The organism is Vibrio sp. 10N.261.51.F12, from assembly GCF_041471725.1.
In the GTDB taxonomy this organism is placed as follows: Bacteria; Pseudomonadota; Gammaproteobacteria; order Enterobacterales; family Vibrionaceae; genus Vibrio.
Genome location: NZ_JBFROV010000031.1, coordinates 51,217 through 97,429 on the forward strand (window position 1 = coordinate 51,217; position 46,213 = coordinate 97,429).

At 43.5% G+C, this 46,213-nt stretch carries 46 protein-coding genes, 2 tRNA genes and 1 pseudogene; 20 read left to right on the forward strand and 29 right to left on the reverse strand.

Features of this window, described 5'->3' with window-relative positions; genetic code table 11:
• Window positions 1–155: 155 nt before the first annotated feature.
• From fabV to AB4405_RS16880, 3 genes are all read left to right on the forward strand, one after another.
• Window positions 156–1,352: an enoyl-ACP reductase FabV gene (fabV, locus tag AB4405_RS16870; RefSeq protein ID WP_102470254.1), complete on the forward strand. Its 1,197-nt coding sequence runs from the start codon at window positions 156–158 to the stop codon at window positions 1,350–1,352.
• 188 nt (window positions 1,353–1,540) lie between these two features.
• Complete coding sequence (locus AB4405_RS16875; RefSeq protein WP_372061934.1) at window positions 1,541–3,427, forward strand: putative bifunctional diguanylate cyclase/phosphodiesterase; 1,887 nt, start codon at window positions 1,541–1,543, stop codon at window positions 3,425–3,427.
• A 173-nt stretch (window positions 3,428–3,600) separates the two neighbouring features.
• Window positions 3,601–5,256, forward strand: coding sequence for a P-loop domain-containing protein (locus AB4405_RS16880; protein ID WP_372061935.1), 1,656 nt, complete (start codon window positions 3,601–3,603; stop codon window positions 5,254–5,256).
• Window positions 5,257–5,360: 104 nt separating this feature from the next.
• Here the strand turns inward: AB4405_RS16880 and AB4405_RS16885 are convergent, their stop codons facing one another.
• The 4 genes from AB4405_RS16885 to AB4405_RS16900 form a co-directional block, all read right to left on the reverse strand.
• Window positions 5,361–5,975, reverse strand: a complete 615-nt coding sequence (locus AB4405_RS16885) for a DNA-J related domain-containing protein (protein WP_372061937.1) — start codon at window positions 5,973–5,975, stop codon at window positions 5,361–5,363.
• Window positions 5,976–6,189: 214 nt separating this feature from the next.
• Window positions 6,190–7,029, reverse strand: coding sequence for an isopenicillin N synthase family dioxygenase (locus AB4405_RS16890; protein WP_372061939.1), 840 nt, complete (start codon window positions 7,027–7,029; stop codon window positions 6,190–6,192).
• 306 nt (window positions 7,030–7,335) lie between these two features.
• The gene (locus tag AB4405_RS16895; protein WP_372061940.1) at window positions 7,336–7,617 is read right to left on the reverse strand and encodes a hypothetical protein; all 282 of its coding nucleotides are present in this window, start codon (window positions 7,615–7,617) and stop codon (window positions 7,336–7,338) included.
• Between the two features lie 56 nt (window positions 7,618–7,673).
• Window positions 7,674–8,687 (reverse strand): arginine deiminase family protein, encoded by a 1,014-nt coding sequence (locus AB4405_RS16900; RefSeq protein WP_372061941.1) that lies wholly within the window; start codon window positions 8,685–8,687, stop codon window positions 7,674–7,676.
• A 354-nt stretch (window positions 8,688–9,041) separates the two neighbouring features.
• On the opposite strand from AB4405_RS16900, the gene AB4405_RS16905 reads away from it, so the two are divergent.
• Window positions 9,042–9,665, forward strand: a complete 624-nt coding sequence (locus AB4405_RS16905; protein ID WP_372061942.1) for a DUF2238 domain-containing protein — start codon at window positions 9,042–9,044, stop codon at window positions 9,663–9,665.
• 35 nt (window positions 9,666–9,700) lie between these two features.
• On the opposite strand, the gene cutA is transcribed toward AB4405_RS16905, so the two are convergent.
• The 5 genes from cutA to AB4405_RS16930 all read right to left on the reverse strand — a co-directional run bounded on the left by cutA (window position 9,701) and on the right by AB4405_RS16930 (window position 12,792).
• On the reverse strand, window positions 9,701–10,021 hold the full coding sequence (gene cutA, locus AB4405_RS16910) for a divalent-cation tolerance protein CutA (protein WP_102470248.1): 321 nt from the start codon (window positions 10,019–10,021) through the stop codon (window positions 9,701–9,703).
• Between the two features lie 13 nt (window positions 10,022–10,034).
• Window positions 10,035–10,286: a hypothetical protein gene (locus AB4405_RS16915; protein WP_102470247.1), complete on the reverse strand. Its 252-nt coding sequence runs from the start codon at window positions 10,284–10,286 to the stop codon at window positions 10,035–10,037.
• A gap of 55 nt (window positions 10,287–10,341) precedes the next feature.
• Complete coding sequence (locus AB4405_RS16920) at window positions 10,342–12,063, reverse strand: SgrR family transcriptional regulator (protein ID WP_372061944.1); 1,722 nt, start codon at window positions 12,061–12,063, stop codon at window positions 10,342–10,344.
• Between the two features lie 64 nt (window positions 12,064–12,127).
• Window positions 12,128–12,361 carry a DUF3389 domain-containing protein gene (locus AB4405_RS16925; protein WP_102470245.1) on the reverse strand — a complete coding sequence of 78 codons (234 nt, stop codon included), beginning with the start codon at window positions 12,359–12,361 and terminating at the stop codon, window positions 12,128–12,130.
• Complete coding sequence (locus AB4405_RS16930) at window positions 12,358–12,792, reverse strand: hotdog fold thioesterase (protein ID WP_372061946.1); 435 nt, start codon at window positions 12,790–12,792, stop codon at window positions 12,358–12,360. Before AB4405_RS16930 ends, AB4405_RS16925 begins: the two co-directional genes overlap by 4 nt.
• A 217-nt stretch (window positions 12,793–13,009) precedes the next feature.
• Between AB4405_RS16930 and AB4405_RS16935 the strand changes: the two genes are divergently transcribed.
• The 4 genes from AB4405_RS16935 to AB4405_RS16950 all read left to right on the forward strand — a co-directional run bounded on the left by AB4405_RS16935 (window position 13,010) and on the right by AB4405_RS16950 (window position 18,528).
• A complete protein-coding gene (locus AB4405_RS16935) occupies window positions 13,010–13,801 on the forward strand; it encodes a M48 family metallopeptidase (protein ID WP_372061947.1) in 792 nt (263 codons plus the stop codon).
• Window positions 13,802–14,053: 252 nt separating this feature from the next.
• Window positions 14,054–15,301, forward strand: coding sequence for an outer membrane protein transport protein (locus tag AB4405_RS16940; RefSeq protein WP_372061949.1), 1,248 nt, complete (start codon window positions 14,054–14,056; stop codon window positions 15,299–15,301).
• An 18-nt stretch (window positions 15,302–15,319) separates the two neighbouring features.
• Complete coding sequence (locus tag AB4405_RS16945; RefSeq protein ID WP_372061950.1) at window positions 15,320–17,779, forward strand: VolA/Pla-1 family phospholipase; 2,460 nt, start codon at window positions 15,320–15,322, stop codon at window positions 17,777–17,779.
• 182 nt (window positions 17,780–17,961) lie between these two features.
• Window positions 17,962–18,528, forward strand: a complete 567-nt coding sequence (locus AB4405_RS16950; protein ID WP_102470240.1) for a PhnA domain-containing protein — start codon at window positions 17,962–17,964, stop codon at window positions 18,526–18,528.
• 47 nt (window positions 18,529–18,575) lie between these two features.
• Here the strand turns inward: AB4405_RS16950 and AB4405_RS16955 are convergent, their stop codons facing one another.
• Window positions 18,576–19,520 carry an endonuclease/exonuclease/phosphatase family protein gene (locus AB4405_RS16955; protein WP_372061952.1) on the reverse strand — a complete coding sequence of 315 codons (945 nt, stop codon included), beginning with the start codon at window positions 19,518–19,520 and terminating at the stop codon, window positions 18,576–18,578.
• Window positions 19,521–20,222: 702 nt separating this feature from the next.
• Between AB4405_RS16955 and AB4405_RS16960 the strand changes: the two genes are divergently transcribed.
• Both AB4405_RS16960 and AB4405_RS16965 read left to right on the forward strand, forming a co-directional pair.
• Window positions 20,223–21,461, forward strand: a complete 1,239-nt coding sequence (locus AB4405_RS16960; protein ID WP_372061954.1) for an aromatic amino acid transport family protein — start codon at window positions 20,223–20,225, stop codon at window positions 21,459–21,461.
• A gap of 177 nt (window positions 21,462–21,638) precedes the next feature.
• A complete protein-coding gene (locus AB4405_RS16965) occupies window positions 21,639–23,063 on the forward strand; it encodes a methyl-accepting chemotaxis protein (protein WP_372061955.1) in 1,425 nt (474 codons plus the stop codon).
• 110 nt (window positions 23,064–23,173) lie between these two features.
• Here AB4405_RS16965 and AB4405_RS16970 read toward each other — a convergent pair whose 3' ends face one another.
• Window positions 23,174–23,521, reverse strand: coding sequence for a DUF3024 domain-containing protein (locus AB4405_RS16970; protein ID WP_102470236.1), 348 nt, complete (start codon window positions 23,519–23,521; stop codon window positions 23,174–23,176).
• A gap of 183 nt (window positions 23,522–23,704) precedes the next feature.
• On the opposite strand from AB4405_RS16970, the gene AB4405_RS16975 reads away from it, so the two are divergent.
• Both AB4405_RS16975 and AB4405_RS16980 read left to right on the forward strand, forming a co-directional pair.
• Window positions 23,705–24,520: a phosphate ABC transporter substrate-binding protein gene (locus AB4405_RS16975; protein WP_102470235.1), complete on the forward strand. Its 816-nt coding sequence runs from the start codon at window positions 23,705–23,707 to the stop codon at window positions 24,518–24,520.
• A gap of 296 nt (window positions 24,521–24,816) precedes the next feature.
• On the forward strand, window positions 24,817–25,137 hold the full coding sequence (locus AB4405_RS16980) for a heavy metal-binding domain-containing protein (RefSeq protein ID WP_372061957.1): 321 nt from the start codon (window positions 24,817–24,819) through the stop codon (window positions 25,135–25,137).
• Window positions 25,138–25,304: 167 nt separating this feature from the next.
• Here the strand turns inward: AB4405_RS16980 and pulA are convergent, their stop codons facing one another.
• The 6 genes from pulA to AB4405_RS17010 all read right to left on the reverse strand — a co-directional run bounded on the left by pulA (window position 25,305) and on the right by AB4405_RS17010 (window position 31,912).
• Window positions 25,305–29,309, reverse strand: a complete 4,005-nt coding sequence (gene pulA, locus AB4405_RS16985; protein ID WP_372061959.1) for a pullulanase-type alpha-1,6-glucosidase — start codon at window positions 29,307–29,309, stop codon at window positions 25,305–25,307.
• 453 nt (window positions 29,310–29,762) lie between these two features.
• Window positions 29,763–29,836, reverse strand: a tRNA-Cys gene (locus AB4405_RS16990).
• Between the two features lie 23 nt (window positions 29,837–29,859).
• Window positions 29,860–29,946: transfer RNA gene (locus AB4405_RS16995), tRNA-Leu, on the reverse strand.
• A gap of 458 nt (window positions 29,947–30,404) precedes the next feature.
• Entirely contained in the window at window positions 30,405–30,974 is a 570-nt protein-coding gene (locus AB4405_RS17000; protein ID WP_372061961.1) for a YceI family protein, read from the reverse strand.
• Entirely contained in the window at window positions 30,971–31,513 is a 543-nt protein-coding gene (locus AB4405_RS17005; protein WP_372061963.1) for a cytochrome b, read from the reverse strand. Before AB4405_RS17005 ends, AB4405_RS17000 begins: the two co-directional genes overlap by 4 nt.
• 165 nt (window positions 31,514–31,678) lie before the next feature.
• Window positions 31,679–31,912, reverse strand: a complete 234-nt coding sequence (locus tag AB4405_RS17010) for a DUF2164 domain-containing protein (RefSeq protein WP_372061965.1) — start codon at window positions 31,910–31,912, stop codon at window positions 31,679–31,681.
• 180 nt (window positions 31,913–32,092) lie between these two features.
• Here AB4405_RS17010 and AB4405_RS17015 point away from each other — a divergent pair, with 180 nt between their 5' ends.
• The 4 genes from AB4405_RS17015 to AB4405_RS17030 all read left to right on the forward strand — a co-directional run bounded on the left by AB4405_RS17015 (window position 32,093) and on the right by AB4405_RS17030 (window position 35,418).
• Window positions 32,093–32,737, forward strand: coding sequence for a helix-turn-helix domain-containing protein (locus tag AB4405_RS17015; protein WP_372061966.1), 645 nt, complete (start codon window positions 32,093–32,095; stop codon window positions 32,735–32,737).
• A gap of 67 nt (window positions 32,738–32,804) precedes the next feature.
• Complete coding sequence (locus tag AB4405_RS17020) at window positions 32,805–33,434, forward strand: hypothetical protein (RefSeq protein ID WP_372061968.1); 630 nt, start codon at window positions 32,805–32,807, stop codon at window positions 33,432–33,434.
• Window positions 33,435–33,530: 96 nt separating this feature from the next.
• Entirely contained in the window at window positions 33,531–34,319 is a 789-nt protein-coding gene (locus AB4405_RS17025) for a lipase family protein (RefSeq protein WP_102470227.1), read from the forward strand.
• Between the two features lie 307 nt (window positions 34,320–34,626).
• Window positions 34,627–35,418 (forward strand): EAL domain-containing protein, encoded by a 792-nt coding sequence (locus tag AB4405_RS17030; protein ID WP_372061969.1) that lies wholly within the window; start codon window positions 34,627–34,629, stop codon window positions 35,416–35,418.
• A gap of 93 nt (window positions 35,419–35,511) precedes the next feature.
• Here the strand turns inward: AB4405_RS17030 and AB4405_RS17035 are convergent, their stop codons facing one another.
• On the reverse strand, window positions 35,512–36,372 hold the full coding sequence (locus AB4405_RS17035; RefSeq protein WP_133148240.1) for a hypothetical protein: 861 nt from the start codon (window positions 36,370–36,372) through the stop codon (window positions 35,512–35,514).
• Window positions 36,373–36,486: 114 nt separating this feature from the next.
• Here AB4405_RS17035 and AB4405_RS17040 point away from each other — a divergent pair, with 114 nt between their 5' ends.
• Complete coding sequence (locus tag AB4405_RS17040) at window positions 36,487–37,215, forward strand: AzlC family ABC transporter permease (protein WP_372061988.1); 729 nt, start codon at window positions 36,487–36,489, stop codon at window positions 37,213–37,215.
• A complete protein-coding gene (locus AB4405_RS17045; protein ID WP_372061970.1) occupies window positions 37,212–37,532 on the forward strand; it encodes an AzlD domain-containing protein in 321 nt (106 codons plus the stop codon). Before AB4405_RS17040 ends, AB4405_RS17045 begins: the two co-directional genes overlap by 4 nt.
• 57 nt (window positions 37,533–37,589) lie before the next feature.
• On the opposite strand, the gene AB4405_RS17050 is transcribed toward AB4405_RS17045, so the two are convergent.
• From AB4405_RS17050 to AB4405_RS17065, 4 genes are all read right to left on the reverse strand, one after another.
• Window positions 37,590–37,994 carry a nitrous oxide-stimulated promoter family protein gene (locus AB4405_RS17050; protein ID WP_372061971.1) on the reverse strand — a complete coding sequence of 135 codons (405 nt, stop codon included), beginning with the start codon at window positions 37,992–37,994 and terminating at the stop codon, window positions 37,590–37,592.
• Window positions 37,995–37,996: 2 nt separating this feature from the next.
• Complete coding sequence (locus tag AB4405_RS17055; RefSeq protein ID WP_372061973.1) at window positions 37,997–38,473, reverse strand: NYN domain-containing protein; 477 nt, start codon at window positions 38,471–38,473, stop codon at window positions 37,997–37,999.
• Window positions 38,474–38,657: 184 nt separating this feature from the next.
• Window positions 38,658–39,317, reverse strand: coding sequence for a potassium channel family protein (locus tag AB4405_RS17060; RefSeq protein WP_372061974.1), 660 nt, complete (start codon window positions 39,315–39,317; stop codon window positions 38,658–38,660).
• A gap of 11 nt (window positions 39,318–39,328) precedes the next feature.
• Window positions 39,329–39,847: an NUDIX hydrolase gene (locus AB4405_RS17065; protein ID WP_372061975.1), complete on the reverse strand. Its 519-nt coding sequence runs from the start codon at window positions 39,845–39,847 to the stop codon at window positions 39,329–39,331.
• A gap of 283 nt (window positions 39,848–40,130) precedes the next feature.
• On the opposite strand from AB4405_RS17065, the gene AB4405_RS17070 reads away from it, so the two are divergent.
• Window positions 40,131–40,388 (forward strand): DUF333 domain-containing protein, encoded by a 258-nt coding sequence (locus AB4405_RS17070; protein WP_102470219.1) that lies wholly within the window; start codon window positions 40,131–40,133, stop codon window positions 40,386–40,388.
• A 188-nt stretch (window positions 40,389–40,576) separates the two neighbouring features.
• Here AB4405_RS17070 and AB4405_RS17075 read toward each other — a convergent pair whose 3' ends face one another.
• From AB4405_RS17075 to AB4405_RS17095, 5 genes are all read right to left on the reverse strand, one after another.
• Complete coding sequence (locus AB4405_RS17075) at window positions 40,577–40,942, reverse strand: VOC family protein (protein ID WP_372061977.1); 366 nt, start codon at window positions 40,940–40,942, stop codon at window positions 40,577–40,579.
• A gap of 30 nt (window positions 40,943–40,972) precedes the next feature.
• Window positions 40,973–41,593: a LysE family translocator gene (locus tag AB4405_RS17080; protein WP_372061979.1), complete on the reverse strand. Its 621-nt coding sequence runs from the start codon at window positions 41,591–41,593 to the stop codon at window positions 40,973–40,975.
• A gap of 184 nt (window positions 41,594–41,777) precedes the next feature.
• Window positions 41,778–41,993 carry a DUF3820 family protein gene (locus AB4405_RS17085; protein ID WP_102470216.1) on the reverse strand — a complete coding sequence of 72 codons (216 nt, stop codon included), beginning with the start codon at window positions 41,991–41,993 and terminating at the stop codon, window positions 41,778–41,780.
• Window positions 41,994–42,032: 39 nt separating this feature from the next.
• Window positions 42,033–42,695, reverse strand: coding sequence for a DUF3313 domain-containing protein (locus tag AB4405_RS17090; RefSeq protein WP_102470215.1), 663 nt, complete (start codon window positions 42,693–42,695; stop codon window positions 42,033–42,035).
• A 1-nt stretch (window position 42,696) separates the two neighbouring features.
• Window positions 42,697–43,041, reverse strand: a complete 345-nt coding sequence (locus AB4405_RS17095; RefSeq protein WP_372061981.1) for a cupin domain-containing protein — start codon at window positions 43,039–43,041, stop codon at window positions 42,697–42,699.
• A 933-nt stretch (window positions 43,042–43,974) separates the two neighbouring features.
• Between AB4405_RS17095 and AB4405_RS17100 the strand changes: the two genes are divergently transcribed.
• Window positions 43,975–44,826 carry an SDR family oxidoreductase gene (locus AB4405_RS17100; protein ID WP_372061983.1) on the forward strand — a complete coding sequence of 284 codons (852 nt, stop codon included), beginning with the start codon at window positions 43,975–43,977 and terminating at the stop codon, window positions 44,824–44,826.
• Between the two features lie 101 nt (window positions 44,827–44,927).
• On the opposite strand, the gene AB4405_RS17105 is transcribed toward AB4405_RS17100, so the two are convergent.
• Window positions 44,928–45,923 carry an ABC transporter substrate-binding protein gene (locus AB4405_RS17105; RefSeq protein WP_372061984.1) on the reverse strand — a complete coding sequence of 332 codons (996 nt, stop codon included), beginning with the start codon at window positions 45,921–45,923 and terminating at the stop codon, window positions 44,928–44,930.
• 125 nt (window positions 45,924–46,048) lie between these two features.
• Window positions 46,049–46,177 (reverse strand): annotated as a pseudogene (locus AB4405_RS17110) (LysR family transcriptional regulator); the annotation flags it as partial.
• Window positions 46,178–46,213 lie beyond the last annotated feature (36 nt).

Consider the following 46,213-nt stretch of genomic DNA (forward strand, 5'->3'; position numbering starts at 1 on the left):
CTCACTTCTCACTTCTCACAAAAACATGACATATTTTGTTGCCTTTATTATCAAAATTTTAGCCACATAGTGTGTTTTTAATGGTCTAGCTCAATGTTGATAATAACTTGTTACGTTACTCTGTGCCCTGTCATCGTCTTAGAAGGTTGTAATCAATGGTAATTGAACCGGTTATTCGCGGTGTTGTTGCTCGCTCATCGCATCCAGAAGGGTGCAAAAAGGCGGTCGATAACCAAATAGAATACGTCAAATCAGCTACACCGATCAAAAATGGCCCCAAACGAGTCCTCATACTTGGCGCCTCGTCTGGGTTTGGTCTTGCTGCACGAATCGCATTAACATTTGGTGGTGCAGAAGCCGATACGATCGGCGTATCATTTGAACATGGCCCTTCTGAAAAGGGTGTTGGTTCTGCTGGCTGGTACAATAATATTCACTTCAAACGTCGTGCGCAGCAGTCAGGTAGACAAGCCATCAATATTATCGGTGATGCATACTCAACCGAGACTCGTGAGCAAGTAATTGAAGCGATTGAAACCTATTTTGAAGGCGAAGTTGATCTCATCATTTATAGCCTCGCCTCTGGCCGTCGTACCAAAGAAAACGGTGAATTTTGGCGTTCTGCTATTAAGCCGATTGGTGAAAGTGTATCTGGCGGTATCATTAATCTTGAGACTGAACAGTGGGAAAACACGACACTCGAGCCTGCTAGCGATGAAGAGATCGAAGGCACTCTAAAAGTCATGGGCGGTCAAGATTGGGGCAATTGGATTGATACGCTCATCAACTCTGACTCTATCGCTGATGGGTGTAAAACTATCGCATTTTCATATATAGGTCCTGAAGTCACCCATCAGATCTATCTAGATGGCACATTAGGCCGTGCAAAAGTCGATTTGCACCAAACCAGCCATGCATTAAACCTGGAGTTATCTCCATTTAATGGCAATGCCTACGCTGCGGTCTGCAAGGCGCTAGTCACAAAAGCAAGTGTCTTTATCCCAGGTTTAACACCCTACTTGCTCGCGCTATATAAAACCATGAAAGAACAAGGTAACCACGAAGGTTGTATTGAACAAATGCAACGCTTGTTTGCTACGAAGCTCTACAACCAATCAAGTATTCCCGTCGACGGTGAGCGCTTGTTGAGAATGGACGACTATGAGCTTAATCCAAGCACTCAAGCACGTGTAGCCGAGCTTTTAAATCAAATGGATGAAACTAACTTTAGAACCATCGGCGATTTTGATGGTTTCCAACAAGAATTCCTGAACCTTAATGGATTCGCGCTCGAAGGGGTCGACTACTCTAAAAAGACTGATTTAGAGCAGCTTAAAAAACTCAAACCTTAGTTTAGCTTTTCATCTTTAATCATTCTCACTACTGAGACGTGATGTACATTAAAAGGCTTTCCCTTTCTTTAGGGAGAGCCTTTTTTTATTAACGTCTGCGGATTACATATACTTTAATCATTATTTGGACACACCGAGGGTCTGGGTCGTAGACAAGGTGTATATTCCACAGGATGTGGTGAATAACGATGGAAAGGAAACAAGCTGTAACTGAGTATCGAGCGCTTCAACCGTCTGACATTCGGAGAATAACTGAGATTGTTAGCGATTACATCAATCACAATGACCAGCTATGGTCTGGGTGGTTTTATGTTGATGGCGATCTTCTGACGATTCACTTGTTACATGACGTCAACAGCCAAACCGAGTCGAACAACGCATTAGCACCTATATCTTTGTCTTGCGATAGAGCATCACAACATGAAATAGCCGACAAGTTAAAAGCTTCATTCACCCAGCGCCACACCCCTTCTGTTTCTCCCCGATTCAATGTGGACATCGTAGACACGTTACCCCATGCCAACAAGTTAGGAGTGTTTGAAATTTGCAGCCAATCGGCTCCGATCACTAAACATATCCGATGGGCACGTGAACACATTAACCATTTTCTCACGCAACGTTTGTTATCTGATGAATTATTTCGTGTGAAGCGAGCTTTTCAACAACAAATTCAAGGCAAGGACCAACAAATTGTCCTACTGAGCAACACCATCACGGCAATACAGCATCAACAAAGCAAGTTGGAACAGGAAATGGTGTTTCAACAAACTCATGACCCCGCGACAAAGATGCTAAACCGTTCTGGATTTGAGAACGCGTTGCAGCGTATGCTCCAAGGGGCTGCAGTGGCCTCTAATAAAGTTTACTTATCTGTCATCTTCCTACACTTCACCAACGGCGAACGTGTCCAAGCTCGAATCGGATGTGAAGCCTTTGATCGGTTATTAAAAGAGTTCGAACAAAAAATACATACCAGTACCCCTCACATTAGTCATATAGCACGCGTTTCTACGACAGAGATTGCCCTAGCAGCGATTATTCCAGCACTCGATGATGTTTTTTTACCCAATCTATGTACACAATTATCGAGTGTTGCGCGCGAAGGATTTATTGTTGGGCAACACAATATTCATCTACATGCCTACATGGGTGTTGCAAACTCTTACCATACCAGTGACGCAACAGACCTTATCAATAATGCGTATCAAGCTTCTGTTGCTTGTAAAGAATCAGGTACCTTAGTCAAGGTATTTTCTTATGCTGACCAGATTGAGCAAAAAGAGTTTAATCAACTGGAAAATTACTTATTACAGGCCGTGAGAAATGATGATTTGATCCTGCATTTCCAACCGCAAGTCAACCTTACCACGGGTAAATGGATGGGTGCCGAGGTGCTGTTAAGATGGAAACACCCAATACTTGGCGACGTATCAAATGAAGCGCTTATCCATATGGCGGAAAAAAATGGACTGATCATCGAAGTCGGATATTTTGTTTTGCGTAGCGCCATTGACCGGGCTTCAGAATGGGTTCAGATTGCGCCCAACTTTCACCTGTCTGTTAACGTGTCAGCTAAGCAGATTTGTTCATTAGACTTTGCCGAAAAAGTCATCCATTTATTAGAACAAAATGAACTCCCCCCAGCAAACCTAGAACTTGAACTCACCGAAAGTTGTTTAGTTGGCAACTTCGATGTGGCAAGGAAAAATATCGAAGCCCTAAAGCAACATGGCGTAATGTTTGCCCTAGACGATTTTGGTACTGGGTATGCGTCCTTCAATTACTTAAAAAAACTACCCTTCGATTCGTTAAAAATTGATAGGGAGTTTCTGGTCAATGTACTGTACAACAAACAAGACAAGGCCATCCTAAAGTCCATTATTACGATTGCAAAAAAGTTAAACAAAAAAGTGGTGGTAGAAGGCGTGGAAACCAACGATCAAAACAACTTTATTCGGCGCGAACAGTGTGACCTCGGCCAAGGCTATTTTTACGCTAAACCAATGCCGCGTGATGTATTTGAAAGCCAGTTAATCAAACAATACCCTATTCCAAACGATTTTATCATTCGTTAAGCATCGTTTTTTGTCCTCCATATTGTCCGGTAACGTCCATTCACGACCCGGTTATAGGCATAAAAACAATGAATACCCGCTTCATCGTCGGTAGAATGACGTTTAGGTCTTTACCATCACCACGCGGACTCCTATAATCGCGCCCCAAACTCTTGAAATGCGGAAATTTCGTCATGGATCATTTGATAGCTAAACTGAAAAAAATCGAAAAACAGAACTACCGTGCCTACCAGCAAATTAAAGGCCAATACGACTTCACTGATTTCGATTTCTATATTGACCATGTTCAATCCGATCCGTATGCAGCAGCGTCACGAGTGCGTGCATTTAGAAAATGGTCATTGACGGGTTTAGAGTGGCTAAAATCAACGTCTCAGAGCTATCAGATTGCGGCACGAGATTTTATTGCTCGCACATTCGTAGAGTTTGCAAAACAAGAAAATAACGTCTCTATGACGCTTACCGGCCAAACGGTGATGGATGCGACATCGGTCATTTTTAGCGACGAAGGTATTGAGCTACGTTTCCGTGTTAATTTACCCGCAGAAGGTCGCAGTATCTTAGGCAAAAAAGCCTCTAACATTCTGACGTTTCATTTACCGAAATACATTCGTAAGGCGACACTTGAGCGTGAAATCGATATAGAAGCACTTAAACGCCATTGCGAAATCATCGAAGACCAGGATTCACTCCGCGCTCAACTCGATGAACATAACCTGCTCGCGTTTGTCGCCAACGGTAGCGTTCTACCCCGCATTGCCGGCAACTGTGACTTGCCAATGAAAGACGCAATCACGTTTGTTTCTCCTAGCTCGTTAGAAATAACCTTGCAACGCCCTAACCTCGGCGCAGTAACAGGCATGGGCGTCCCAAAAGGCGTAACACTCATTGTTGGTGGTGGCTTCCACGGTAAATCAACGCTTCTCAACGCCATCGAACGGTCTATCTATAACCATATTCCTAACGACGGCCGTGAGTGTATTGTCACCTCAACAGAAGCCACCAAAATTAAAGCAGAAGATGGTCGCTCAATACATAATCTAAACTTGAGCAATTACATTAATCATTTGCCATTTGGTAAAGATACCTCAGATTTCAGCACACAAGATGCTTCGGGTTCAACGTCACAAGCCGCTTGGTTACAAGAGTCCATTGAAGCTGGCGCAACAGCAATCTTAATTGATGAAGACACATCTGCAACGAACTTCATGATTCGTGATGAACGCATGCAAGCACTTGTTTCTAAAGGTGATGAGCCGATTACGCCTTTTGTTGATCGTGTGGGTCAACTTCGTGATGAACTTGACGTATCAACCATGATTGTTATGGGTGGCTCAGGTGATTATCTAGACGTTGCCGATACCGTGATTCAGATGCATGACTATCAAGCGCTCGATGTCACAGACAAAGCGAAAGAAGTGGTCAAGCTTCATCCAAGTGAGCGTCAAAACGAAAGCGAAAAACCTTTAGAGCTGATCCCGCCGCGCCACATCGATTCAGCGCATTTGCTGTCTATTTTAGCGGATGGTAAGTTCCGAGTATCAGGCAAAGGTGCCAACTCACTTCGCTTTGGTAAGGATACCATTGACTTAGAAGCACTAGAACAACTGGAATCTAATGCAGAATTGAATGCTATCGGTTGGCTATTGTTCCAATTGGCACAGCAGCCAGGTTGGTCAGAGCATCCACCCAAGGCGTTAGTCGAATTATTAGAAGGTGATTGGAGCGCTAGAATGCCTAATTCAGGCGACTTAGCCAAGCCGCGCATCGTTGACACCCTGTCTGCGTTAAATCGTCTTCGCAGTGCCAAAATGCGCCAGCCAAGGTAGTAGAAAGAGAAATAAGGTAATCATCGGACCAACTGCGTTTGGTTCGATGTAACGCTCTAACGGCGTGACCTTGAGGTTCTAGGTTCTAAGGTTCTTGAAAGATATTATAGAGACTTGAGCTGTGACCATGCCTCACAAGCTAATGTAAACTGCTCAGCATCCCCGCCTTCCCGGTCGGGATGCCACTTTAAAGCAAGCCGACGCCATGCCTGACGGATTTCTTTTGGCGTCGCTAAGCAATCCAATTCGAAAAACTCAAAAGCCGCCTTTTGTGACATTGTCACCTCATGAGAGCCGACCTGTTCTTGATAGCGATCCCAGAAAGCATTTAATAATCGCTTAACTTCCGATGAATCCGCATCATAGTGTGACCAATCCAGATAGTATTCTCGCAGTGGATCATCAACAGAAAGGTTATGGATTGAAGGACTGAATGGCAACAATTCGATCGCCATCGCTTCAAGGTTTAGCCACTTATCAGGGATAAGCAGACCTTGCAGTTGATACAACGCATTCATCAACAAGAAGTTACGCTTAAATAAGTCTTTTTCTGGCTGGGCATCGAGAACAGGGATAACACCGTCATTGCAAAGCTCTGATGCAAGTATATGGATTTTCCAGCTATCTGAACGGCTTTCTAATCGATTTAAAACCGACCATATCAAGGGATTCTCTTCTGTTTGATATACATGGATCTCTCCCTCTCTTCGCTCAGTCAACTTCCAACTCCCTCTCAATCTGTTCCGTTAATGTTAGCATTGTACCGAACAGTAAACACATTAATTAGCCAGCCATTGACTGACTCGCTGTATGCTTAATTAATTTGCGTTGTGACGTCACACAACGTATTACCGGCCAACACCAAACAGACAATGTATTGTTAATCAAGCAATACATTGTCAACGTACAAACCTAAAGAGAGACCATCTGCGACTAAATCACACCCAGCTCTCTTAAGCGCTCCATTAGGTAGCTATCTGCGGTATATCTTTCCGATAGGACAACGTCAGGCTTAGGGTGCAAAAATAACGGTAACGATATTCTCGAATGTTGTTGCTTTTCACCGGTTGGGTTAATCACTCGATGCGTCGTAGAAGGAAAGTAACCGTCACTGGCTTCTTGAAGCATATCGCCAATATTGATGATCAAGTTACCGAAATCACAAGGCACATCTAGCCAATCCCCTTCTTGGGTCTGGACCTGAAGCCCCGGTTCATTGGCAGCCGGTAATATGGTGAGTAAATTAATATCTTCATGGGCTGCAGCGCGGATCGCTCCAGGTTCTTCATCTCCGGTCATTGGCGGGTAATGAAGGACACGTAGCAATGTTTTATCACTATTGTTGATCATGTCCGACAAAGCCATAGAAAATTTTTCTTTAACTTCGGCAGGCGCATGAGCCTCAACCCAACCTAGCAATTCTTCAGCAAAGGCATTCGCGCGAGCATAATAATCAAGGATTTCATCTTTTAGCTCTGCTGGTATTTGCCCCCAAGGGTAAACATGAAAATACTCTTTAATATCCTTAACGGCATGGCCTTTGGCGACCTCAGACACACTTGGAGGAAAATACCCGTCCTGCGTCTCTACGTTAAAGCGATAGTCGTCTTTATCAACCGAATTGAAAAATGCTTGCCAATTCTTATATATTGATTCAACGAGTGACTTAGGGATCGGATGGTTCTCTAGAACACCAAACCCTGTTTCTCTTAATGAATTGACAAACAACTCAGGTGCTTTCGGATCGAGATAATCGACAGTTTCTAATTTCATGACTTCACTTTCTTATCTTTATTGTTGTTATGCGATGTTAGAAAAAAGTCAGTGGAGTTTCAAAGTAATCTTAAACTATTTTCAGTCTCATTCACTCATTGTGAGGGTTAAATCACAAATGCGATTTGTTGAAGGCTTATGTAAGACATACGCTAGTTGCCTTTTTGGGACACAAGCCCATGTTGAGTATGTTTAATTACATCTACTCGGGGTGACTATATCGTTAAATGCAACAATAAGATGTCTAATTGAACACAACACATTACCGCCGAAATAGCGAAGCTAACCCGTATTGGATCAACCCAATTATTTGGCTCTGGTAAACTTGATGATACGGTGTGCCAAGTTAGCCCAGAGTACTTTTAACGGATGGAGCAAACGGCCTATAATAACCCCTAAGTTCTCCTTACCCATGACAACGCCAGCCACGACCAAAAGCACTTCTGGGACCCCTGCGACAGCGACCGCCATCGCAGTCGCTTTTAACTCGACTGATAGTGGCAAGATTGTAACAACCGGAATTGCAATAAATGGAAATACAACCGCCACAGCGACAATCAACACACCAATGTAAAATCTAATTTTCATATTCATCACCTCGTTGAGCATAGCCCAGCACCATTGCCGGGCTAACTGATACCTGTTTATGCCTCAGTCACACGAATCAGCGGATGATGCCAGCATCGGAACGCGCCGCCTTGCCATTGAATTGAGTCAAACGGCACCTCAATAACCTCATGGTTATGCGCTCGCACTGCCTCCGCAATATGCGGCAAAGAAGCCGACATCATTACAGTTTTGTTATCAAGTACAAAAGCGTTGGTCGCTAGCATACCCTCCGCCTCTTTAGCGTCTACCTGAACAAAATCCCAGTCTCTCAGAATCGCAGGAATACCCTCTAAGAATGCCTCTTCAACAATTAACCCAAGGCCAGGGCGCATTGTGCAAAGCACACAATCTAGGTGAACAAAATCATTGCTCAGTGGTACCTCGATGACATCATATTCATTACCAAGGTATTGCTGTAACCACTCAATGCCTTCTTTATTAGATGCGTTACCTGTATTGCCTACAAGAATGGTTTTGCCTAATACAAATACATCACCACCTTCAAGGAATGCACCTTCTCCAAAGCCATTTTCATCAGACATTACCGGCGGCTCTGGCATTGATACTACTCGGGCATTGCTGTTTTTTAATCTATCACCCAGTGCGCGACGAATGGCAAAACGCTCAGAGCGGCGGCCCGGGTCATACATGTTAGTTTCTATAAAATTATTGCCAATCACTACAACGCTATCACGCATGTATTGTAAGCAATGGAGCGAATCGACTTGTCCGCTGCCAAAATTGAGTTCGTGCTCCGGTAATTTATCGATCTGGTGGATCTTAATTCCACGTTCGTGTAATACCTTTTTTGCTCCCTCAATTTGTTCGAGTTGCTTTGCGTATAGCACCGGATAGGTTTCTTCTAATGTACTTCCTGCCATGGCTTCGTATGTAGCGTATGCATCATCGCTCAGCCAGTTTTTTAAGTATGGAGGTAGTACTTCAGGCATAGATGTAAAAGGACGACCAAGGATGACTTCTTTTAACGTTCCCCACTCATGCGTGACGTTTATTACATTTGCTTGATTTTCATTTGATTGCTTAGTCATATTGATTACCTCAAGTTTGTTAAATAATTTGGCCCCGAATGATTTGGACAGTCAACATTCACGGTGCCTTGTTCGTCTGGGGAGAAATATAACAGTAGAGGTTTGTATGTAATAAAACCGTATGGATTTGACAGTGTTTAAATTATGTGAATGATAAATCAATCAGTGAATGCATGACAGCAACCCATAACTAGCGGCAATAAGAAAAAGCTAATAAGCCAAATCTGAAACCCATTACCCAATTAGTGAACAACCAATTTTTAAACTCAGCAGTGCATTCTATGTACTAGCCTTACACCTTTGTCTAATATTGTTATAATTAGCTTATTGCTATTTTCTAATTGGACATTCCCTATGACCACCTCGAATAAAAAAGGTTACAGTCAAACTCTTATCACGATGACATTCGTCTATTTAGCGATATTTATATATTCTTTTATTGAACCAAACTCACGGGCCGTATGGATTGCAGAGATTATACCTGCGGTCGGTATTCTCGCGGTGATCTGGCTCGTTTCTCGACAATTCACTTTTACTCATACGGCTTATGCCTTGATGTTCGCGTGGCTCATACTTCACACCATTGGTGCCAAATACACCTTCGCAGAGGTTCCTTTTGATTGGTTTAATGAGTTGATTGGTTCAGAGAGGAATAACTTTGACCGTGTCGCGCATTTTTCTATCGGTTTATACGCTTTTGCTATTGCTGAATATGTGTTCAAGCGAAACATAATGGGGAAAACTCCAGCCATATTATTTGCCTTATTTGCCATTATGAGTCTTGCAGCGTCATACGAAATAATTGAATGGTGGTATGTCGAATTAGCAGGCGGAGATGAAGGTATTGCGTTCCTTGGTTCACAAGGCGATATTTGGGATGCACAAAAAGATATGCTAAGCGATACCTTAGGTGCCATTACAGCGCTTACTTTATTTTGGTTTATGACGCCAAAGAGCACAAAACACTCTTTGGCATAAACGCTTGAGCACAGGTAATTAAGTGGCCATTTTGCTTACGGTCTTACATTATCCTTTAACCAGTTGAGGTAAGGCCGGTAGCCTGCCTCAATGGGTAATGCGACAATTTGCGGAATCTCATAGTCATGTAATTGAATGATAGTTCGCTCCAGCTTTGAATACGCCTCGTTCGTCGATTTGATGATCAACAACATCTCCTGATCATGGCATACCTTCCCTTCCCACATGTAATGGCTGCCTATGGTTTGGGTTTGGATACACGCGGCGAGTTGCTTTTCAAGCAACGTACTAATAAGAAGATTTGCTTGCTGCTCATTGGCTACTGTCGTCAGTACCGTTATCGCATTAGATTTCACTGAAATTCTCCATTTATTTCATTCGAACCTTACCGCCCACAAACTTAATCGCGGGCGTGCCTCGTACGAGAGCATCGCGCCCAAACACACTACTGCAGTTTGGACATATACCTAAGCTTTGTGTGTAATCTGCCGTGATTCGCTCCTTGAAACACTTAACCAGAGCACCCTTACCGCCTTTTTTATAACGATAGAGTTTAACACCGCATTTATTACAAAATATATCGACCGATTTGGATGGTGCTTTACTATTCGGTTTTGCCACAATGCACGCCTACTTTAGTCAACCTATGCCATTGGAATTAATATTGATATTGCCGCTAATCATTGGGCTCCAATACATCAGGTTTTACCCATACCTGACTAAAGTCAAACCAACCCAAAGCGTTACACTTGGCATTTTGTAAGCTTCCGCAATGGTCTTTACTTATGCCTAACCAGCAGTGAAACATAGGAATCACTTGATAACTTTGAACAAGCCGTTTCGCTATTTCTTGCGCCGGAAACTTAAATTCTTTCTGGCTTTGCCACTCTTCAACTAGATTAGACCAAACTAAGAAATCTTCAGGCTTAGACATGGCTTCAATGCCACTATAATCCAATAGCCAACCTGCAATCGCCTCTTCTCTTTTCGTTGCAATACCCATTGGTCGAATCCAGATATCGACATCTTTAGGATCCGGTGAGTCATGCCCGTAACGAATAAAATGCGTTCGAATACCATCTTGCTTTAGAAGTTGCTCAATGGCATTGGAAATATCCGGAAACGTTGGATGCTCAGAATAATAGGCAATTCTAATATCACGTGTAAGTTCTAGGTTCGCGCCCCCAATTTCAAGAGAGGAATGACTATGAGTTGGCTGATGGTACCAACCTGGCTTTAGCCCATGAGCAGGTATAATGCCGAGGTCAGTAACCGTACGCTCGGGTAGTTTTTTAAATACCGACAAAGACGTTAGCTTTTTCGTGAGATAACGTGCCCATTCATCGTCTTTTGCCAACCCATTAACCCGATTAAGAAGGAGGTAAGTACACCCAGGATCAAGGTCAATATCATCATGCTTTTCTGAACGTGCACCTGCAACAGGATCAGCCAATGTTGGAAACACTAACGTAGAATGTGGCTCATCAATAATCCATACTTCAACCGTATCAAGGAGCGGTCGATAGCCAAAATACCCATCAAATGCGGTTAAAATCAGTCGCTTTTCATTATTGGTGGTCACGCTGTATGGACCAGTGCCTACGGGGAAGCGGTCAAAATCCTCTTTTCTCATCTCAGGAGGTGGCAGTATTTTCGCACTGATTTCCGCGAACAAAAATGCTGCATGGTAGTCAGGGCGACTAAAATGTATATCGAGCACCCAGGCCGATGGGCTCACGACTTCATCGATATGTGAAAATAACCGAACTTCTTTTAACGACTCAATACTCGCTTTGATGTGCTCTGTTGTTAATGGCTCACCATTGTGGAATCGCACCCCAGGACGAATATAAAAGCGCCAATGACAATCGGTTAATTGTTGCCAGTGATGGGCTAAATCAGGTTTTATTTCATCGTGTTCATCAAGCTTTGTTAGTCCACTGAACACCTGCCGGGCAATGTGAAGTTCTGAACGTCGCAATGGTTTAGACGGGTTAAGCATGGAAAGTGCCCGATAATAAGGCAAACGGATAACTTGCTTACCATCGGTCTGGGTCACCCCTAAATAACTTTGAATCACATTACTTAGGCGGTTGGTGTCTTTATCCAACACATTCAGTGCGTGCCCAATTCGACCTTCTTCTAGGTAACGCCTCGCCAGCGTTTCGCTGACATCATTGCGGTTTTGCTTAAAATTCAGCTTGGATAGCTTTCCTCGCCCCGCGGCGGGATGCCATTCGATCCATCCCTCCTCTTCCAGTTTATTTAATACAATGCGGGCGTTTCGACGCGTACAAAAGAGGATTTCAGTGACATCATCTAGCTGAGTTTCAGCGTTTTGACCAGAGAAGTGTTCAAATAGGATTTCAAATTGTTTACGGAGACGAGGACTACTCATAAAGAGGAAACACTAACTTAATAACCTTAACGTTAGTTTCCTCTTTACTACACCAATTAGCAAGTTACATAGACAGAATCTCGATGCTGGTCTCATTCGCAATCTGCTGAATTTGCGCTTCATTATCCAACCGAATCGACCACTTGCATTCTGAACCGTTCGCCGAAATCACGCACGCTGGCAATATAAGTTGGACCGCATCAACCTGTGCTTGCAGCGTAGTATGGCCCGTCGTCAATCGCACCACGATTTCATGCGGGGTTGTGAGCACTTTTCCCCCACTAAACTCGACCGTCATGCTGTCGCCTTTTTGTGTTTTTTCACCGCGATCGTTAACCGGCTCGTACACACCAATCTTTGTTGTGAATCAGTGATCTCTATTTGCCATACTTGAGTAGAGACGCCCAGGTGAATCGGCGTTGCGGTTCCGATTACGATACCTGAACGCATTGCTCTTACATGGTTGGCATTAATATCCAGCCCCACACAATAGTGGTTTTCATCCACGCAGTAATTGGCAGCAAGTGAGCCTAGGGTCTCTGCCAAAACCACTGATGCGCCGCCATGCAGCATCCCTAGCGGTTGATGGGTAAAACTACAAACTGGCATGGTCGCCGACAGGGAATTGTCCGAAAAAGCCGTGTATTCAATCTGTAGATGTTCAATCAGCGTATTCTCGGAAGTGCGATTTAGCGCAGCTAATGAGAGTTTCTTCTTCCAAATACTCACTGTTAAATCCTATACTTAGGGTCAAGAATAAAAAACATCATGCCTTGAGTTATCTCAATTGGCAAATATCAGAATAATCGAAAACCATCGTTGAAGTGTTATATCCGCTCTTAAGGTTTACAAGGCACACGATAGAAATTCGTTAATCACGCTACGTAGATTCTCCAGGGACTCTCGAATGGAAGCACTCGCATGGAAGCAAAGGAGCCGCGTCATTATGAAAACTTGGGCAAAAGTATGTGGTACCGCTTTGGTCACTACAGCAATTGCAGCTTGCTCGTCATCACCTACGGGTCGGAACCAACTTATTTTATTCTCCGATAATGAAATGAGTCAGCTCGGTTCGCAGTCTTTTGAGCAAATGAAACAAGAACAAAAAATAAGTACCAATAAAGCGATCAATGCTTATGTACAGTGTGTAGCAAAAACCATTACTGATCACGTTCCTCCGCAGGCAGAGTTTTCGGAATGGGAGGTAGTGGTTTTCGACAGTGAGCAAGTGAATGCATTCGCTTTACCTGGCGGAAAAATTGGCGTTTATACTGGCTTGCTCAACGTCGCGGTCACCCCAGATCAGCTCGCTACGGTTATTGGACATGAAGTCGCCCATGTTCTAGCCGATCACAGCAACGAACGGTTATCGCAGTCACAAATAGCGAACACCGGTATGCAAATTACCAACGTCGCGCTAGGGGGTTCTCAGTACCAAAGTGTCACCATGGCAGCATTAGGCGTTGGGGTTCAATATGGCGTTATTCTTCCATATGGTCGAACACAAGAGTCTGAGGCGGATATCGTAGGCTTAGAATTAATGGCAAAGAGCGGCTTTGATCCACAACAAAGTGTCGATTTATGGAAAAACATGGCAAAAGCTTCAGGGGGAAACCAACCGCCAGAATTATTATCGACACACCCTTCTCACGATACGCGAATCAACGATCTTAAGGAAAAAGCGGCGACGTTACCCGCTTACAATGCTGCAACACCTAGCTGTCGTATTCCCAGCTAACCCCCTTAAACTAAGGCGTGCCGTGGCGACATCAACGTAATCACGGCACAGTCAGAAAACCAGTCTCCCCCATCGTTACTTTCATCATTCCTTGTATCCCTGTTTTTTAACCTATATCACCTGGTTAAAAAATCACCTTGCATTTACTTTTTATTTACATATAGTTAACAACTGGTCAGATCAGACACTATGTTGCCAAAAATACAAATCATCTGCGCACGATGGTGAATGACTTCTTAAAGGGAATTTAGAATGAAGAAAAGAGCTCTCCTCACCCCTATCCTTCTGGGGGTTGTCGCGCCGACATCGTTAGCTGCTGGGTTTCAAGCCAACGAACACTCAGCATCTGGTTTAGGCCGTGCTTTCTCTGGTGAAGGCGCTGTAGCCGATAACGCCAGTGTACTCGCAAGAAATCCGGCGGCAATGACATTGTTTGATGCCGCACAATTTTCAGGTGCGATTACCCTTGTCGATCCAAATGTTAACATTACCGATACCACTAACAATCAAGAAATGAAGGACATCGCACCGTCACAAATCGTTCCAGGTGCTTATTACATTAGCCCAATTAACGACCAGTGGGCGTGGGGAATTGGACTCTTCAGCACTTATGGTGTGGCAACTGATTATCCAGATAGCGCTGCGGCTGGCGATCTTGCGGGCAATACCTCATTAATCTCAGTTAACCTCAACCCCAATATTGCCTATCGTATTAATGATCACTTTTCTTTAGGGGGCGGGGTAAATTTAGTGTATGCCGAAGCGGAACTCGATCGTCATAAAGGCGCATTGGCTCCTTTCCTTGGCGGCTCACCCAGTGACAAGCTCATCTCGATGAAAGGGGATACCTATGCTTTTGGATGGAATCTTGGTGCGCTATATGAAATCAATGATGACCATCGATTCGGCTTCTCTTATCGATCCGCCATTGACCTATCGTTCGAAGATGGCGATTTTTCAAGCTATGACAGTGGCATTTCAACACCTACGAATACGACCGCAAACTTAGACGTCACACTCCCCGCTATTTGGGAGTTTTCTGGTTACCACAAAGTCGCAGAAAAATGGGCAATACACTACGGCTTACAACGAACAGAATGGAGTGCCTTTAAAGAGCTTAAGGCGACCTCTCCCAATTGTACCGGTGGAGGCGTGCCCGGTGAATGTTTTTATAAAAACGAGAGCTATGAAGACAGCAACCGTTACTCTGCAGGCTTTACCCACTATTTAAATCATGACTGGACGCTACGTGCTGGCTTCGCGCTCGATAAACAAGCGGGTCAAGCCACGTTAAGTATCCCTGACTCAGACCGCTATTGGTATTCAGCAGGTCTCACCTACCAAGTCAGTACGGCTCTCTCACTAGACGCTGGCTTCACCTACCTGTACGGAAAATCAGGATCATTCACCGAAACCGACAAACTCGGTCAGGAATTAGCGTTTAGTGGCGAGTCAAATGCCTATATTGGTGCCTTGCAGCTCAACTACGTTTTCAATTAAGTCAGTAAGGATACGACGATGAAAAAGTTATATTTAGTGTCACTCATATCCGGCGTTTTTCTTTTGTCTGGTTGTGGTGGTGAGAGCGAACTCTCCGGAACACCCACTTCGACGACTTATGAAGACTATATTCAAACATCCTTAAACCAGCCTACAAACGTGGTGTATACACTGCAAGGCGCTAATGCTGACGTGCCCTTTCCAACCTTTGCTCTCATGAATACGGTTGACGGTACGTTAGAAATCCCGACTGGCGGCAACGAAAATCTCAGTAACCCCATTGCAGCAATGGGCCAAGTTGATGGATGGTCAACCACTCAGCCTATTGCTATCAATTTTGATAGCCCGTTAAGCGCTACCCCATCAACAACATCTGTGACCATAGTCAAGCTCACAGAAGGGCTAGCAGGATCGTCACCGCTCCCCGAGAAGTTGCTGACGTATGGTGACGATTACGTTTTACAGACTAGTGGAAACACATTAGTCGTAGTCTTACTCAAAGATCTTTCTGGTTCCAGTGAATACATTATCTCGGTTAACAATTCATTGCTCGATAGCAATGGGCTCTCTGTCGGCACATCGCAAAGCTACGCAGCGCTTAAATCCAAAACAAAAATTTACACAGAAGGTTCACTAGCGTCTGCACAAAAGGTTGTTCAAGGTGTCGAATCCCTTATCGCCGCTGGGTCAGGTGGAAGTATTGACCCTAACGATATTGTTTACTCAACGTGGTTTTCTACTCAATCGATTGGTGCAACGCTTTATGCTACCAAAGCAATGCTAGCCGCCGCCCAAGCACCCAATACCGATTACAGCGATATTTGGAAAGGCTCAGCAAACCCCAACAATATCGATAACATTGACGTAAATAGCATTGGTAGCATGACGTTCGGTACGTCGGTTGATTTCGCGACGGCGCTCGCCAATGATGACAACTTCAACACTTATTTGAAGCTGACTGATACTGAACGAAATGCAGTTATCGCAAACTACAATAACACCACTCCTCTCGCCGTTTCTGTTACCAAAGGTGTGGTTAAACTGCCTTACTATTTAGAAACGGGGGACAATTGGAATACGCAGCCATTTGAATCAGGTACAGACAGTCTCGCTATCGCCAACAGTATTATTGGCGATGATGCCGAAAGAACGAATTTTGTCGATCAATTAAAAGACCACAGTATCGACCCTAATACGTTTATGTCAGATCCTAGCTCTCTTTTACCTGAGTTGATGGGGTTATCTTTCACGAAGCTTGATGGCAGTACGTTTGACTCAGAGCGTATCGTGACACGTTACTCACCAGTACCTGCAGTCAAATCCATACAAGAAGTTAATTTTTTACTTTATACGCCCACTAACGGGCAAATATCAGGCATAGTGGTATATCAACACGGCATTACTTCAGCGAAAGAAAACGCCTATTTCTTTGCAAGCAACCTTGTCAATGCTGGTCAAGCCGTTATTGCTATCGACGCGCCGATTCACGGTGATCGAACGCTGCCAAATGGCAAGTCAGCGCAAGACGATGTATTAAACTACATGAACCTAACCGTGTTACCCGTTGCTCGAGATAATATCCGTCAATCAATGTTAGATATCATGACACTAAGAATGGCGTTATCAACTAACCAGATCACGGGCGGTTTTATTGGTACGGCGCTAGCGACACTGCCTTCAACCCTTACTACTCCACCCGCTTTCATCGGACACTCACTTGGTGGTGTGCTAGGCGTCCCTGCAATCACACAAGCGAATGCGCCTTTGAATGACTCAGTGGATCCTTTATTTAAATTCAGCCGTGCTGCATTTGTAAATTCTGGCGGTCAAATCGCTAATCTTTTGTTAGGTTCAACGTCGTTTGGCCCTTTGGTTGCTCACAATGTGGCGTTATCGGCGGGATTAGGTTATGACGCCTTCGTTTCTTCACGTGCCTGTGACCAATATGCGGTAGATCCCGATACTTATTACGATTCATGTTTGGATGCCTTTAAGCGCGAAGACTCCCCAACAAACAACGAACGTATTTTAACTGCGACGACTGAGTTTAGTTATGCCGTTCAAACCGTTCTTGATACCGCTGACCCTTATACCAACGCCACCCTATTAAAAGCGCTCTCCACACCTATTTACATGGCTCAGGTCAAAGACGATGGTACGGTCCCCAACCATGTCCCTGGCCTGGTTGACCAAGGGCGAGGCGTCAGTAAATACGTTCAACAATCTCTTTTTGCCGGCACCGAACCTTTGGCTACAAAGTTAGGACTTACCGTTGTCCGTAGTAACGAAGGCGGCTCAACCGAAGCGACACCATTTGTTCGTTTTAGCGACATAGGCAAGCATAGCAGCTATATCTCGGTGCAAGACGTGACGACTTATCAAGATCTTGCCCACCATATCGAGATGCAAAGTCAAGTAACAAGCTTCATTGCTACCGGCAGCGCCGTCATCTCCAACTCGTCCTCTGTTTTGGAATAACGCAACGACCACTCAAGTTCAAAGCACGGCGTCTCGCCGTGCTTTTCCGTTTCTGTATCACACTTTTAAGTAAAACCATGTATAATGCGCGGCTATCAATCCGGTGATACTAAAATTTAAGTACCACAGAATAACCATCGGACGAGGCTTTTCGCCCGATCTCATCAAAATAAGGGTTAAGTATGTCTACTGAAGCAACGATGCTTGAACGCTGCGGAAACAAATGTGAACTTTGTGCCGCTGAAACGTCACTATCTCCATTTGTTGTCGCGCCGCACTCGCACGTTACCGTTGATCACGCGATCATGCTTTGTGAAACATGTTCAAGCCAAATTGAAAACCCAGAGTCTATGGATGTGAACCACTGGCGTTGTCTTAACGATAGCATGTGGAGCCAAGTTGCCCCTGTTCAAGTTGTCGCATTTCGCCAACTTCACCGCCTGTCAGCAGAAGGCTGGGCACAAGATCTTCTCGACATGATGTACATGGAAGAAGAAGTCAAAACTTGGGCTGAGACGGGTCTTGAAAACGACGGTCTAAAGCACGTTGATTGCCACGGTGCTCCTTTGCAAAAAGGTGACACTGTCACCATCATTAAAGACCTCCCTGTTAAAGGGTCTTCAATGGTGGTTAAAATTGGTACTATGGTCAGAAATATTGGCCTTGCACAAGATGACCCTGAGCTTTTCTCTGGTAAAGTTGAAGGGCAATCGATGTGGTTACGTTGCGAATATTGTCGTAAAAAATAACCATAAAGATGATAAAAAAAGCGCCTTAGGCGCTTTTTTTATGGGTGCTATAAATTCAAATAGGTTCGTACTGGTCGGTGATCAGATCCTGCGATGCTGTTGACGGTATGCCGATAACAAATTACTGGCTGAGTGGTTTGTGTCGTTCGAATCCAAAGATGATCGATAGCGACAACAGGCTGGAATGCCACCCCCCAACGCTTTACAAACGTTGGCCAACTAAAGACCGGTTTCGTATCAAATGTTGACATTAAACTCGTGAATCGCGACGTTGTGCTCGCAAGGTTAAAATCACCGACGACAAGTGTGGTATCCAATGGTGAGCGCTGAGCCTCAACCGCGACATCCCGAATCACTTCATTTCGTTCTACCCACAGTTGCTCGGTTCTTGGCGAAGGTGGATGTGCAGCAATTAAATACACATCTTTATCGGCGGTCGCCCGCCAGATTACTTTTAATATTTTATGACCTGAGCGCGATGACACCGTGTTCATTCCATATAAAGGCTTACGACTGAGGATCATTTGCCCACTAGGATAACCAACTCGACTCTGTCCACCGAATTTATACGGGTAGAGAGGTTCAAGTACTTGTAAACGTTCACCATGAATTGGCGATACTTCTTGTAAAACGAGGATATCTGGTAGGGTATCTGCGACATACTCGATAAAAGCCTCTAAATTCTGATTATCGTAATAGACATTATATTGAACAATATTCACGGTCTCGTCAGTGCAAGCACTATGGTCGGTATAAAAATGTGTACTCCGGTACACCACTTGACCTAATACACTCCCCCAAACTCCCGCTAATAAAAAAGCGAAAATACTGCCACGAGTCTTTTTACAAATAAGTAGGCCAAGCGCACAGAACGTATAAAAAACGGGTAACAAGATGGCGAACGATGCTGCGTTCTCAAGAACCCAGTTAGATTTTGCATAAAAAGCGCCAGCCCCCACTAGAGTTGGCAGAAATAACAACAATAACCACATGAAAAGGCAAGACAACCTGATTTACAACAACAATAAGTTCAGTGTAGGTGTCGGTAAAGAAAAGTGGTAATGAGAAATGTCGCTAACGAGGTGAAGTTTCCACTGTTTTGGCCAAGACATCCGTCAATAGGACAACTCGTCTATCGCCTGGATGAAAATGGCTGAGGTAAAGTTAATTTGGTTACCAAGTTTAGATTCGAGATAACGTCAATGATGACAAATTCATGGGGGACAAGCGTCCTCCTCTTTCTGCTTTATTCTTCTTTATCTTCTGGTTGATCGACTTCGTTTAGACCAGACAAGTTAAATCCAATTTCCATAGCGTCGATCCATTCTAGTGCTTCTTCGTGTGTTGATGTGTCCATCGTATTTTCCTTATTTTCCCGAGACCAACGAAAGAGTCGGCTCCATTGCTCTTTATCGAGTTATAACTAATTTATATGACTAATTTGTGAAACCCAACGCTCTATCACGCAATCTTTGACCCAACTCATTGTTAAACGATTGCGTTGACCATATTTCGTGCACAACCACGGCACTGTACATAAAACATTACACCACATAACGAAAACTTTTACATTTCACTTGTTTTGACAATTAATTATCTACATAATCATCAAACATCCAGATTAAAGCGCTACTATTTCTCGATACTGTTAGTCAGTACCACTTTAGAAAGCCAAACCGTAAAGTATTTTGTACATGAAATCAAAAGTTCTTGGAAGCACTCTTATTATTGCTGGTACCACTATTGGGGCTGGTATGCTTGCCCTACCCATCGCGTCTGCTGGGATTGGTTTTGGTACGTCACTTATCATTATGTTGGGTTTATGGGCTCTGATGGCCTATACCGCTCTTTTAATGGTTGAGCTGCATCAACATGCTGATCACTCAGCGACGCTTCATACACTGGCAAAGCAAATTTTAGGCAAAAAAGGACAATACATTGCGAGTATCGCGATGCTGGTGTTGTTCTACGCGTTATGTGCTGCGTATATTGCCGGAGGTGGTGGGCAATTTCGTGAACGCGTCCAAATGATTCTGGGGATCGAGCTATCCAACACCGTAGCAACGTTAATATTCACATTTCTTGTTGCACTAACGGTTACCTTGGGCACTCACGCTGTCGATAAACTCAACCGTGTACTTTTTACCATTAAGCTATTTGCCATGGGGGGTGTCCTATTTTTATTGGCACCAAGTGTTAGCCATTCTTATTTGCTTAGCATGCCTGTTCAACAGGGGTTAATTCTTGCCGCAATCCCCGTGATTTTCACATCATTTGGCTTTCACGGCAGTATTCCGGCTATTGTGAACTATTTAAAAGGCGATACGGGTTCATTGCGTAAAGCCATCATCATTGGCTCAAGCTTGCCCTTGGTTATCTATGTTTTCTGGCAAATCGTCACTCTTGGTGTTGTCAGTCAGACGACATTGCTTGAAAACGCAGGGCTTTCAAACCTTATAAGTTCACTGGCACAAACGGTTCACGTTGATAAGCTAGCCACTGTTATCGGTGTGTTCGCAGACTTAGCTTTAATGACGTCATTTTTAGGAGTGAGTTTAGGGTTATTCGAGTACTTACGTGATCTTGGTAGTCGGTACAACACGTCAACAGCATCTAATGATAAAGAAACAGGTTCGCTCACGTCCAAGCAGAGAGTGATTGCCGCACTGGTCACGTTTACTCCCCCGCTTTGTTTTGCATTGTTTTATCCTCAAGGCTTTATTATGGCTTTGGGTTACGCCGCTATCGCACTTGCGACGCTCGCTATTTTCTTACCAGTAGCAATGATTAAGAAAATTAGACGCGACTCAAAGAGCAATAACCTGTACGTCGTAGCCGGTGGCCAAACTGCCCTCAACCTCTCTTTTATTGTTGGACTTCTCATTGTCGCTTCACAAGTACTGATTTCAATGAACGTCCTACCAAGTCTTTGATAGCGATTAGCGATTCAAATCACATTAATCGTGAAAAGCGGTTAAGTAATTGCATCAAACGCCGATATGATAATGAACAGGAGGTTTTCATCTGAAAACCTCCTGTTCATTTGTCTATTCAAACCAATTATAAGTTCAAGAAATCATAAGAAATCATAAGAAAGCAGCGGAGTCTCTATGAGAGAAGTTCAATTTAGAAAGATCGACTCAATATTCATAAAAATGTCGATCAGCGATAAAATGTGGGTGCTTTTCACCCTATTTGTCATTGCATTGTCATTCACAGCCATAAACCGATACCAAGACACCGTCAATAGCGCAGAGCAACTTGCTATCGTCTCAGCAGAATCCCGATTAGCGGCATACCTTGAAACCACGAATAAAGATAGTCTAAGCGCATTAGGGGTCTCGACTACATCCGCTCAAGCGAGTTCGATTCAAGGCAATAACGTGCAAGCTGTCGTCCGCGGAAGCGACGGTAAGTTCTATCGCTTAAATCAATCGGCATCATTGATTGTCGAAGAAGCGAAATCGAGTGCACTAACGTCACTTGCTCTCACGTACCTATGGCTGATCCCTTTTGCGGTTTTTTCTTACTGGCTCGCGACATTTCTTGGTGGAGCGCTCTGGACACTCTATGCCACCACGAAAAAAATTGCAGATGGCGATCTTACATCTCGATTAAACTTCGTTGCAGGTCGTGATGAATTTGGAACGATTGGCGTCGCGCTTGATAAGGCGATGGATACACTTACTGAATTAGTCGTGACAGTGAAAGCCTCTGCAACAAGCTTAGAAGAAACCTCTACTCAATTTCACACCGAAATGGCCCGAAGTAATAGCCAAATCAGCAACCAATACTCCTCATTAGACTCAGTTGCGACGGCCATGGAAGAAATGACGGCCTCTTCTCAAGAAGTCTCGAACATTTCACAACAATCCAATCAGCAAGCAGAAGATGACGCAAAGCAAGTGGAACAGAGTTATCAACGTGTCCAGCAAGCGATTGGTGATGTGAATCAATTATCCAACTTCATCCAAGAAGCATCACATTCAGTTTCTGCGTTAACTGAAAACACAACACAGATTAATGATGTTATTACCACCATCAATGCTATTTCAGAGCAAACTAACCTGTTAGCACTCAATGCCGCGATTGAAGCCGCTCGTGCAGGTGAGCAAGGTCGAGGATTTGCAGTGGTGGCTGATGAAGTCCGTACGCTTGCAAGCAGAACGCAAGCCGCAACCGTTGAAATTCAAAGTATGATTGAGAAGCTTCAATCTGAAAGCCACAACATAGCAGCGATTACACAACAAACGGTCGAGCAAGCGCAGTCAAGTAGTGCGCTGATTTCTGATATTGGCCACGATATCAACTCAATATCAGACTCAGCTCGTGCTGTGATGGATATGAGTACTCAGATCTCCACATCAGCATCGGAGCAAAGTTCAGTTGCATCGAGCATTGCGAGTGAATTAAGTGACATCCGCTCGCAATCCGCGACAATTAGAGAGGTCGCTCAACGAAGTGAGGTTTCTATTAACAGCCTTGCCAAATCAACACGGTCTTTAAGTCAAGTTCTTGTGCGATACCGCACTTAAACGCGATAAATATAAGTATTGAGTGAAAAAATGGGAGAGCATTAGCTCTCCCATTTTTATTACACAACTAGATATCCACGCGAAGTAAACATTACCGAAAACCACCATCATCACCAAAAATACGATTTAGGATCTTTCTCTATTTCACGCATAATAGCCGTTAAATCAACGCTTTGTGATAAAAAAGGATAAGGGATCCATTGCGAGTCGTCAGCTTCCGTAGGTATAGAAAGGTGCCAAACCTTTAATGCATCATCAAACTCTACTTTCGCAACAGGGTTGGTGTAATCTGAAAACGTGGAATCAAGCAAATAATGCGCGTTGGAGAACAACACACCGTTGGGAATAGTTTCGAATAAGGACTTTCCTAGTTCAACTGGAATGCTTTTATTCCGGTTCATGCATACCATCTCGGCACAACGCTCTAACCTACACTGAGACATTTGAATTAGTGTCATACACTTCTACCTTATCCTCACTAGTGTATTTAATATAACTGTTTTTTGTTGAATTTGTTAGATGCTTGAAGCCGCAGCATTTAATTTTTGACATTATGTGGCACCCACCTTTAACTTCATCACAAAAGTGTCATACAAACGACATATGATGTGGCGAATCGTTACTTTTAATGGAGTTATTCTATGCTACGTGTCGCTATGGCTGCACTTATTTCACTGTCAGCTACGTCATTTGCGTACGCTGAAGAAGTCAATATTTCTGGCTCCACGTCAGTCGCTAGAGTCATGGATGTTCTTGCCGAACATTACAACACCGACCATAAAGAAACCTTTATTGCGGTTCAAGGTATTGGCTCGACGGCTGGCATTACACTGGTTGATAAGGGCGTCGCGGATATTGGTATGAGTAGTCGCTACTTAACTGAACGCGAAAGTAGTGATTCGTTGGATGTATTCCCAATTGCCTACGATGGCTTGGCCATTGTTGTTAACATCACTAACCCAGTACCGAATCTCTCACGTGAGCAAGTCTTTGATATCTACAAAGGTAAAATCACGAATTGGAAACAAGTCGGCGGTGAAGACAAAGACATCGCAGTTGTCACTCGCGAAGCATCGTCTGGTACGAGATATAGCTTCGAAAGCTTGCTTGGTTTGACTCGCATTGTTAATGACCGTTTGGTGTCCGATATCAATCCAACCAACCTCGTGGTTAACAGCAACAGTATGGTGAAAACCATTGTTAACCATAACCCTCATGCCATTGGGTTTATTTCTGAAGGGTCTGTCGATCGCTCTATCAAAGCCATTCAATTTGAAGGGGTTGAAGCCAGCACAGCCAATATCGCAAAAGGCGAATACAAACTGGCGCGTCCATTCTTGTTGCTACACAAGAAAGACGAAATCGACGATGATGCCGACAAGTTCATCAAGTTTGTTTTGTCTGACAATGGACAAGCACTCATTGCAGAATATGGTTACACGCCGATCAAAAAATAACGTCGAGATCGCCGCCATAAATTAAGGCCGATATTTTAACGCCGTTCATTTCAATTGAGCGGCGTTGTTTATTTGATAATGACTTGGTGTTTTCATAAGTCGCAAACAACCACGCTCTATCAGCCCTCTTTCAAAGGCCTACCTTTTTACCTATCTTTGAGTAACTCATCACTTGAACGCGTGAATTTAACGTTAGTTCGTACCAAAACCAAATTCATACATTTCCTTCATTTTATATCTCACTACCAGCTGTTATGGTGTTAACACGCAAGTCACTTTTCGATAAGGGTCTATCTATGATTGTTACTACTACACAAGCTATTGAAGGTAAAAGAGTTGTCGCTTATAAAGGCGTCATTGCTGGAGAGGCTATTCTTGGCGCTAACGTCTTTAAAGACATGTTTGCTGGCTTAAGAGACATTGTCGGAGGCCGCTCTGGTACATACGAAAGAGAACTGCAGCGAGCTCGTGAAATCGCCCTGAAAGAACTAGAACAAAAAGCCGCAGACATGGGCGCAAATGCCGTTGTCGGCGTCGACCTCGATTACGAGGTACTTGGATCCGGAAATGGCATGCTAATGGTTTCTGCTAGTGGCACAGCGGTTGTCGTTGATTAACCCTCAAACCAACACGCTCTGATCAATAAAGGGCAGGAAAAATTAATTTTCCTGCCCTTTTCTTATTGAGTGAACCGCAAATGGCTTAATTTACTGATCGCTTAGTTCATTTATTGCTTAGCTCATTCTTTATAGTTTCAATTGCTAACGGTTGATTCGTTCACCGCCTACTGTTTAGTCACTGTTAGCAATGGTGCGGATGTCGATGCGGTATTCAGTTTGAACTGATAACTGCCATCCTCTTCAATGGTAATCGCTAAGTTCGCGCTATCCGAACCAACATCCATGGTCATCTCTGTTCCAAGAACAACCTGACCATTTCCCCCAAAGTTGGTTGCCGCACCCCAGCCTGCATCGGCAATTTTCATTTCATAACTGCCCGCTGTTAGGTCAAATGAGAGTGCATAAACATCATTGGCAATGTAGCCAAATTTTGCAGCAGAGTCTTCACTTGGTGTATCCCATGAGGTAATCGTGCCTCTAAGATAAAGAGCCGTATCACCAAATGTCGGAGCATCATCAGATTTTGTTACGGTGATGACTGGTTTTTCAATCGAATCATCTTGTATATAAGCTGCATTAAAAACGAAGTTATACTTGCCAGTTTGCTCTACCGTCAACTCACAATTATCACCAGTGCCAAGGTCGAGTGAGTTATCACTGATATCAGCAGAGCCGCAACCGATATTAGGCGCACTCCCGTTGCTATCAGTAAATTTAAACGCATGAGTTCCAGCGTCTAGTGTTGCCGATAATTGATATAGACCGCTTCCGACAAACGTCATCGCCCAATCAGCGCTGTCAGACCAATCATTCATCGTGCCTTTAACATAGACCGTCGTATCACCAAATGGGGGAATTATCGTGATATCTTTGTTTGACATATCAACCGGTAAGCCAGCACCTTGCGCCCCCTCTTGCGGCTGAACGAAAACAGCCGTTGTCAACGCCGGTACTGAAAATGTTTCGTTGTTGAACGAAGCACGTTGTACCGTGGCGTCAGCCGACGCTTTTTGGATACTATGCAATTCAAACCCCTCAACACCTGTCATGGTGAAGTCTTGAGTTTCCGCTGTCGAGTTAATCACAACAACAATGGCGTCATAGTTAGTATCTAAATCAGCCCCTGCCGATGTGCCATCGTCAATGCTCATTACGATCAAACCTTGAGTTTGGTCAATACCAACATTTCTGAAGTCGACTCGATTCATCACCTCTGCCGCACTGTTTAGTCTAAACAACGGGCTTTCGCTACGAATCGTCAATAGCTCTAAAAACTGCGCCTTGGCCGTCGCAATGTCATCACTACTTGGCTCTGCGGAAGCATCAGCAACAATCGTTTTTATTAAGCTCCAATTTGAACCATCTTTATCTTCTCTCGGTAAACCCACGTTCCAGTTGTTGTCTGAACCATCAAAACGGACGCGGTTGTACCAATCGCCAGAATCATAAGAGTCACGCTGCATTGACTTAGAACGAAGCAACTCAGAACCCATATGGATAAATGGTATACCTTGCCCCAACATAACGGTAGAAAGCGAGAGCGTTTGCATACGTGCTCGGTCGGCCGAAGACGTGCCTGTCGCTATTTTATAGGCGTTGTTATCCCAAAGTGTTTGGTTGTCATGCTTAGAGACATAAGAAATGTTCTCTGATGGGAACTTGGTGTAGCCCGCAGGTGCGCCGTTGTAGTCAACATCCTTACCGGTTTTAGTGCTACCAGTGAAATCCACCAAGATATAATCGGCTAGGTTACCCGCCATCCCCAAACGAACGATATCTTGATTGTGCAGCATAGCATCAGTAGTTTCTTGAGAGCTGGTCACTTCTTCATTGATATAAGCCGCGTTACCAAACCCTTGGTTGAAACGCAAAGGGTGCTTACCATCACTGTTTTGTCCACCATCGAAAGGACTTCCACCGCGTACCGCATCACGAAGTCTATCGGAGAAGGTGCCAATTTCTGTGCCGGCCATATTTAGCTGGTTAGCTTGATCAAAACGCGCATTATTCGACACTTCACCAAAGTCCCAGCCTTCGCCATAGAACAGGGTATTAGGGTCAATAACTCGAACTTCTTTCAGCGCCTGAACCATCAAGGACTTAGGTTGATGTCCCATCAAATCGAATCGGAAACCGTCGACCTTATAATCGTCAGCCCACACTTTTAATGAATCGACCATCAACTTACCCATCATCAGGTTTTCTGTTGCGGTGTTATCACAGCATGTTGAGTTCTCTACGCCACCCGTATTCACGTTAAGGCGGTGGTAATAACCAGGAACAATTTTATCGAGTACTGATTTGTCGTTCACGCCTGATGCATTGGTATGGTTATAAACCACGTCCATTACCAGCTTAAGCCCCATATCATGGGAAGCTTTCACCATTTCACGGAATTCTTTAATGCGAACCGACCCTTTTGCGTCTGTTGCATAGCTGCCCTCTGGCACAGTGTAATGGTAAGGGTCATAACCCCAGTTGAAGCTATCCAACATACGAAGATCATTCATCAATGCTTGCGCGCTGCCTGTACTTGGGTCATAGCTTTCTAGCAAGTCCTCAATAACCTGCGAGGAATCCGCCGTTGAACAAACTGACGCAGCGGGCGATGCGCTACATAAGTCACCAACAGTATCCGTAATGTCGACACTGTTTTCTTCGTCAATCGTTGCGATATCAAAAGCAGGCAACACATGAAGCGTGGTCAGCCCCGCATCTTTGAGAGCCTGGAGGTGTTTCACTGATTCACGAGAAGGCTCAGTAAGTGCTAGATACTTCCCATTAAGAGCACTGGTACCCATTGTGTCGCTAAAGCTGAAGTCACGAATATGTGATTCATACAAAACGTGATCTTCGTCGTTCACTACTTCCGGGCGATCATGCGCATCGCTCCCCCAACCTTCAGGCATCAGGCTCGGGTCATTTAAATCGATAACTTGAGAATAACGAGAATTAACAGAAAGGCTGACAGAATATGGGTCGGTCACTAATCGCTCTTCAACTACTTGAGTTGTGGGATGATAAACTTTCACATTATAACGATAGAATTTAGTCACAACGCCACTGACAACGTCAGATGACCACACACCATTGTCAGCGTTTTCAGTCATGCTAACCGTGTCTTCTAGTTTTTTGTCGGCATCGTAAATTTCTAAAGCGACAGATTGCGCCGTTGGAGCCCAAACTTTAAAAGTCGCATCACTACCGGAGACCAGCGCTCCCAGCGTCTCATTGATTGCATTACCCGTTGCTTTATCCACGAAGACCGCATCTAAAACACCTGGTTTCTGAACTTCTGTTGCTGCTATTACTTCACCATCACCGTTGTAAGCTGCAACGACTATCTGAGATTTCAAAATGTCGCGTAATAATTCATCACTGACATCCAGCGAAGCTGACTTTAAGCCACTTAAATGTCTGAACCGCAGCTTAAGCTCTTCTGACAAATCGCCTTCAACGTTCATATCGACCGAGTCACCACCGACGATATTTTTGTCATCATCCATGGTAATCGAGCCACTTTCGCTATAAAACAAACTGATTTTGTTGGCATTAGCCGCAGCTTCCCAAGCGATTGTGTCAGCCTCTAACCAGTGCGCTTTTTGTCCATCAATAACGACTGGGCGTTCTGCAATAGGCTTATAGTACAACTCACTACTGCCGTGGAAACCAAATAGCCCTTTACTGTCATCCAGATTGTTCAAAAGCAATTTTGAATTCGAGCTCCCGAATGCTTTCTCATCTCCTTTATGCAAGATAAAGTTCATACAATTATGTGGGTCAGAGGCATCTGGATTTACGTTCAAGACGTAATAGGCACCATATGTCTCACTCACACCATCCGCTTCCTTAGGTGCATCCCAAGACGTTCCACCATCTGCAAGCCCCATTGCTTCGAGATCGGTGCTGGTACACCCTTCACCGTTCCACAGATGTAAACCCCACCCGTCATAAGCTGAACCAGACGTTGCCGCTACGTCTTGTTTATAATAAACCACCACTTCGTTTTGGCCTGCTTCATACAAGCCCTCGATGTTTCCGCCCGTATTACCGCCTGTACCTCCACCTGAGTTGTCATTGCTGTCATTACAACCCGCAATAACGGCAACAGAGAGTAAAGGGATGAGTGTTTTCGCGATTACTGATAATTTAAATTTGTTATTGTCCACTTAGCAAACCTACTTATTATTTGTATATGAGTTACTAAAAACATGTTAAATAACAGTGGCGCCCACATAATGAGATGTAAGTATGTAAACTTTATGTATCGAAAAAAATTTCATCTACGCTGGCTCACCCTCACAAAATAACGCGTTATGAATGGGTCACTCTGAGAGCAATCGCACATTATTGTTTTAAAAATTCAAAGGCGTAGAAACGAGGGATGAGAAGTAAGGGCTTAGAGGTCAGCCTTCAATTAGAGAGTGTTGTCAACTTTAGTACACCACTTAATTATCTTAGATAATTAACTTGTCAAACCAAAACAATAACAAGAGGTACAGAGGTACAGAGGTACAGAGGTACAGAGGTACAGAGGTACAGAGGTACAGAGGTACAGACTAAGTAAGTCAATGCGACATGGGAAGTAACAAATGAAGGTGTTTTTACAACAGAAGAATTAATGGAGGCGCCTCCCGGAGTCGAACCGAGGTCCACGGATTTGCAATCCGCTGCATAGCCACTCTGCCAAGGCGCCATTATGAGATGTTTGCTGAAAGATGGTGCCCCGGGCCGGACTTGAACCGGCACAACGCGAACGTCGAGGGATTTTAAATCCCTTGTGTCTACCAATTCCACCACCAGGGCACATGCAAACACCATCTCCTCACATTTGCCGTGAGGACGAGGCGTACTTTACGTGATTCTGATTTTGAGTCAATAGTAATTTTAACTCATTTGATTCAAGTGGTTAAAAACCAAACCATTAGGTTAGCGTTACACTCATCATATCTAATTTTTAACCCATTCACGTCTTCTGTGTATTGCGGTGACTCATACATGCACGAAAACGTACTGACGCAATTTAAATGGTGTCAGTCCTGAATAGAAAAAGAAATGTCCTAAGACTAGCGGTCAAGGCGCTATGAACCTTAGCCGAACCGCAGATCAAACTTACATGATGTATAGAAATTTTTATGGTAAATAAGCGCCAGAGTATAAGCGCTGTATAATAAAAGGCGACTAGAGATAGTCGCCTTTGTTTTTTTCAATCCAGTGTCACTGAGCACAGCTAAATCCTACGCACAGAAAGCAAAATCATCAAATTATTGCTTCACACCTTCAATATGCAGTTCCATATCAACATAGCTAGATGCACCCATAACCGGGATTTTAAAATCAGCAAGCTCTAGGCGTGTCGTACCGTAAAATCCAGCACGTTCACCACCCCATGGGTCTTGACCTTGGCCAATAAATTCAGCGTTGATTGTGATTGGCTGTGTCACACCATGAAGCGTCAAATCGCCCATAATGTCCATAACGCCTTCACCCTTGTCTTCTACACCAGTGCTTTTGAAGACGGCTTCAGAAAATTTACTTGCATCAATAAAATCAGAGCTTCGAATGTGCTTGTCACGTTCTGCATGGTTTGAATCAAGACTGGTTGTATCAATCTTAACTTCCACAGAAGACGCATCAATATTGGCAGGATCAAAACTGAACTGACCTGAAAAGTCATTAAATCGACCTTGGATAAAGCTATAACCCAAGTGACTCACTTTAAAGTTCACCGAAGCATGGGCACCTTTAGTGTCAATCGTATAATCAGCCGCGTTTGCACCAAGTGGTAACATCATTGCCACTGCCATTCCTGTTGCGATTAGTGTCTTTTTCATTTCGAAACTCCTAACATTTTTCGAAGGGTATTATCTTTATTGATAAAGTGATGCTTAAGTGCGGCCAACGCATGTCCCGCTGCCGTCAAAATAACAAACCAAGCCGCATAAAAGTGAACCTCACCTGATATGTCCGATTGATTTGGAAATAGTTCACCCAATGCTGGTACGGTGAACCATTCAAATACTTCTATCCCTCTTCCATCAGAGGTTGATATCAAATAACCGCTCACAAAAATAACTAACAATGCAACGTACATCAGGAAATGCCCTATCTTAGCGCCGAGCTTTTCGATAGAACTCCCCTCTACGCTTGGCGTGGGTGAAACCTTATTCCAGACGAACCTAAATACCGTAACGGCAGCCAATAATATGCCGACCGACTTATGCCAATGGGGAGCGGTTTTGTACCACTCACTGTAGTAAGTCAAGTCGACCATCCAAGTGCCTACCGCAAACATACCAATAATCACTAGCGCAGATAGCCAGTGTAGAGCACGTGATAACGCATTGTAATTTTTTGTCGAGCTTGTTGCCATTTCCAATTCCATTTATTGATACCAATTATCATTCGCTATATTAACGACTCTTTAACGATTGATATATAGTATTTACTTTAATTGACAATTCGACGACATCCGTAGGTTGATGAAGTCATTCAGATTTTTTGAACGAGTTATGTCCTGGTTAGGTAAGTGGCTTCGTTAATCGACCGGCATTTCTATTTCATATAACTCGTCCGTAATATCCAAAACGCGACGTTCAAACACCTGTTTCGCATCGTCCAACCCCTTATTATAAAAGGCTGGGCCCATTTTCTTCACTATAAAGTCGAGCAAAAACTCCGCATCAAATTGTTCTAGTTCATGCTCTAATTCGTCAGAAAAATAGTGTTGTAAGTCACGTATAATTTGTTGCCTTTGTTGTTTTTCAAACATAATCGGTATCTCGCTTGTGTTGTGTATTAATAATTACTTACAGTTTAAACCGCAATTCTTTTAAGGTCTTTGAGAGTCCAGAATAAGTCTATCCAGTTCTCACAATTACTATTGGTATAGATTCTTTGTTTCATTTTTGAAACTAAACTACTATGCTGTACACAAATTTATGGAGGAAACATGGACGTAGGGTATCAAGAACGTATCATTTCGTTGATCAAAGAACACGAAGTGACCAATCACGAGCTAGCTGAAGCAGTCGGTAAAGGAAAAGCCACCATCGGTCGATATCTAACAAAAGGGGCGACACGAACCTACCCTTCAATTGAAGACCTCACACTAATTGCTGACTATTTTAAGGTTCAAGCCCATTGGTTATGTTTTGGTATTGGTGACAAACACACACAAGCCCAAACATTAACAAATGCTGTGCAAGCTGGTGCAACGACCGTTAAAGTATACAAGCGTAGTCAAGTCACCCCTCTACTCCTCGGTGATAACGTTGTATCTATGGGGGCGATTCCAGTGCCACCTGAACATAGTAATTGTTTTGGAGTGGTCTATCCTGCTGCTGGTTCAATATCGTATAAATGGGATTGTGTTGCCTTAGTTGAGCAAAGTGAGAGCTGGTTAAATGACGATATCGTGCTCGCTCGATTACCAGGAAACCCCACCCCTGACTTCTTCACTTTAGTAAAGATTGGCACTGTCATTCACGTTTGGTATGGCGACGACACAACTAAAAATGCCATTCATCAAGTATTAGATAACGAGATCGAGATCATTGGGGTTGTCAGATGGGGAACCTGGTCTAGAAGGTCCTGATCAAAAGACAAAGTATTACCACTCAATACCGCGAAGCTCTCAATAAGAATAGGTTAAGGAAAACCCCGTGCTTTTGGATGTTGTTGTTCACAGCTTAAACCAATTTCAAGATGACTGTTTGAACCTATGTGCGCACCACTACCCGGCGGTGCACAATAAAGGGATGACAGAACATCATCTAGGGCTTGCCTTTGTCAAAAGGCTCGTCAGTAATCAAAGCACCGAACAACATTGCGAGTTCGCGCCTATAGAGATGCGTCGTCAATCGGATGCTCCACAACATTATCGCGTGTCGTCATCTCAAGGAACAGTTTGGGTACTCACTCACCATTTTGTTAACGCCAGCCCATCGAGTAGAGCCCTACTTTTTGAAAAGATTCAAGAATGGCAACTCGAATATAGTTACGCGATCCAACCGCATGATTTACTGGTTTTAATTGCTGATCACTGGATAAACCGGAACATTTTCAGTCGGGAAATTATCCATTGGTGGACGCACCAACTCCCGGAAGATTGTGAATTGTATGCACAACAAGGCGTAAAACTGACCGAAAGCACCGACTACCTGCGCCAAAATCTATTAACACGAAATCGGTTGACCCCTCGTTACATTCACTACTCTCATCCTATTAAACGCACGCAGCAACGAGATTCCCTCAAAAAATATGTACAGCTCTATGCCATTATCCAAAGCTGAACGTTGAATTTACGGATTGTCATGAAACTTTAACGCTAATTTTTCACAGTAATCTGTATGTTTGCGTTATCTCCGTCTTAATAGCATGCCTCTTTGATGAAAAGCCTGAAGCGATACCAATACGAAAAGTACGCCGTGTTATGTAATCTTGCTTACCCGCGAGTTTTTAAGCAAACACGTTATGGGTTTGACCCCAACGGTCAAAGAACCATAACAAATCGTCATGGTAAAACTGTGGTTCGTATTTTGTGGAGCAAGGAGCACGAAGAAGCCATTATTGTCATCAAAGGCTCACATAGCCCTAGTGATTGGTTGTTGAATTTAGCGTTGTGGAAGCGCTCATGCCAATTATTTGGCTTAGACTATTCTATTCACGCCGGATTTCATTTCATACTTAACCAAGAAAGCCAACCCAGTCATAAGGCTGATGTGCTTGGCCTATCTCTGTTTGAAAGGACTATCGCCATTGCAAGTGAGCTTATTGAAAATGGTAAACGCATCACCGTAACTGGGCATTCATCGGGTGGTGCCATTGGATGTATCATTGCTGATGTCCTTGAACAACGATACCCAAAATCTATTAAACGCATTGTCACATTTGGTCAACCGGCTATCGGCGGTTGGCGATTCAAACAACGCTACAAATTGGCGCACAAAACCTACCGAATATGTTGTGATTTAGACGTCGTCACGTTTCTTCCCCCCTTCCCATTAATGTACTGGCATGTCGGAAAAATGCTTTGGCTTTATAATGGAAAGATCTATGAGAACACGCCGTCTTTTGTTCGATTTGGACGTTCGCTTATTTCTTGGTTAATTCGTCCTTTTTCTTATCACTTGATGAGCAAATATATCCGTAATAAGGATTATTTCGACGATCGATAATAATAAATCACGAAAATACGGGTGAGATCTCAAAAATAAACTCTTAAGCTTACGTAAGCACCTGTTTTTATAGATTTAGCAGTTTTTGTTGCGCCTTCCATAAAGACCATCAATAAATACGATATAAACAATAAAAAACAAGAGTCTACTCACCAGTTATTCAATGAAAATGACATAGTGAACGTCTCAGTGCTAACAAAAATAGCAAATACCAATGCATATATACCAACACATTGATAGAGATAATTTGACATATTTGTAACTCATGACATAGTTATCCAACTATATCGAATACAAATGTTATCTCATGCTGCTCAAAGACAAACACCAGTTCACTCAATGCATCAAAATTGACGACTCCGGTTGTTACATCGCCATGTATAAAAACTACGTGATGAAAAGTGTTTTTCAACCTATCTTTTGTTCGTCCGGAAGAGTCATTGGATTGGAAGCCTTAGTCCGTTTATTCGATAATCACGGTCACGCTATCCCGCCAAATTTATTTTTCCAAAACGAAAACATTCCTCTTTCAGACCAACTCAATGTTGATCGATTAAGTCGAGTGATTCATATTCGAAATTTCAGTATGTCTAGTTACCGGGAGAGATTACTATTTCTGAACTTCTTACCGATTTCTAGTGAACGACTAGCCGCCGAAGGGTTACATTCATCATTATTAATGTCACGTCTCAAAGCACTTCAAATCGACTGCAAACGTGTTGTTGTTGAGTTGGTTGAGCTGACGTCATTTAGCCCAAAAACATTGGCCTCTGCTGCCAGACATTTGAGCGATGCCAGCTTCCTCATTGCGATTGATGATTTTGGTTGTAAGGAATCGAACCCCGAAAGAGTCGCATCCATTCGACCTAACATTCTCAAATTTGACCGCCAACTCCTGCTAGATTACATCGATGGTGACACTGTTAATTTAATGCGAGGCATTGCGTTAGCAAAAGCGAGCGGAGCAAAAACGGTTATCGAAGGGGTAGAAACAGAAGAACAACTTAAGATAATGAAAACACTCGGGTTTGATTTTTACCAAGGCTATCATCTAGCAATGCCAATGGCGCTCGAACCTAGGTTAAAACAAGTGGTTTAACACTGAGCACCACCACGAGTTATTGATATCTACACGTTGAGGCCCAGTGACTAACCATATATGCCGCTGCACATTACAGTGCCTCACCGGCTTTTAGAAACGCTTTCCGAGCATAAACGTAACGCCCTCTCGCGTCTTGCCGCTTTGTGCCATCAATGATGCTTCCCAATTCTCAGCGAAGGCTTTTTGTAGTCCCACCATGGTTGACCATCGACTAGACGATTGTGTTGCGCTGAATTTGATATCAGCCAATTGACCTTTTAATTGTTTTTGATAATCCTGATATTGCCCTCCTATAACGATGCGCCACCCACTATCGCCAATATTCAAGCCCACCAGCGGAGTCACTACGAGCGCATCTAAGCTCACCCCCACTCCTGAAACAGACGTAGAGACATACTGCGCATCAATCGTAGCAAAGTAGTTTTTGTGTCCATAGGCCAACGTTGACCCAACCGCTGTAACGGTTGAGGTTGTGGCCATGCCATTCGCTTCCAAGCGGGCTATGTTGTCGCTATCAAGTCCTGCCACCCCTATCGAGATATTTGATGATGTCACCGCCTTCCCAACCATGGCGTTAAATCCCCAAAATGGTAAAAGCCATACATCAGCTCTGACGGCTACGATACTGGTTGTGTTCGTTGTAGAGCTTCCACCACTTGGTAACACGTCATCAACAGGTTCGCCGTCTATTTTAAAGTCACCAAGGTTCATCAAATCTTCTTGTTGGTGAGTAAACAGCGAGATCCCTACTGGCTTGGGTAGCTTAATACCCATATCTCGAACACGATCGCCATAAAATGGCAAAGTACGCCCGTAATCTTCGTCACTTGAGATGTTGCGATCCGCCGCATCCGCTATATTGTTAAAAAGCAGCGTTAACGCAGTGAGTAATAGCGATACGGCTAGCAATAATAACCGCTTAAACCACGAAGAGAGATATTGTGTGTTCACATGAATAAACCTACCGAGAAATGGGTCGGTGATTCTAACAAGCATATGAAAACAAAAATAATTTCCATTTAGCATGAGACAAGGGTTGAAAATACACTCTATCGATACAACATCATTCATAACAAGGAGGTGACAGTGTCGACTACACCATCAAAATTAAGATTATTTTCGCAAGGTGTTTTGGCCATGATGCCCCTTAGCCTAGCGGTTGTCCCATGGGGATTTTTAGCCGGTTCCTTTGCCATTGAGTCGGGTCTAACACCGCTGGAAGGTCAAGCAATGAGCGCTGTCTTATTTGCTGGTGCAGCACAACTCGTCGCGATGGGCATGATTAAATCCGGCGTAACTATTATGACGATGGTGATTACTATTTTCTTCATCACTTCTCGTCACTTTCTTTATAGCCTGTCAATGAGAGAACACATTTCATCGTTGCCATTAAGATGGCGATTAGGATTGGGTTTTCTACTCACCGACGAGTTATTTGCTTTGTGTGGCCACAAAACACCTCAACAGTTTGACCGCTGGTTTGCATTTGGTGCTGGAATATCTTTCTATGTTATCTGGAATGTCGCAACACTAGTGGGCCTCATCATTGGTGCTCAAATACCCGACTTGCAACAATACGGCTTAGAATTTGCGGTTGCCGCGACGTTTATTGCCATTGTCGTACCCAATATTCAATCGATACCAACTCTATTAGCGGTCGTATCTGCGTTAATGACTTCGGTTGTACTGGCGGTTATGAATGTTGAGTTAGGACTTGTTATTGCCAGCGTTGTCGGCATGAGTGTGGGGTACTTTAGCGAAGGTCGACTAGGTAATAGGAAGTATCGCTCATGATATTTGGGGTTATATTACTGCTTACTGCTATCGTTTTTATCAGCCGCTATCTCTTTTTAGAACCCAAAGTACCGTTAAGAATTAGTGCTAGCACCAAGCGATTTCTCAGCTACGCCAGCCCAGCGGTGCTCACCGCAATTTGGGGCCCTATCGTATTTCTTCCGCATGGTGAACTCAATTGGAACGATAATTTACCTTATTGCTTAGGCGCAGTCTTTGCCATAGCCTGCGCACGAGTGACAAATAACGTATTGGTCACGACCATCATCAGTATTCTGGTGTTTTTAACACTCAAGGTTTGGGTATTTGCGTCATGAAAGCTCAGTAGATCGTTAACTCTTTGTCGATCGTCAACTCTTTGTAAATCGTTAAATTTATTTTGGATTACCCTCATCAAGCTCTCGCTTTCTTTTCGCACGATTAGATAGTCCATTTGGCGGTTTGACTGGCACAGCCCGCCTTTCATGCAGCAGGTGGCGAATCGATAAAATTGGATGAGGCAACAGCATTCTAGGGCCCGCGTAACGCATAACCACTTGCATCTGCGATTTTGGTTCCGGCTTATAACAATGAATGGGGCATTTATTGCAGGTAGGTTTCGTTTGTCCGTAAGGACAGCGGTCTAATCGCATCTCTGCATAATCGAGCAACGCTTGGCATGATTCACAGAGACCACCTGACTGATGATGGTCTCGACAGTAAATCGCAACCATCGCCTGAACCGTTTTAAACTCTGTTGCTAGCTCGTCAGAAAGCAATATCGAGGGTATTAGTTTCATTCTTAATAAATCAATAATGAGTCTTCAATAGGTAAATAGTCATCGGCCACCTCGATGAGGTTGTTCGCAGTTAATGCACGTGCACTTATGACGGTCACCTTTTTGCCCAACCGCTGCTGAATGCGTTCAACCAAAATCTGAAAGTCACCATCTCCAGACAACAACACGATTCTATCAACATTAGCTGCCAACTCTATAGCATCAAGCGCGATACCTACATCCCAATCGCCTTTTGCACTACCATCAGAACGTTGAATAAAAGGCTTGAGGTGCACCTTGAACCCAATGCCTCTTAATATATGGTGGAATTGTCGTTGCTTAGGATCCGTCGACGAAATGGCGTAGGCGTTGGCCGAATCAATTTGATATCGCTCAGAAAGTTGGCGCCATAAAGCGTTGTAGTCAAAGCGACTTTTGAAAGCTTGACGTGTTGTATAATAGATATTTTGTACATCAACCAGTACGGCAATTGTTTCCATAATTCAAACCTAAGCGGATTTTTTAGCATCATAGCAGATCTAAATCGGTAAAGGGCTCGCTTAATTATTCCCTCAACGCAGAAGACGAAAGACCAACCTCTTTCAGTCTTTTGTCTTCAACGCTTCTCTCTATTTACGTAAGGCTCTTAACCTTACGCACGACGGTTGAATTTACGCCAGACCGCTAGCCGTCACTCTTTTGTGCTAGGTGGCTACTGACCAAGCTAGCTACCATAATAGCCAGATAAAAACTTCCCGTGATAGATTCCAAAAAGACAAAAAATTTGGGAATGGCCAATGTTGGGGATATATCCCCATAGCCAACCGTAGTAAGCGTGATAAAACTGAAATAAATGACCTCAAAAAGGTTGTCGAGCCAAGGTTTATGAGCGAGGCCATTAAAGGGGTCGACAAAAATTTCCAGTTGAATGAGATAAATGAACGTAAAACTCAATCCAAATAACAAATACACACAAATTGAGCCAACAATCTGATTCAGTGTCACTGTTTTCGCCATGACCACTTGTCTCAGCGCGGAATACGTTTGTGCCAGTACAAACAACAACATGGCGGACATAGTAACCAATGACAGGTCATGGTCTTCAAACAAAGAAATCGAACCAGATATAACGATCACTAACAGCATCACGGCGTACCATGACCGATAAAAGGTTTGTTTTCGTTGAACACCCACAATTGATGTAGACATACATAGTACCAATAGCGCAAGCACATAAGATTGTGCCTCGTCTTTAAATTGGTGCACGACCGCGCTTAAAAAAAAGAGAACCAACAACGACACAAGTAAGAAAAAGAAATTATCGTCTTTTGTCACCAATTTCACGTTAATACCTCCTAAAGCATTTCTTTGGCAATGAGATGCAACAAATATGTTTCACGCTCAATACTCATCCCTTTTTTATCACTCTCAATGATGGTTTTTTCATTAAATGCGATGGCTTCATGAATATCAATCCAAACGGGCTTCATTCCATTTTTTACTTCATAGTCCTCATAAGCTGTCTTACCTAATACTTTGTCTACTTTGCATGAGTAACAATACGAGACCATATGTACGACATCGGCGTTGTCCTTATGCCATGGTCGGAATTCTTCGTAGATTCCGTACGGTTTGATGCCATGAATATTTTGGGCCCCTGTCTCTTCTTCCAATTCTCGCACCATCCCAGCAATAATATCTTCCCCTTCGTCCAATCCGCCACCAGGTAAAGAATAGTCGTGGTAACGCTCTGTGAACAATAACAAGATTTTTTCGCCATCGATTGCAATCGCACGCGTCGCCTTTCTTTGAAAAATAACCTTGTCATCTAAATGCTCGATCGACGGGTGAATCGCAGTGGTTATATGTCGCATGTCTTACTCTGTATAGTCGTAATTTTCGGTAAGTCTATCATAGTCTCTACGCAATACCCTTCATGACTTCTACCGTGAATTCACCGTGTAATCCCAGACGTAAACGCAACGTATTTGGTCGTCAGATTAATAAGGCAAAACCATTTAATGTAAGAATAATAGTCACAACTCTCAATTTATACGTTTCAAAGACTTAAATAGTAAAATTTTTACCTAACATGAACACTTTTCTTTCGTAATCTCCTACACTTATGCGAAAGCCTGATGTGAAATAGGAGTAAAGATGAAGAAAGTACAGTGGGTTATGGCGACAGTCGCGCTTGGAATGTTAGCTGGATGTGCAAGTGAGCCCGATAAATACGATGTCGATGAGATAACCGTCATTAGTGATCCCGCTTACGTATATTGTGTTGAACAAGGCAATAAACTCGCTCGCTTCACTGAAAACGGCAAACGCGTACCGTATTGCATTATCTCGGATGATGAAAAATATACGGTTTGGGATTACTACGAAAACCGTAATAAAGAAGATAAAAATTAACGATAGCGATACCTATCAGCGAAAGAGCATTGAACTCAATGCTCTTTTAATTTTCGGCTAAACAATACCGCCTGCCTAACTACTTCTCGCTAAAGCGACAGCTAACCAACGACTTCGCTAACAACGTCGCCCCACTGTGGATTAATAGACTATTTATTTGTAAGTAACTAGCGATGCAATGAATATTATCAATAACAGCTGATTTCAATCAGATTACTATCCGGGTCAAGGAAATAAAGTGAAGTGATCTCTCCCTTTGCGCCTGACTTTTTAACGGGTCCTTCCACTATCCTTACTTTCTCTTTGACTAAATGCGCAGCTACCTCAGCTAACGTCCAACAAGTTATTAAGCATAAATCCCCAGCTCCAACTCGTGCATGGTTTCGAGGTTCTTGCCCAAGTAACTGAAAATTGATTTTTTGATGACCAAACTTAACGGCCCGCCGCCCATTCGCAAACGACACAGCCTCCATCAGTAACGCTCGTTGATAAAAGCGTACAGACTCTTCGATATTAGACACGGTAAGCACTAGCTGATCAATATGGGATATCATGGCTACTCCTTTTGAATTGGCGAACCTGCTTTACCCATTTAGGCTAAGTTGGCTAATAATATCAATGACTACAGGTATCACAGACACCACCAGCAGACCTGCCATAACATAATTAAACCATGCACGATTTCTATCACTATTTAGCCATTTCTTAACCATTGAACCAAAGAGTAACCAAATGCCAACACAAGGAAAAGACACCACAAAAAACGTCAATGCTATCGTCAGGTTTTGGCTATAAAAGTTGGACCCAGACGTCGTAAACGCGGCAATGGCTCCCGTTGCGACCACCCAAGCTTTAGCATTGACCCACTGAAAGAGTGCTCCTTTAATAAATGAGAAAGGACGAGCTTGAGATGATGTTCGAACTGAACCGGATGAATTTGCAATCAACCAAGCCAAATACAATAAATAGAACGTACCGATGCATTTAATAATGAGATGTAAGCTAGGAAATAACTCAAAAAGCTGTGCAAAACCCAGCCCAACAAGCAATAACATGACGGCAAAACCAACACAAATACCTATCAGCAACGGTAAGCTTTTTTTAACGCCAAAATTCACGCCTGAAGTCATCACCATGATGTTATTCGGGCCAGGCGTGACGGATGCAGAAAACGCAAAGAGCACGACCGTGAGAAAGTATTCCATTTACCAATCCATGTTAATGTCAGCATTAACACAAACATGGGGATTGCATAATATTTAGTCAACCCCTGTTTATCATTAACCCCAGTTTGGCTCTCTCAACTTCATAAAAAGACCGAGATAAAAATGCCCACCGAACTGAGGTGGGCACGAATCGCCAAAACTAACGTATTAAGTCAACCAATGCTTACATGCGCCTAAGGGGCTGCACAACACTCTCTAAACCTTCTATTTTTAGACACAAGCACAACTTGAGCAGCGAACCAATTTCTCCCTCAGGAAAGCCCTTCTTATCGAACCAAAGCAGGTATTCTTCGGGCAGGTCGATCAGCACTCGCCCTGCATATTTCCCAAAGGGCATTTTCATTGTCGCCAGTTTTATCAGGTTCTCTTTATTTAGCATGGGACTTTTATGGACTCTTGTGAATGAAGTCAGGCTACGTTACTGAGTGCTTTCTAATGTCACCCCTAAACGCTCTACCCACCAATTTATCACATCTTTGGCGTCATCTAAGGAATCAATCATTGTCGACATGTCTTTATTACCTGAACGACGATCAATAACGGCAATAATAGGGTCATCTGTTATTGAGTCTGAGACCATAAGCTCGATAGTGGCCTTACCGACGTTGGTGTGCTCTCCCGTTGTGATTTTAGATATCGTCGAAATACCCAAGCCAACAGGCAAAATGCTGCTTGTGACCGCAAGCACGGGGTTTGGTGTCTCTATATTACTAATAGCGATACTGATTCGCAGTGTGCTATCAGATGGAGTATCAACAATACGTTTATAACTAGAGAGCTTCTCTGACAACTTAGTTTTCAAGTGCTCTGTAAGTAAGGTAATTTCATCATCCGATAGTTCGCTCTCTTCAACGACGACATAGATACGATCCAGAACCACGCTATCATAACGCTTTAAAATTGATTCCAACTCATCTTTTGAGGTGATGTCTTCTCTAGACCAAATGAGGTCAACGCCGCCCTCAGGCCCCGCTCGAAAATCATTGTAACTTTTGAAACGCGCATTGTCGGGAGAAGGTTTAAGCGCACAGCCCGTCATTGTCATCGCCGTGAGCAAAACGCCCAATATCCATTTATTCATATTAATTCTTACTTGATAATGTCGAGCATTGATAGAACACGGCCAACCAAATGGTTTTCTCTTTGTTTGACGTCGATTTTACCCGATGTTTTGTATTCGCTGGAATGTTGACATAATCGCCCGCCTTGAGCGTTATTTCACACCCATCAGCGTATTCAATCACACCCTCACCTTGGATTACAGACACCCACTCGTGTTCATCTTGATTGTACCAATCGTCAACAGCACTAGAATGTCCGTCAGAGACAATCCTTTCTATTCGAATATTCGAGTGCTTTTGAATATCTTCAAAAAGTTCGTTGGCAATGACATCTGGGATACCACTAAAAAGATTACCTCGTTCCATTTTAATTCCAAATCGCTTTAAAGGAATGTTTATGATACCAAACATTATACAGAACAACAAACCGTATAATGTTTGGTATTATTTTCTGGTGTGCTGGTAACTCGTCCATTTTAATCATTTACGGTTTAATTCGTTATCGACGATCTTCAGGAAAAAAAGACCCGCTAAAAAGCGGCCCTCAGTCAACAAATTTAACGTTGAAACAACCAGATCTTGGTTCTATGTAAACCAACCAAGTTGATATCTTTGCGAAATCATAAAATTAGTTTAATGCTATCGGTAAGAAAGCTTCTCACACTATTCTAGCACTCATTATTTTATATTAACGTTCGATATTCGTTAATGAGCCACCTATCTCAAACTCACTTTTGGACAGAGGCCACTTAGCTTATCGCTCTTCAAACCATCTCTATTAGGCCGTCATCTTCGTCCAGACGAGGATCTTCATCAGCGTATGACTCACTTAAATAGAAATGAACGACATTAAAATAGGTCCACAACGCGCTGACGAAGATCCCCTTTTTCAAGGGGATGACGGTTAGTTTTCATTGGTGGGAGCTGTAAAATGACAGAGTCTATTCTTTATTGACCAAGACACGCTAACGGAAGCTGAACTGGCACGCTTTTGGGCAAATACTTATCTAAACCTAATCACATCACAGTTTCTATTTTCGAGCGGACAGTCTACGCACACAATCAAAATCAACCGTTTTTTAAAGTTCAATCGGCTAAATTAATACTTTGGGGGTTATGAGCTTGTAATTTAATTATGTTTCTACAGCGACCAAAACCACACAACGATGAAACTCTAGAGAGCTTCCTTATTCGGGTCGCGAACAAAAACGGCTATGAAGACGTACACTGTTTTTGTAATGATCTAGTATATTACTGAATGTGCGAAGATAACTGTTGGATGACCAAGAGGGACAAAAGATGAAGATTGCTGTTACTGCCGCAAGTGGGAAGTTGGGCTCTGCTATCGTAGAAGCCACCGTCAAATTAACCTCAAAAGATCAAGTGATCGCTCTAGCAAGAACCCCAGAGCGAGCTCTTGGCTTGGGTGTCGAAGTGCGGCCGGGCGATTATGAGGATGCTCAGCAGCTCGAACAATCATTACAAGGTGTGGATGTGGTTTTGCTAGTGTCTGGTATGGATGCTCCGGATAAGCGTATTGGACAGCACCGCAATGTGATTGAAGCCGCTAAAAAGGCAGGCGTGAGAAAGATCGTTTATACCAGTGTGCAAGGCGCCGAGGAGAACACGGCATTTTCTCCTATCATTCAAAGTAATCGTCAAACAGAGCAAGATGTTCGTGAGAGCGGACTTGAATGGGTGAACGGCCGCAACGGTATCTATATCGAACCTGACATCGAATATATTGAGAGCTATAAGAAAGCGGGGAGCATCTTTAATTGCGCAGGTGAAGGCAAGTGTGGTTATACAACTCGCGAGGAGTTGGGTTACGCTTACGCGCGCATGCTCGTTGAAGATAGGCATAACGGCAATACCTACAATCTGCACGGTGATGCTATTACCCAAGCACAGCTCACGGATTACATGAATGACGCGTTTGGGACCGATCTTACATTCACGTCGATGAGTGTTGAAGAATATCGCTTAGACAGAGTCACTGAATTAGGTGACTTTATTGGAACGGTTATCGCTGGTATTTATCAAGGTATCCTTGAAGGTAAGTCGGATAACCCTAGTCATTTCGAACAAGCTGCAGGACGCAAGCATGTTAGCTGGCAAGATTACTTTTCAAAGCTTAAATCTCAGCAATAGCTTCTGGTAATTCTCTTCATACAATGTTCAAGAGATAGAAAGTCTGGCGCTTGGCCAGACTTATTCGTTGTTGGGATAACCTGTCTTAGCTTTAATAAGGCTTAAAGCGCTTGCTCTACCTTGGTGGCGACACTTGCTTCTACCCAAGGCTTCCATACCTGTGGTGAGGTTTCTAGAAAGTAATACATGGCTTCTTCGGCGTCGGCTTGGTTGTCTTCCATCCATGCCAGTAACTCGCTCATTTTTTTATTGGTAAAACCACGTTTTTCAAAGTATTGGTAAGCAAGAGGCTCATTATTAGCAAAGGCTTCTGTAGTGATTGTGTGGACTGGTGCTGGTGGGTACATGGTCACTTTAGGGGACTCACAATCAGGTTGTGTCGTACAGTTACGGAACTCTTCAATGTCTGTACCGCTTCCGAAATCAACCTTAACCATATCGTATTTACCTAACACAGGTGTTGGTGACCAATAGTAACCAAACCATGGCTTTTCACGTTCGTAAGCTTTTGCAATGGTTCCTGCAAGTGCAGCACCTGAACCCGGATCAACCATTTCAAACCCATGTTTATCTAAACCCATAGCATTAAATAAGTGTTCGGAGGTTATCTGGCATGTCCATCCTGCTGGGCAGCCATAGAATGCAAACTTTTCATCGTCTTCTGGGTGTTCGAATAACTTAGCGTGTTTGATAACACCTTCTATTGTCGTCATCTCTGGATACTGTTCAACAAGGTAGTTGGGTACCCAGAAACCCTCTTCACCACCGTTTACTAAAGCCTTACCCGCGTAACGTAGACGCTTATCCGCGACCCCCTTATCTAACGCTTCTTTGATGCCATTAGTCCAAAGCTCTGGCGCAATATCAGGTTGACCTTTTTCTATCATTGATGTGCCCGTAGGGACGCTATCGCCGGGGATTAAATCTGCTTCACAACCGTAGCCGTTATTCAAAATGAATTGGTCAACATGGGCAATAAGGCTTGCTGAGTTCCAGTTCATGTCTGCAATGGTGATCTCTCCACATTCATCAGCACTGGCGCGGGCAGAAAACGCAGCAAGGAGCGCGATGGGAAGCATGAGTTTGTTAATCTGCATTGACGTAATTCCTTTTCTTATAAGAAGCTTATTCGCTATAAAAACAGAAATGTGTGGCAGATAAAAGAGACTGAGATCTAAATTTAAACAATTTGTGATCCGCACCAGCAGACCTAGACACTGAGTTAAGTCAGCTGGAATCCAGATGATTGACGTTCAATTAACTCATCATCTAGCTCTTCACAAATTTTCTGCAGGCTTTTTGAAATCGCACTGGTTATTTTACCCATGCGCCTTGCAGTTCGACTCATATTTTGAGTACGTGCTTAATCAGGGCAAGATTACGAAGC

Excerpts from the sequence above, each read along its gene's own strand:
- fabV (WP_102470254.1), top strand. The coding sequence starts at position 156 with ATGGTAATTGAACCGGTTATTCGCGGTGTTGTTGCTCGCTCATCGCAT.
- AB4405_RS16875 (WP_372061934.1), top strand. The coding sequence starts at position 1,541 with ATGGAAAGGAAACAAGCTGTAACTGAGTATCGAGCGCTTCAACCGTCT.
- AB4405_RS16880 (WP_372061935.1), top strand. The coding sequence starts at position 3,601 with ATGGATCATTTGATAGCTAAACTGAAAAAAATCGAAAAACAGAACTAC.
- AB4405_RS16890 (WP_372061939.1), bottom strand. The coding sequence starts at position 7,029 with ATGAAATTAGAAACTGTCGATTATCTCGATCCGAAAGCACCTGAGTTG.
- AB4405_RS16895 (WP_372061940.1), bottom strand. The coding sequence starts at position 7,617 with ATGAAAATTAGATTTTACATTGGTGTGTTGATTGTCGCTGTGGCGGTT.
- AB4405_RS16900 (WP_372061941.1), bottom strand. The coding sequence starts at position 8,687 with ATGACTAAGCAATCAAATGAAAATCAAGCAAATGTAATAAACGTCACG.
- AB4405_RS16905 (WP_372061942.1), top strand. The coding sequence starts at position 9,042 with ATGACCACCTCGAATAAAAAAGGTTACAGTCAAACTCTTATCACGATG.
- AB4405_RS16920 (WP_372061944.1), bottom strand. The coding sequence starts at position 12,063 with ATGAGTAGTCCTCGTCTCCGTAAACAATTTGAAATCCTATTTGAACAC.
- AB4405_RS16925 (WP_102470245.1), bottom strand. The coding sequence starts at position 12,361 with ATGACGGTCGAGTTTAGTGGGGGAAAAGTGCTCACAACCCCGCATGAA.
- AB4405_RS16935 (WP_372061947.1), top strand. The coding sequence starts at position 13,010 with ATGAAAACTTGGGCAAAAGTATGTGGTACCGCTTTGGTCACTACAGCA.
- AB4405_RS16940 (WP_372061949.1), top strand. The coding sequence starts at position 14,054 with ATGAAGAAAAGAGCTCTCCTCACCCCTATCCTTCTGGGGGTTGTCGCG.
- AB4405_RS16945 (WP_372061950.1), top strand. The coding sequence starts at position 15,320 with ATGAAAAAGTTATATTTAGTGTCACTCATATCCGGCGTTTTTCTTTTG.
- AB4405_RS16950 (WP_102470240.1), top strand. The coding sequence starts at position 17,962 with ATGTCTACTGAAGCAACGATGCTTGAACGCTGCGGAAACAAATGTGAA.
- AB4405_RS16955 (WP_372061952.1), bottom strand. The coding sequence starts at position 19,520 with ATGTGGTTATTGTTGTTATTTCTGCCAACTCTAGTGGGGGCTGGCGCT.
- AB4405_RS16960 (WP_372061954.1), top strand. The coding sequence starts at position 20,223 with ATGAAATCAAAAGTTCTTGGAAGCACTCTTATTATTGCTGGTACCACT.
- AB4405_RS16965 (WP_372061955.1), top strand. The coding sequence starts at position 21,639 with ATGAGAGAAGTTCAATTTAGAAAGATCGACTCAATATTCATAAAAATG.
- AB4405_RS16970 (WP_102470236.1), bottom strand. The coding sequence starts at position 23,521 with ATGACACTAATTCAAATGTCTCAGTGTAGGTTAGAGCGTTGTGCCGAG.
- AB4405_RS16975 (WP_102470235.1), top strand. The coding sequence starts at position 23,705 with ATGCTACGTGTCGCTATGGCTGCACTTATTTCACTGTCAGCTACGTCA.
- AB4405_RS16980 (WP_372061957.1), top strand. The coding sequence starts at position 24,817 with ATGATTGTTACTACTACACAAGCTATTGAAGGTAAAAGAGTTGTCGCT.
- AB4405_RS17000 (WP_372061961.1), bottom strand. The coding sequence starts at position 30,974 with ATGAAAAAGACACTAATCGCAACAGGAATGGCAGTGGCAATGATGTTA.
- AB4405_RS17005 (WP_372061963.1), bottom strand. The coding sequence starts at position 31,513 with ATGGCAACAAGCTCGACAAAAAATTACAATGCGTTATCACGTGCTCTA.
- AB4405_RS17010 (WP_372061965.1), bottom strand. The coding sequence starts at position 31,912 with ATGTTTGAAAAACAACAAAGGCAACAAATTATACGTGACTTACAACAC.
- AB4405_RS17015 (WP_372061966.1), top strand. The coding sequence starts at position 32,093 with ATGGACGTAGGGTATCAAGAACGTATCATTTCGTTGATCAAAGAACAC.
- AB4405_RS17025 (WP_102470227.1), top strand. The coding sequence starts at position 33,531 with ATGAAAAGCCTGAAGCGATACCAATACGAAAAGTACGCCGTGTTATGT.
- AB4405_RS17030 (WP_372061969.1), top strand. The coding sequence starts at position 34,627 with ATGCTGCTCAAAGACAAACACCAGTTCACTCAATGCATCAAAATTGAC.
- AB4405_RS17045 (WP_372061970.1), top strand. The coding sequence starts at position 37,212 with ATGATATTTGGGGTTATATTACTGCTTACTGCTATCGTTTTTATCAGC.
- AB4405_RS17050 (WP_372061971.1), bottom strand. The coding sequence starts at position 37,994 with ATGAAACTAATACCCTCGATATTGCTTTCTGACGAGCTAGCAACAGAG.
- AB4405_RS17055 (WP_372061973.1), bottom strand. The coding sequence starts at position 38,473 with ATGGAAACAATTGCCGTACTGGTTGATGTACAAAATATCTATTATACA.
- AB4405_RS17065 (WP_372061975.1), bottom strand. The coding sequence starts at position 39,847 with ATGCGACATATAACCACTGCGATTCACCCGTCGATCGAGCATTTAGAT.
- AB4405_RS17070 (WP_102470219.1), top strand. The coding sequence starts at position 40,131 with ATGAAGAAAGTACAGTGGGTTATGGCGACAGTCGCGCTTGGAATGTTA.
- AB4405_RS17075 (WP_372061977.1), bottom strand. The coding sequence starts at position 40,942 with ATGATATCCCATATTGATCAGCTAGTGCTTACCGTGTCTAATATCGAA.
- AB4405_RS17080 (WP_372061979.1), bottom strand. The coding sequence starts at position 41,593 with ATGGAATACTTTCTCACGGTCGTGCTCTTTGCGTTTTCTGCATCCGTC.
- AB4405_RS17085 (WP_102470216.1), bottom strand. The coding sequence starts at position 41,993 with ATGCTAAATAAAGAGAACCTGATAAAACTGGCGACAATGAAAATGCCC.
- AB4405_RS17090 (WP_102470215.1), bottom strand. The coding sequence starts at position 42,695 with ATGAATAAATGGATATTGGGCGTTTTGCTCACGGCGATGACAATGACG.
- AB4405_RS17095 (WP_372061981.1), bottom strand. The coding sequence starts at position 43,041 with ATGGAACGAGGTAATCTTTTTAGTGGTATCCCAGATGTCATTGCCAAC.
- AB4405_RS17100 (WP_372061983.1), top strand. The coding sequence starts at position 43,975 with ATGAAGATTGCTGTTACTGCCGCAAGTGGGAAGTTGGGCTCTGCTATC.
- AB4405_RS17105 (WP_372061984.1), bottom strand. The coding sequence starts at position 45,923 with ATGCAGATTAACAAACTCATGCTTCCCATCGCGCTCCTTGCTGCGTTT.